Annotated in this window: 49 protein-coding genes and 2 pseudogenes (2 of these 51 running past the window's edge); 19 read left to right on the forward strand and 32 right to left on the reverse strand. The window is 63.7% G+C overall.

Annotated features, from left to right (window positions below; translation table 11 throughout):
• Positions 1–220 carry the 3' portion of a hypothetical protein gene (locus BDO18943_RS00275; RefSeq protein ID WP_143331122.1) on the forward strand. The gene continues 98 nt to the left of window position 1, outside the view, so only the last 220 of its 318 coding nucleotides appear in the window; its start codon lies off the left edge, out of view; its stop codon occupies positions 218–220.
• 10 nt (positions 221–230) lie between these two features.
• On the opposite strand, the gene BDO18943_RS00280 is transcribed toward BDO18943_RS00275, so the two are convergent.
• On the reverse strand, positions 231–830 hold the full coding sequence (locus BDO18943_RS00280; protein ID WP_175020942.1) for a DJ-1/PfpI family protein: 600 nt from the start codon (positions 828–830) through the stop codon (positions 231–233).
• Positions 831–1,476: 646 nt separating this feature from the next.
• Between BDO18943_RS00280 and thrS the strand changes: the two genes are divergently transcribed.
• Positions 1,477–2,712 carry a threonine--tRNA ligase gene (gene thrS, locus BDO18943_RS00285; protein ID WP_175020705.1) on the forward strand — a complete coding sequence of 412 codons (1,236 nt, stop codon included), beginning with the start codon at positions 1,477–1,479 and terminating at the stop codon, positions 2,710–2,712.
• Positions 2,713–3,153: 441 nt separating this feature from the next.
• Positions 3,154–4,053: a DapH/DapD/GlmU-related protein gene (locus BDO18943_RS00290; RefSeq protein WP_175020706.1), complete on the forward strand. Its 900-nt coding sequence runs from the start codon at positions 3,154–3,156 to the stop codon at positions 4,051–4,053.
• 173 nt (positions 4,054–4,226) lie between these two features.
• Here the strand turns inward: BDO18943_RS00290 and BDO18943_RS00295 are convergent, their stop codons facing one another.
• Positions 4,227–5,684, reverse strand: a complete 1,458-nt coding sequence (locus BDO18943_RS00295; RefSeq protein WP_175020707.1) for a DEAD/DEAH box helicase — start codon at positions 5,682–5,684, stop codon at positions 4,227–4,229.
• A gap of 391 nt (positions 5,685–6,075) precedes the next feature.
• On the opposite strand from BDO18943_RS00295, the gene BDO18943_RS00300 reads away from it, so the two are divergent.
• Positions 6,076–6,810, forward strand: a complete 735-nt coding sequence (locus tag BDO18943_RS00300) for an ABC transporter substrate-binding protein (RefSeq protein ID WP_175020708.1) — start codon at positions 6,076–6,078, stop codon at positions 6,808–6,810.
• 143 nt (positions 6,811–6,953) lie between these two features.
• On the opposite strand, the gene BDO18943_RS00305 is transcribed toward BDO18943_RS00300, so the two are convergent.
• The 6 genes from BDO18943_RS00305 to uvrA form a co-directional block, all read right to left on the reverse strand.
• The gene (locus BDO18943_RS00305; protein WP_175020709.1) at positions 6,954–8,459 is read right to left on the reverse strand and encodes a cytochrome c; all 1,506 of its coding nucleotides are present in this window, start codon (positions 8,457–8,459) and stop codon (positions 6,954–6,956) included.
• A 4-nt stretch (positions 8,460–8,463) separates the two neighbouring features.
• Positions 8,464–10,116 (reverse strand): GMC family oxidoreductase, encoded by a 1,653-nt coding sequence (locus BDO18943_RS00310; RefSeq protein WP_175020710.1) that lies wholly within the window; start codon positions 10,114–10,116, stop codon positions 8,464–8,466.
• A 5-nt stretch (positions 10,117–10,121) separates the two neighbouring features.
• A complete protein-coding gene (locus tag BDO18943_RS00315; RefSeq protein WP_051889988.1) occupies positions 10,122–10,712 on the reverse strand; it encodes a sugar dehydrogenase complex small subunit in 591 nt (196 codons plus the stop codon).
• Between the two features lie 478 nt (positions 10,713–11,190).
• Complete coding sequence (locus BDO18943_RS00320) at positions 11,191–11,706, reverse strand: GlcG/HbpS family heme-binding protein (RefSeq protein ID WP_235995718.1); 516 nt, start codon at positions 11,704–11,706, stop codon at positions 11,191–11,193.
• A gap of 439 nt (positions 11,707–12,145) precedes the next feature.
• The gene (locus tag BDO18943_RS00325) at positions 12,146–12,433 is read right to left on the reverse strand and encodes a DUF1330 domain-containing protein (RefSeq protein ID WP_175020711.1); all 288 of its coding nucleotides are present in this window, start codon (positions 12,431–12,433) and stop codon (positions 12,146–12,148) included.
• A 325-nt stretch (positions 12,434–12,758) separates the two neighbouring features.
• Complete coding sequence (gene uvrA / locus BDO18943_RS00330; RefSeq protein ID WP_175020712.1) at positions 12,759–18,662, reverse strand: excinuclease ABC subunit UvrA; 5,904 nt, start codon at positions 18,660–18,662, stop codon at positions 12,759–12,761.
• Positions 18,663–19,019: 357 nt separating this feature from the next.
• Here uvrA and BDO18943_RS00335 point away from each other — a divergent pair, with 357 nt between their 5' ends.
• The 3 genes from BDO18943_RS00335 (at position 19,020) to BDO18943_RS00345 (ending at position 22,167) form a co-directional block, all read left to right on the forward strand.
• The gene (locus BDO18943_RS00335; protein ID WP_175020713.1) at positions 19,020–19,862 is read left to right on the forward strand and encodes an alpha/beta fold hydrolase; all 843 of its coding nucleotides are present in this window, start codon (positions 19,020–19,022) and stop codon (positions 19,860–19,862) included.
• Entirely contained in the window at positions 19,829–20,809 is a 981-nt protein-coding gene (locus tag BDO18943_RS00340; RefSeq protein WP_175020714.1) for an AraC family transcriptional regulator, read from the forward strand. The genes BDO18943_RS00335 and BDO18943_RS00340 overlap by 34 nt, the downstream gene beginning before the upstream one ends.
• A gap of 107 nt (positions 20,810–20,916) precedes the next feature.
• Positions 20,917–22,167: an MFS transporter gene (locus BDO18943_RS00345; protein ID WP_175020715.1), complete on the forward strand. Its 1,251-nt coding sequence runs from the start codon at positions 20,917–20,919 to the stop codon at positions 22,165–22,167.
• A gap of 203 nt (positions 22,168–22,370) precedes the next feature.
• On the opposite strand, the gene BDO18943_RS00350 is transcribed toward BDO18943_RS00345, so the two are convergent.
• From BDO18943_RS00350 to BDO18943_RS00390, 9 genes are all read right to left on the reverse strand, one after another.
• A complete protein-coding gene (locus BDO18943_RS00350; RefSeq protein ID WP_175020716.1) occupies positions 22,371–22,691 on the reverse strand; it encodes a high-potential iron-sulfur protein in 321 nt (106 codons plus the stop codon).
• Between the two features lie 137 nt (positions 22,692–22,828).
• On the reverse strand, positions 22,829–23,170 hold the full coding sequence (locus BDO18943_RS00355) for a cytochrome C oxidase subunit IV family protein (RefSeq protein ID WP_043184330.1): 342 nt from the start codon (positions 23,168–23,170) through the stop codon (positions 22,829–22,831).
• A gap of 7 nt (positions 23,171–23,177) precedes the next feature.
• Positions 23,178–23,897: a heme-copper oxidase subunit III family protein gene (locus BDO18943_RS00360; protein ID WP_175020717.1), complete on the reverse strand. Its 720-nt coding sequence runs from the start codon at positions 23,895–23,897 to the stop codon at positions 23,178–23,180.
• The gene (locus tag BDO18943_RS00365) at positions 23,894–24,505 is read right to left on the reverse strand and encodes a cytochrome c oxidase subunit 3 (protein WP_175020718.1); all 612 of its coding nucleotides are present in this window, start codon (positions 24,503–24,505) and stop codon (positions 23,894–23,896) included. Before BDO18943_RS00365 ends, BDO18943_RS00360 begins: the two co-directional genes overlap by 4 nt.
• Positions 24,502–26,262 carry a cytochrome c oxidase subunit I gene (ctaD, locus tag BDO18943_RS00370; RefSeq protein WP_175020719.1) on the reverse strand — a complete coding sequence of 587 codons (1,761 nt, stop codon included), beginning with the start codon at positions 26,260–26,262 and terminating at the stop codon, positions 24,502–24,504. Before ctaD ends, BDO18943_RS00365 begins: the two co-directional genes overlap by 4 nt.
• Before the next feature lie 13 nt (positions 26,263–26,275).
• A complete protein-coding gene (locus BDO18943_RS00375; protein ID WP_175020720.1) occupies positions 26,276–27,427 on the reverse strand; it encodes a cytochrome c oxidase subunit II in 1,152 nt (383 codons plus the stop codon).
• Positions 27,428–27,778: 351 nt separating this feature from the next.
• The gene (locus BDO18943_RS00380; protein WP_175020721.1) at positions 27,779–28,294 is read right to left on the reverse strand and encodes a hypothetical protein; all 516 of its coding nucleotides are present in this window, start codon (positions 28,292–28,294) and stop codon (positions 27,779–27,781) included.
• A 414-nt stretch (positions 28,295–28,708) separates the two neighbouring features.
• Positions 28,709–29,218 (reverse strand): DUF1269 domain-containing protein, encoded by a 510-nt coding sequence (locus BDO18943_RS00385; RefSeq protein WP_089452688.1) that lies wholly within the window; start codon positions 29,216–29,218, stop codon positions 28,709–28,711.
• Positions 29,219–29,579: 361 nt separating this feature from the next.
• Entirely contained in the window at positions 29,580–29,795 is a 216-nt protein-coding gene (locus BDO18943_RS00390; RefSeq protein ID WP_043184321.1) for a DUF3820 family protein, read from the reverse strand.
• A gap of 314 nt (positions 29,796–30,109) precedes the next feature.
• On the opposite strand from BDO18943_RS00390, the gene BDO18943_RS00395 reads away from it, so the two are divergent.
• Positions 30,110–30,298: a hypothetical protein gene (locus BDO18943_RS00395; protein WP_043184320.1), complete on the forward strand. Its 189-nt coding sequence runs from the start codon at positions 30,110–30,112 to the stop codon at positions 30,296–30,298.
• Between the two features lie 287 nt (positions 30,299–30,585).
• On the opposite strand, the gene BDO18943_RS00400 is transcribed toward BDO18943_RS00395, so the two are convergent.
• Complete coding sequence (locus tag BDO18943_RS00400) at positions 30,586–30,903, reverse strand: hypothetical protein (protein WP_175020944.1); 318 nt, start codon at positions 30,901–30,903, stop codon at positions 30,586–30,588.
• A 904-nt stretch (positions 30,904–31,807) separates the two neighbouring features.
• On the opposite strand from BDO18943_RS00400, the gene BDO18943_RS00405 reads away from it, so the two are divergent.
• From BDO18943_RS00405 to BDO18943_RS00420, 4 genes are all read left to right on the forward strand, one after another.
• Positions 31,808–32,383 (forward strand): hypothetical protein, encoded by a 576-nt coding sequence (locus tag BDO18943_RS00405; RefSeq protein ID WP_175020722.1) that lies wholly within the window; start codon positions 31,808–31,810, stop codon positions 32,381–32,383.
• A gap of 785 nt (positions 32,384–33,168) precedes the next feature.
• Positions 33,169–33,450 (forward strand): hypothetical protein, encoded by a 282-nt coding sequence (locus BDO18943_RS00410; RefSeq protein ID WP_175020723.1) that lies wholly within the window; start codon positions 33,169–33,171, stop codon positions 33,448–33,450.
• 103 nt (positions 33,451–33,553) lie between these two features.
• Complete coding sequence (locus BDO18943_RS00415; protein WP_175020724.1) at positions 33,554–34,378, forward strand: response regulator transcription factor; 825 nt, start codon at positions 33,554–33,556, stop codon at positions 34,376–34,378.
• Positions 34,371–36,719, forward strand: a complete 2,349-nt coding sequence (locus BDO18943_RS00420) for a sensor histidine kinase (protein ID WP_175020725.1) — start codon at positions 34,371–34,373, stop codon at positions 36,717–36,719. The genes BDO18943_RS00415 and BDO18943_RS00420 overlap by 8 nt, the downstream gene beginning before the upstream one ends.
• Positions 36,720–36,767: 48 nt before the next feature.
• Here BDO18943_RS00420 and BDO18943_RS00425 read toward each other — a convergent pair whose 3' ends face one another.
• From BDO18943_RS00425 to BDO18943_RS00435, 3 genes are read right to left on the reverse strand one after another with little or no spacing between them, the layout of a single operon-like run.
• Positions 36,768–37,613, reverse strand: coding sequence for a pirin family protein (locus BDO18943_RS00425; protein ID WP_175020726.1), 846 nt, complete (start codon positions 37,611–37,613; stop codon positions 36,768–36,770).
• Between the two features lie 36 nt (positions 37,614–37,649).
• Complete coding sequence (locus BDO18943_RS00430; protein ID WP_175020727.1) at positions 37,650–38,255, reverse strand: FMN-dependent NADH-azoreductase; 606 nt, start codon at positions 38,253–38,255, stop codon at positions 37,650–37,652.
• Between the two features lie 21 nt (positions 38,256–38,276).
• Positions 38,277–38,855: a YceI family protein gene (locus BDO18943_RS00435; protein WP_175020728.1), complete on the reverse strand. Its 579-nt coding sequence runs from the start codon at positions 38,853–38,855 to the stop codon at positions 38,277–38,279.
• A gap of 117 nt (positions 38,856–38,972) precedes the next feature.
• On the opposite strand from BDO18943_RS00435, the gene BDO18943_RS00440 reads away from it, so the two are divergent.
• Positions 38,973–39,896, forward strand: a complete 924-nt coding sequence (locus BDO18943_RS00440) for a LysR family transcriptional regulator (protein WP_175020729.1) — start codon at positions 38,973–38,975, stop codon at positions 39,894–39,896.
• Positions 39,897–40,340: 444 nt separating this feature from the next.
• Positions 40,341–41,810 (forward strand): glycine betaine/L-proline transporter ProP, encoded by a 1,470-nt coding sequence (gene proP / locus BDO18943_RS00445; RefSeq protein WP_175020730.1) that lies wholly within the window; start codon positions 40,341–40,343, stop codon positions 41,808–41,810.
• Between the two features lie 142 nt (positions 41,811–41,952).
• Here the strand turns inward: proP and BDO18943_RS00450 are convergent, their stop codons facing one another.
• From BDO18943_RS00450 to BDO18943_RS00465, 4 genes are all read right to left on the reverse strand, one after another.
• Positions 41,953–43,305 carry a TRAP transporter large permease gene (locus tag BDO18943_RS00450; RefSeq protein ID WP_043184307.1) on the reverse strand — a complete coding sequence of 451 codons (1,353 nt, stop codon included), beginning with the start codon at positions 43,303–43,305 and terminating at the stop codon, positions 41,953–41,955.
• Positions 43,306–43,309: 4 nt separating this feature from the next.
• Positions 43,310–43,885 (reverse strand): TRAP transporter small permease, encoded by a 576-nt coding sequence (locus BDO18943_RS00455; RefSeq protein WP_175020731.1) that lies wholly within the window; start codon positions 43,883–43,885, stop codon positions 43,310–43,312.
• The gene (locus BDO18943_RS00460; RefSeq protein ID WP_043184305.1) at positions 43,882–44,868 is read right to left on the reverse strand and encodes a TRAP transporter substrate-binding protein; all 987 of its coding nucleotides are present in this window, start codon (positions 44,866–44,868) and stop codon (positions 43,882–43,884) included. The genes BDO18943_RS00455 and BDO18943_RS00460 overlap by 4 nt, the downstream gene beginning before the upstream one ends.
• A gap of 469 nt (positions 44,869–45,337) precedes the next feature.
• Positions 45,338–46,423, reverse strand: coding sequence for a helix-turn-helix transcriptional regulator (locus BDO18943_RS00465; protein ID WP_235995720.1), 1,086 nt, complete (start codon positions 46,421–46,423; stop codon positions 45,338–45,340).
• A 438-nt stretch (positions 46,424–46,861) separates the two neighbouring features.
• On the opposite strand from BDO18943_RS00465, the gene BDO18943_RS00470 reads away from it, so the two are divergent.
• Positions 46,862–47,974: a histidinol-phosphate transaminase gene (locus BDO18943_RS00470; RefSeq protein ID WP_175020733.1), complete on the forward strand. Its 1,113-nt coding sequence runs from the start codon at positions 46,862–46,864 to the stop codon at positions 47,972–47,974.
• A 116-nt stretch (positions 47,975–48,090) separates the two neighbouring features.
• Here the strand turns inward: BDO18943_RS00470 and BDO18943_RS00475 are convergent, their stop codons facing one another.
• A complete protein-coding gene (locus BDO18943_RS00475; protein ID WP_043184298.1) occupies positions 48,091–48,342 on the reverse strand; it encodes a hypothetical protein in 252 nt (83 codons plus the stop codon).
• A gap of 788 nt (positions 48,343–49,130) precedes the next feature.
• Positions 49,131–49,619, reverse strand: coding sequence for a RidA family protein (locus BDO18943_RS00480; protein WP_175020734.1), 489 nt, complete (start codon positions 49,617–49,619; stop codon positions 49,131–49,133).
• A 278-nt stretch (positions 49,620–49,897) separates the two neighbouring features.
• Between BDO18943_RS00480 and BDO18943_RS00485 the strand changes: the two genes are divergently transcribed.
• Positions 49,898–50,197 carry an H-NS histone family protein gene (locus BDO18943_RS00485; protein WP_043184296.1) on the forward strand — a complete coding sequence of 100 codons (300 nt, stop codon included), beginning with the start codon at positions 49,898–49,900 and terminating at the stop codon, positions 50,195–50,197.
• A 161-nt stretch (positions 50,198–50,358) separates the two neighbouring features.
• Here BDO18943_RS00485 and BDO18943_RS00490 read toward each other — a convergent pair whose 3' ends face one another.
• Positions 50,359–50,691, reverse strand: a complete 333-nt coding sequence (locus tag BDO18943_RS00490; RefSeq protein ID WP_175020735.1) for a cupin domain-containing protein — start codon at positions 50,689–50,691, stop codon at positions 50,359–50,361.
• Between the two features lie 221 nt (positions 50,692–50,912).
• Entirely contained in the window at positions 50,913–51,509 is a 597-nt protein-coding gene (locus BDO18943_RS00495; RefSeq protein WP_175020736.1) for a nucleotidyltransferase domain-containing protein, read from the reverse strand.
• Between the two features lie 713 nt (positions 51,510–52,222).
• Here BDO18943_RS00495 and BDO18943_RS00500 point away from each other — a divergent pair.
• The gene (locus BDO18943_RS00500; protein ID WP_175020737.1) at positions 52,223–52,789 is read left to right on the forward strand and encodes a TetR/AcrR family transcriptional regulator; all 567 of its coding nucleotides are present in this window, start codon (positions 52,223–52,225) and stop codon (positions 52,787–52,789) included.
• Positions 52,790–52,990: 201 nt separating this feature from the next.
• A pseudogene (locus BDO18943_RS00505) lies at positions 52,991–53,985 on the forward strand (IS481 family transposase).
• A 51-nt stretch (positions 53,986–54,036) separates the two neighbouring features.
• Here BDO18943_RS00505 and BDO18943_RS00510 read toward each other — a convergent pair.
• The 3 genes and pseudogenes from BDO18943_RS00510 to BDO18943_RS43115 all read right to left on the reverse strand — a co-directional run bounded on the left by BDO18943_RS00510 (position 54,037) and on the right by BDO18943_RS43115 (position 56,728).
• A complete protein-coding gene (locus tag BDO18943_RS00510) occupies positions 54,037–54,432 on the reverse strand; it encodes a hypothetical protein (RefSeq protein ID WP_175020738.1) in 396 nt (131 codons plus the stop codon).
• Positions 54,433–54,776: 344 nt separating this feature from the next.
• Positions 54,777–55,943: a porin gene (locus BDO18943_RS00515; RefSeq protein WP_043184291.1), complete on the reverse strand. Its 1,167-nt coding sequence runs from the start codon at positions 55,941–55,943 to the stop codon at positions 54,777–54,779.
• Positions 55,944–56,158: 215 nt separating this feature from the next.
• Positions 56,159–56,728 (reverse strand): annotated as a pseudogene (locus tag BDO18943_RS43115) (cupin domain-containing protein).
• A gap of 610 nt (positions 56,729–57,338) precedes the next feature.
• Here BDO18943_RS43115 and BDO18943_RS00525 point away from each other — a divergent pair.
• Positions 57,339–57,671: the 5' portion of a methylenetetrahydrofolate reductase C-terminal domain-containing protein gene (locus BDO18943_RS00525; RefSeq protein WP_175020739.1), read on the forward strand. 1,122 nt of this gene lie beyond the right edge of the window; 333 of the gene's 1,455 nt are visible here — the first part of the coding sequence; its start codon is at positions 57,339–57,341; its stop codon lies off the right edge, out of view.

The following is a 57,671-nucleotide window of genomic DNA, read 5'->3' on the forward strand; positions in this document are numbered from 1 at the left end:
CTGCCGTCTTTGCAAGACGAACTGGCTGCTGGAGTTCGACCCCTTGCAAGCCGGCGCCACCGAATGGCTCTGCCTGAACGGGGCATCGAACATTCTCGCCCCCACTTCCACACGTCAGCCCAACGACGTGGCAACCGCGCGCGCCGGAGAAGCCGCGATCGGGAACACGGCGATACTACCGAACCCGGCTCACTGCAATGGAGGCGGCGCCCTCTTTTAGTGCGCTACGGCTACGGCAGGTAAGGCGTGATGTTCGCGAGCGCACGGGAAACGTACTCGTCCTTCTCGCCGACCGGCGCAACGTAGTGCAGTGCGCTCCGCGCGGCTTCCTCGCCTTCCGTGCGCGCAATGATCCATGCGGCCAGATACGGCGAAGCAAAGCAGCCACCTGCGGTTGCGACGTTACCTTGCGCGAAGAATGGCTGATTGAGGACGTCGACGCCCGCCTCGACTACCCAGGGTTTGGTCGTGAGATCCGTGCAGGCCGGGATGTTGCCGAGGAAGCCGAGCTTTGCTAGAACCAGCGTGCCCGAACATTGGGCACCAATCAGTTGCCGGGCAGGATCGAGATTCAATTGCCCCATCAGCGTGGCGTCGTTGACGACCTCCCGGGTTTGAATGCCGCTCCCGACGATGACGGCATCCGCCGCGCAGGCATCCGCCAACGTCGACTGCGCCTGCACGGTCACACCATTCATCGACGTGACGAAATGCTCCGGGCAGGCAAGCGTTACCCGCCAGTCGGGCTTCTTGATTCGATTGAGCACGCCAAGTGCGATGAGGGAATCGAGTTCGTTGAAGCCCTGGAACGTCAGAATCGCGATGTGCATGGGGCGCCCTGTCTGAAGTCTGTCGACGCATATTGCCAGATCACCGTGATGAACGTCGCTTCCGTGCCGAAAACTTGTCGTTGCGACCACTGAAACCTGGTCAGAAGGCGTAGTTCGCGCACTCACGTCAGCACGACTGTCGACTTTGGCGCACAACGCAATTTTTCCCGGTCACGTGCGCACGCAACCTGCTGCAGCATCCGCGAACGCCGCGCCACTGATGCAACAGTCGCTCTATTTGATAATGCCCGTCCACGAAAGCTACGCGTGGATCTAGTGGCGCTCTTTGGGGAAATGACCCCGAGGAAGCATTCGACACATCCGGATTCGGTCGTTCCCGCACGTCCAGAAGCAGCCGCTCGCATGCATTTGAAGATGTCATCGTCGCGCTGATTTACCGAGTCAATGATCTCCATACAATTGACGCGACCTGCTCACTTGATTTATCGTGGATTCATGCAACGCCAATTTATTTCCCTCGCGAGCATCACCACCACGACGACCACCGGTAACGGCGGGTCGTCTGGAGGGTGCGCGCGGTAGTTTCGGCAGTTGCATACCTTCAAGGGCCCCGCCGGCAACGGACGGGGCCCTTGGCGTTTATGGCGCTCCGTGTGTTGTCAGCACATACCAACACGGAGTCATCATGAACGACAGCGATCATCGCATTCTCGGGAGCAAACTCGGCCTGTTCCATCAGCAGCAGGAAGGTCCGGGTATGGTTTTCTGGCATCCACGCGGCTGGGCGCTGTACCGCGTGCTGGAAGATTACGTGCGAATGCGAATGCGCCGCGCGGGCTTCCGCGAGATCCGCACGCCGCAACTACTGGCTCGCGAGTTGTGGGAACGCAGTGGGCATTGGGACAAGTTCGGCTCGCAAATGTATGCGCTACCCGAGCGATCGTTGATCGAGCCATCGGCCGACGCCGATCACGACGATGCGCTGGCGCTGTGTCTGAAACCGATGAGTTGCCCATGTCATGTGCAGGTGTTCAATCAGGGGCTACGTTCATATCGTGAGTTGCCGATTCGCTATAGCGAGTTCGGTGCGTGTCACCGCGACGAACCCTCTGGCTCGCTGGAAGGACTCAAGCGCACGCGTGCGTTTGTGCAAGACGATGCGCATGTGTTCTGCACGCAATCGCAAATCGAAAATGAAGTCGTCCGCTTTTGCGAGTTGCTGAGCGCGGTCTATGCGGACCTTGGATTTTCGTCCGTCACGGTCGCGCTGGCGACGCGGCCGATGCAACGGGCCGGCGAAGAGGCCGTGTGGGATCAAGCCGAAGCATCGCTCGCGGCCGCGGCTCGTGCGGCCGGTCTGGAATTCGAACTGTCCGAGGGCGAAGGTGCCTTTTATGGACCCAAGCTCGAATTCAAGCTGTCTGACAGTCGCGGCCGGGAATGGCAATGCGGGACGATTCAGCTGGACTTCGTGCTCCCCGATCGGCTGTCCGCGCATTTCATCAACGCGGAAAACGTACGAGAGACGCCGGTCATGGTGCATCACGCCGTGCTGGGCAGCATGGAGCGTTTCATCGCAATACTGCTTGAACACTACGACGGGTGGTTGCCTGTATGGCTCGCGCCCGAACAGATTGTCGTGGCGAGTATCAGCGATGCGCACGCCCCCTACGCGATGCGGGTGGTACAGAGGCTTGAAAGCGCGGGACTGCGCGTCGTTGCTGACTGCCGTGCCGAGCGACTGGAGCGAAAAATCATTGACGTCCGGAAATTGCAGATTCCGTTCTTGATTGCCGTAGGGGCACGCGACGAACAGAATGGAACGGTCAGCATCCGCAACCGCAATGGCGATCAGGTTACGTTGCCGCTTGAGGAGGCAATCACGGTTTTATCGTGCGAGGCCAAGGTACCGGCGCCATAATCGCACCAAGCGACTTCACGATCTGCGCTCTGCCTTTTCAGAATCGGCCGGGAGCCGACGATCTTGATGTTGACGTCAACCGGCCGAAATGGGCAGAAGTATTCACGAATGCGAAGAGGATCGCAGCATGTCGTCCAGCTAGACAGCGCCCAAACATCGAAACGCTTATGATCGAGCTTCGTTACCCGAACTATATCGATTGCGCGCTCATTGACGAAGTGCGTCCCGAGCTTGACCTAGCTCGTTTGGAGACCGCATCCGTGCGAATCGATGCCATCACGGCTTCGATCTTGCTCGAGCGGTCCGCCCCAAAGGAATATCGCTAAAGGACCGCTCGTCAACAAACGGCCGCCATGATCCCCCTAGCTGGCGGTGTCGAGCGACAGCATTCGCAACCGGTGTTTCCAGATCAATCGTCGCATTTTCAAAGAGGAACCCTCCATGGCTATTCATCGAACTGGCCACCGATATCGTGACACGGCCACGGGCAAGACCATTGATGTCTGGTTTCCCGCCTCAGGCACCGGAAAACGTCGCGGTTGTCTTGCCGAGAAGGTCGGCCTCATTTCGGGTGATTTCGTCGACGTGGTGATCGAGGCATTGGAAGCCCCTCCGGTCTCGACCGAGGAAGCCTATCTGCGGTTACACCTGCTGTCCGAGCGATCGGTCAGGCCAAACGAAATCAATCTCGACGGCATTTTCGGCCTGTTGCCCAATGTTGCCTGGACGTCCGCAGGCCCGGTGTTCCCCGGAAATGTAGATGACCTTAGGGATCGGCTGGCTTCGGAGCATCATCATCTCACCGTGACCTCCGTAGACAAATTCCCCCGGATGACGGACTACGTCGTTCCCGACGGCGTGCGGGTCGCCGATGCTGATCGCGTGAGACTCGGCGCCCACCTGGCAAGTGGTACGACCGTCATGCACGAAGGCTTCGTCAACTTCAACGCAGGCACACTGGGCGAATCGATGATCGAGGGACGCGTGACACCGGGTGTGACGGTCGGCAAAAATTCGGACGTCGGCGCTGGCTCGTCGATCATGGGAACGCTGTCGGGCGGAGGCAAGAGCAAGAACGCCATCGGGGAGCGCAGCCTGCTCGGCGCGAACGCAGGCATAGGCATTTCACTCGGAGACGAGTGCATTGTCGAAGCCGGTCTTTACGTCACCGCGGGTACGAAAGTGAAGATGCCCGATGGCACCGTCGTGCCGGCAAGACAGCTATCCGGTCAATCCGGCTGGCTGTTTCGTCGAAACAGTCAGACCGGTGCGGTCGAGGCACTTCCGACGGACGCCTCCCGCTGGGGTGGGCTGAATACGAACCTGCACACCAACGATTGAGTGCAGCCTCAGCCGCTTTCATGCGCCGCAAGCTCCTCGCCCGCGATCGGGGGTGACCGCCTTACGCTAGCGTGCTCGAACGGCCGCTCGTGACGGCATGCAGCATCCTTGAAGCCGCCTGCGGGCCCCGAACCGCCAGCCATGTTCCATGGCTGGCATGACTCTTCCACAAATCAAGGCTGGCGCTTGCCGCGACCGCCGGCGGGTTTGCCGGCCGGCTTGCGCGAACCCGCAGCGGGCTTGCTAGTGGGCTTGCCGGCAGGCTTGCTGCGCGGCTTCTGCGCGCTGAATGGACTGCCACTGGACAAGCTCGCGCCCTTACCCGCAGCCCCGGCCCGCTGCGCCGCAGGCTTGCGCTTGTTCTCGCCGCTTTGCGGGCGCGGCTTTTTGGCAGGCACCGGCATGGCACCCGACGCAGCTTGCGGCACTTTGGGCTTCTTGGGCTTTTTGGGTTTCTTGATGATCTGGCCCGTCGCGCTGGTTTCCGGCACACGGTGTTCGGCCTCGAAACCCGGCTCTTCTTCGCGCCGCAGCGTTTGCCGGATCAGCGCTTCGATCGCGGCCAGTTGCGGCGCTTCGTCGGCGCACACCAGGGACACCGCCACACCGCTGGCGCCTGCGCGGCCGGTACGGCCGATACGGTGCACATAGTCCTGCGCCACGATCGGCAAATCCACGTTGATCACCAGCGGCAGGTCGTCGATATCCAGCCCGCGCGCTGCCACGTCGGTGGCGACCAGCATCTGGACTTCGCCCGTCTTGAAGCGTTCCAGCGCACGCAGGCGCGCGGGTTGCGGTTTGTCGCCGTGGATGGTGTCGACCGCATAGCCCGCTTCGTCCAGCATGGCCGCCAGGTAATCCACGCCATTGCGGGTCTTGACGAACACCAGTGCATGCTCCCACTTGTTCTCGGCCACGAGGTGCATGAACAGGTCGGGCTTGTTCCGCTTGTCGACCGGTACGACCCACTGCTTGATCTTGCTGGCCGTGGCATTGGGCGGGCTGACGCTGATATTGACCGGGCCACGCAGAATGCTCGCCGCCATCGCGCGGATATCGTCGGTAAACGTGGCCGAAAACAGCAGGGTCTGGCGCTGCGCGGGCAACGCGGCAAAGACGGCGTTGAGTTCGCGCGCAAAGCCGAGATCCAGCATGCGGTCGGCTTCGTCCAGCACCAGCGTTTGTACTTGATCGAACTGCACCGCGTTCTGGCGGTTGAGATCCAGCAAACGGCCCGGCGTGGCCACGAGCACATCCACGCCCTTGCGCAACTTCATCATCTGCGGGTTGATGCTCACGCCGCCGTAGGCCGCCAGATATCGCAAGTCGAGGCCTTGGCCGTAAGCGATGAAGCTTTGCAGCACTTGTTCGGCCAGCTCACGCGTGGGCACCAGCACCAGCACGCGCGCGCGGTTGCTGGACACCGCCGGGCCGTGTTGCACCAGCCGTTGCAACAGCGGCAGCGCAAAACCCGCCGTCTTGCCGGTGCCGGTCTGGGCCGCCGCCATCACGTCCTTGCCACCGAGCACGGCAGGAATCGCCTTGGCCTGCACCGGCGTAGGGGCCTGGTAATTGAGGTCCTGCAGATTACGCAGCAAGGGATCGATCAGGCCGAGCGAGGCAAAAGACATGGACGTATTCCGGACTAAAACCGCAATTCTAGCGGTTGCCGGGCGGATCAAGGCCCGCCGCGCCTGGCTGGACGCCGCCGGCGGGGGGCAGATACGGTCAACCGGAAGCAGCCGCTGACGCAAAGCAACCCGATCCAGCCCATTTTCCGGCACCCAATCGCCCCTCGGAGGAGCCGCTCGACCCTTATCTGTCTGTCACCTCATCGCTTGCGGTTCGGGCAACGAGGTCCGGAGAAGGTAGAGGTATCGCCGCTCCGAACTGGCGACGAAGGCGGGCCTGAGCCGCTCGACGCTGTTCCATGACGAAAGCCAGGTGATAAGCTCGATGCCGGCGTACTGTCGCGTATCGACACGCCCCGAACCCTGCCCTTACGACCGCAACGAGCCGCCCATGTCCCTCGCCCCTTCCGTCCTCTCCGCGTTCACGCCGACCGGCAAGCTGCGCGCGTCGATCAATCTCGGCAACCCGATCCTCGCGAATCGCGACCCGGCGACGGGCGAACCGTTCGGCGTATCGATCGACCTCGCGCGCGCGTTCGCCGAACGCCTATCGGCCGAGCTGGAGCTCGTGGTGTTCGACGCCGCCGGAAAGTCGGTGCAGGCGCTGACCGACGAGCGTGCCGATTTCGGATTCTTCGCGGTCGATCCGCTGCGCGGCGAAACGGTCGCGTTCACCGCGCCGTATGTGCTGATCGAGGGGTTCTATCTCGTACGCGACGCTTCGCCGATCCGCACGAATGCGGACGTCGACCAACCCGACAACCGCGTGACCGTCGGCAAGGGCAGCGCCTACGACCTGTTCCTCACGCGCGAACTGAAGGCCGCGCAGATCGTGCGTGCGCCGACGTCGCAGGCCGTCGTGCAGACCTTCGTCGAGCAGCAACTGGAAGTCGCGGCGGGCGTGAGGCAGCAACTCGAGGCCGACGCGGCGAAGACGCCCGGCCTGCGCCTGCTCGACGAGCGGTTCATGGTGATCCGGCAGGCCATGGGCGTGCCGAAGAGTCGCGGCGAAGCGGCCGCGGCGGCGCTGAATGCGTTCGTCGAGGAAATGAAGGCGTCGGGCTTCGTCGCGGATTCGCTGCGGCGGCATGGCATCAGCGGCGCATCCGTCGCGCCGCAAGCGTGATGGCATACCGCGTGATGCAGCGGCACGCGACTGCGCGCGCCCCGCTTTTGACCTGAAACGCGAAAGCAGGCTCGATACCCGTCGGCTTGCGCAACGGGATCGATGCCTGCTTTCGCGCCGCACTTACGCGGCGGTTCGCCGAATCAGCCGGCCTTACCTTGCGGCGGATTGGCCAGCGGCGTGCGTTGGCGGCGGCGCCACCAGAATGCGACGCCCAACAGCGCGATCAGCACGACAACCACTGCGCCAGGCAGCATCAGCGGCCGGACGCGCACGAGCAATGGAACCGGGCCGCCGCTGCGCACGACGGCAACGTCGTCCGCGGTGACGGTCACGTCCGGATTGCCGTACTGCGCGAGCACGTAGTTCGAGATTGCAGCGATCTGATCGTCTTTGAGCGGCTGGACATAGGAATCCTCACCGAAAGACGGCATCAGCACGTGCTCGCCCCCCACCTCGCGATCGACGCCGTACAGGATCGCCGCAATCAGGTTCGACGGATTGCGCGAGCCGGTGGCGGTATTGTTCGACAGCGACGGATATGCCTGGCTCGGGCTGCCCTTGCCGTTGGCCTGGTGGCAACTCGCGCAGTACCCGCTGAACAGCGCCGCCCCCGTCGTCAGCGTGCCGTTCGCATTCAGCGCGGATGCGCCGCGCAACGTCGCTTCGCTGTTGACCGCCTGCCCGTGCGCGAATGCCGGCACCGACTCGCGGTCGTCGCGGATCGGCTTCGTGCTGCGCAGATACGAGACGATCGATTTCAGGTCTGCGTCCGACAGATACTGCAGGCTGTTCTGCACGGCTTCCGCCATCGGCCCGGCCGCCTGGTTCTTGCCCGGTGCGCGGCCGGTCTTCAGGTACGACACCAGCTCGGCGTCGGTCCACGCGCCGATGCCGCTCACCGGATCCGACGTGATGTTCGGCGCATACCATGCGCCGAGCTGCGCGCCGCCCAGGTTGCGGCCGAAGTCTTCGGCCATCAGCACGTTGCGCGGCGTGTGGCACGCACTGCAGTGCGCCAGCACGTTGGTCAGGTACGCGCCGCGATTCCACTGCGCGTCGTGGGCCGGATCGGCTTCGAAACGCTTGTTCGTCAGGAACAGCATGTTCCATCCCGCCATCGCCATGCGCATGCCGAACGGGAACTGCAGGTTCGTGGCGGGCGCGGGTTCGTCGACCGGTTTCACCGCATGCATGAAGTAGCTGTAAAGCGCGTGCACGTCGTCGTCGCTGAGGCCGCTGTACGACGTATAGGGCATCGCGGGATACAGATGCGCGCCATCCGCGCGCACGCCTTCGCGCAGCGCGCTTGCGAACTGCGCTTCGGTGTAGTTGCCGATCCCGGCCGTTTTCGACGGCGTGATGTTGCTCGAATAGATCTGCCCCATCGGCGACGCGATGCCGTATCCGCCCGCGAACGGCTTGCCGCCGTCAAGCGCCGTATGGCATGCCATGCAGTCCGCCGCGATCGCGAGCTGATGGCCCTTTTCGATCAGCGCGGCGTCTGCCGATGTCGAAGCCGGGCCGGCCGGCGCATCCTGCGCGAACACGGATGCGCTGCCGACGAGCGCGAACAGGCCGGCTGCGATGGCCGCGCGATACCCGGCGCCGCGCCGCGCGCGACGGTGTCGTTGAATCGTATGTGTCATCGCATCAACCCTTCGCGAGGCTGGCGGAAATCGAATCCGCGGCCTTCAGGCCAAGGGCCGCCATCGACAGCGTCGTGTTGACGACGGACGCCGACGGCATCGCGCCGCCGCCCGGCAGCCACAGGTTCGCATGGTCGTGCGCGCGGCAGTCGCCGTCGACGACCGAGTTCTTCGGATCCGAGCCCATGATGGTGCCGCCCATGATGTGATTGTTCGCGTTCAGCGTCGTCGTGATGTTGAATTCGACCGCGTCGAACAGGCTGCCGATGTGCGACAGCTGCTTGCATGCCGCGTCGTAGCCGCGCCGCACGTAGTCGCCGACGTCGTAGTGGATGTCCGGGCACGCGAGGCCGAGCGGATCGACGCGCGTCTTGCTGAGCGTCAGGCGGTTGTTCGGATCCGGCAGCGGTTCGAGGCTGATCGACAGGTCGACGCCGTAGATCGCGCGCCGCCGGATTTCCTCGTCGAGTGCCTTGCCGACCAGGCCGAGCTTCAGCGCCTGCTGCGTCGCCGGCCCGACGCGCGAGATGTTGTTCAGGATCATCTTGTTCGCCGAATACTGTCCGCGGAAATCGCCATCGCGCGGACCGACGATACAGCTGCTCTGCGCGGGGCCGCGGCCGAGCCACATCGGCTCGTTCGCGAGGAACGTGCAGTGAAAGCCCGAGTGATCCATCATGTTGCGGCCAACCTGGTCCGAGCCGTTCGCGATGCCGTGCGGATTGCGCTCGTTCGCGGCCAGCAGCAGCAGGCGCGGGGTCTCGATGCCGTTGCAGGCGAGCACGAACCGCTTGCCGCTCGCCTTGTGCGACTTGTGCGACGCGTCGTACCAATGCACGGCCGTCACGCGATTGTTCGCATCGGTGTCGATCTTGTAGACGACCGATTCGGCGAGCACCTTCGCACCCTTGCGCTCCGCGCGCTCGATGTGGTGGATGCCGTTGTACATCGCGCCGATCGGGCAGATCGGCTGGCAGTTGTTGTTGCCGCAGCAGGTCGGGCGGCCATGCCACGGCCGCGTGCTGCGCGCCTGCGGAATCGGGATCGACCGGTAGCCGTGCGCGTTGACGATTTCGGCGAAGCGCCGGTCGCCATGCCCCCACGGCACCATGTCCATCGGATACGGGCGGCTGCGTTGCGACGGCGACTGCATCGCCGGGTCGCTCGGCCCGGCAACGCCCATCTCGTCTTCCGCACGGCAATAGTACGGCTCGAGCTCCTCATAGGCGATCGGCCAGTCGCGGCCGACGCCATACGTCGACTTCATCCGGAAATCGACCGGCAGATGCCGCCAGCTCGACGCGGCCCAGTGCCAGGTCGTGCCGCCGACCGTGCGCAGGTAGCCCTGCTGGAAACTCTGGCCGTCCGGGCCGCTCAGGCCGACGTAGTTGTTCTTCGGAAAATACAGCGGGGCCGGCGCATTCGGCGCCTGCGGGTAGAGCCCCTGGAAGTCGGAGCCGACGCGATTGTCGAACGGCATGTTGCGCCAGTTCTCGACCGCCTGCCCACGCTCGATGCGCAGGCCGGATTCGAGGATCAGCACCGAGTGGCCCTGGCTCACCAGCTGGTCGGCGATCAAGCCGCCCACCACGCCGGATCCCACGATCACGACGTCGGCCGACACGTCGCCGTTCGATTCAAATACAGGAGTTTTCATGAGATTCAGGCGTGCGTTTGCGGGTGCTGTGAAGTGGCTGACGCGACTGCTTTGCGCGGCGGCGCGACATCGGCCGGCGGCGGTTCGGCGGTCCACCACAGAGGGCCGTTCGAACAGTAGGTCGGCGCGCTCATCCCGTCGTGGACGGTGCCGTACATCAGCGCATCCGCATACGTGACCATCACGGCCTTCTGGCCATGACCGACGGTGCCCGTGTACCACGCGGCGACGATCGCGAGCGCGGTGTCGTGCAGGCCCGCGCCATCGGCATCGGCCAGCAGTTGCGCCGGGGTTTGCCCGGCGCGCATGCGTTGCGCCAGCGCGGCCGCCCGCGCGGCAAAACCGGCGTCCGTGCGGTGGAACGCATCGATGAGGCGTCTGGCCGTCATCGGGTCGAGATTCGTGTGGCCTGTCAGTGCTTGCGACAGTGCGAGAAAGGTCTTGGCGTCGAGCGACGGCTGCTGCGCGAATGCGTATCCGGGCGCGGCGGTGAGCAGCCCGACTTGCGTCAGTGCTGCCGCCATCACTTTCAGGGCTGCTCGCCGGGTAATGCCGGCGCGCGCGATGACGCGCGTGTCATGATCGTTAGGGGCCATGTCGTTTTCGTCTTTTTGGCGAGAGGTTGCTCGCAGGCTTTCTTGCAAATGATCGGCGACGGGAGTCGCTCCGCGCGAAACAACGGAATGCCTCCCCCACCGGCAGTGCGTAACCCGTCCGACAGCACCGGCAAACGACCATGACCGGCTGAACCAAGTATTGCACATGCCATGCAATGCGAATTTTTATCTGGCCGGATTATGCATAATCCGGCCAGGGAATGGAACCGGTTCCATTTTTGCATCCAGCAACCGGTTCAAATTTTCATCGCGAAGGGGGAAGTGTAGCGATATCGATCGAATCGCGTATTTTCGCGACCGAGTCGAACCGTCAATCCCGTCTGACGCGGGGCGAATCCATCGGGCCGCAGTCGGCCTCGGATACGCGCAAGACTGAATGAAATTAAAACGTCAGGCTTTTATTATTATTTTGAAAGAATAATCGGCTTATATCACTGCCGGCCCGTAGTGCGGCGATTTACCGGACTGCCGCCGCACCCGCGGCCGCGATCACGCTATCCTGCACACCCGCGCCACCGCTGGTCCCGATCGCACCGATCAGTTGCCCGCCAACCACGATCGGAATACCGCCCTCCCCCGCGAGAATGCCCGGGATGCTGAGGTTGCCGGTCGCGCCGCCGTTGTTGATCGCGTTCTGCATGTCCTTGGTCTGCCTGCGGAAACGCACCGATGCCCGCGCCTTGGCTTCCGCAATATCGGTGGATGCGAGTTGCGTCCCATCCATTTTGTCGCACGAGACCAGATTCCCGCCGCTGTCGACGACGGCGATCGCGTATTTCCAGTTGCGGTGTCGGGCCTCTGCTTCGGCGGCCGCCATCGCCGTGCGCGCCTGTGCCAGCGTAATGGGCGGACCGTACGGGATGTCATACGGCAGTTGTTCGGGAATCGGTGCCGGCGCGGGAGATTGTGCGGCTGCATGGGCCGTGAAAATGGCGCTGGCCACGATGAAGATACGGGATTTCTTCGAAAGCATGAGAGAGGGTTCCAGAAAGGCTCGGCGAATGGTTGATCTTGCTTGTGTCACAAACGTCATGCCTCGTCAGCATGGTCACCGCAAGGCCTCCCCATTCGGGAATGGCAGCTGATTACTCAGGTGATGACGCAGGCCCGTGATCGAGGTTGGAATGTGACGCTGGCCGCGCAAGACTGCCACGGTGGAGATGGATCCTGAGAAACGGCAGGAACGGGTGCAGCAACGTGTTTTGATTGCTACAGACCCGAATACTATCCGACAGCCAATGACGGTGCGCCCGAGACCGAGGGCGCTACCGATGGTCAGCCAGACTTTCGACATCCTGTTGCCATGCCTGGCATTTCATTGAGGACGGCGACGACGCAATCGCATGCACGGATACGGTTTCGTCGATGGCGTGGTTGTAATAGCGGTCGGCGAGCAGCCCCCGCCGGCCCGGTCAGGCACCTTCGACCAGCACGGCCCGAAAGCGTGCGCCCTTGAAGCGATGCTGCACAGCGCTCTGGTATTCCGGGCTGTCGTACCACGCGCGCGCGGCGTCCCTGGACGGAAACTCGACGATCACCACGCCCTCCGGGCCGTCGCCCTCGAGCGTTTCCTGCGGGCCATACGCGGCCAGCACCTTCACCGGGTGGCCGGCCAGCGTCGCGCCGACCTTGCTCTGGTAGATGTCGAGTTCGTGTTGGTCCTGCGTGCTTTCATGCGTGAAGACGATATAGGTCGCCAAGATTGCACTCCTGATGCGGTTAGAGAATGACTGGACGATCCGGAGACGTCCGTCGGCCAACGACATTCATCCTAACGATGCGGTGCGCTTTCTCGTATCCCCCTTGCACCCAACTCAGTATTCGAGCCGGATTAACAATGGATGCCTTACTTGGTCGGGCGCATGGCGCGGCGGCTGCATCTCGCGTCGACAGTTGCCCCCCCAAAAAAACACCCCTCAAAGAGAGGGGTGCTTGGGCCGGATCGCGGCGCGTCCTCAGCCACTTGCCAGTCGGCTGAGAGAAACCATCGCCCGTCTCCGGAGCCGTCGATACGAAGCATCACGCTCACCCTACCCGCGCTTCTCCCTCGCGCTCGGCTTCTCCCTCATCCGAACCCGTCCGCGCCAGCACGGGCTTGAGCGCCTGTCCGGTATGGCTGGCGCTCACCTGCACGAGCGCTTCCGGCGGCGCCGCCGCGACGATCGTGCCGCCGCCCACCCCGCCTTCCGGCCCGAGATCGATGATCCAGTCGGCTTCCGCGATCACGTCGAGATCGTGCTCGATCACGACGACGCTGTGCCCCGCATCGACGAGCCGGTGCAGCACACGGATCAGCTTCGCGACGTCCGCCATGTGCAGGCCGACCGTCGGTTCGTCGAGCACGTACAGCGTGTGCGGCGCCTTCTGGCCGCGCCGCGTGATGTCGTCGCGCACCTTCGTCAGCTCGGTGACGAGCTTGATGCGTTGCGCCTCGCCGCCCGACAACGTCGGCGACGGCTGGCCGAGCGTCAGGTAGCCGAGGCCGACATCCTTCATCAGTTGCAGCGGATGCGCGATGTTCGAGATCGGTGCGAAGAACTCCACCGCCTCGTCGATCTCCATCGTCAGCACGTCGCCGATGTTCCGGCCGCGCCACGTGACGGCGAGCGTCTCCGGGTTGAAGCGCTGCCCGTGACACACGTCGCACGGCACCTTCACGTCGGGCAGGAAGCTCATGCCGATCGTGCGCACGCCTTGCCCTTCGCATGTGGGGCAGCGCCCGTCGCCGGTGTTGAACGAGAAACGCGACGCCGTGTAGCCGCGCGCCCGTGCTTCCAGCGTATCGGCAAACAGCTTGCGGATCGTGTCCCACACGCCGATATAGGTGGCCGGGCACGAGCGCGGCGTCTTGCCGATCGGCGTCTGGTCGACTTCCAGCACGCGATCGATCTGCTCCCAGCCGCTCAGCGACTCGCAGCCCTGCCATGCGTGCGTGACGTTCAGCGACGGCCGCGGTGCGCTGCGCGCCAGCACGCTCGAACGACGGTTGGTGGCCGGCGCGTCCTGCTGCACGGCCTTGCGTGCGCGCCGCGTGGCCGGCGACGACAGCACCGAGCGGCCGACCGCGTCGAGCAGGTTCGTCATCAGCACGTCGCGCGCGAGCGTCGACTTGCCCGAGCCGCTCACGCCCGTGACCGCGACGAGCCGCGCGAGCGGAATGCCCACCGTGACGTCGCGCAGGTTATGCAGCCGTGCGCCATGCACGGTCAGCCACGCGTCCGGCACCGCGGCGCCGCCCTTCTTGCCTGGCAAACTCACGCTGCGGCGCGGCTGCAGCGGGTGCGTCATCGGCTGCGCGAGCAGGCGCCCGGTTACCGAATCGGACTGCGCGGCCAGATCCGCGACCGCGCCCTGCGCGACCAGCGTGCCGCCACGCTTGCCCGCGCCCGGCCCGACGTCGATGATGTGATCGGCGCGGCGGATCGTGTCCTCGTCATGCTCGACGACGACGAGCGTATTGCCCTTGTCGCCGAGCTTGCGCAACGCGTCCAGCAGGATCTGGTTGTCGCGCGGATGCAGGCCGATCGTCGGTTCGTCGAGCACGTAGCAGACACCTTGCAGGTTGCTGCCAAGCTGCGCGGCGAGCCGGATGCGCTGCGCTTCGCCGCCCGACAGGCTCGGCGCCGCGCGATCGAGGCTCAGGTAGCCGAGCCCGACTTCCTCCAGAAACGCGAGGCGGCTGCCGATCTCGCTGACGATGTCACGCGCGATCTGCGCGTCGCGGCCTGTCAATTCCAGCCCGTCGATCCAGCGACGCGTGTCGGACACCGTCCATTGCGCGACCTCGACGATCGGATGCGCGTCGAACGTGACCGCGCGCGCGGACGGATTCAGCCGCGTGCCGTTGCAATCCGGGCACGGCTCGTTGCCGACGCCTTCCGGTTCCTGCTCGTCGGACGGCAGCGTCTGCTCGCGGCCGCGGCCGTCCTCGGCGAGCACCGTGTCGTCGTACGCGGCGCGCTGTTCGCGCGTGAGCGTGACGCCGGTGCCGACGCAGGTCGTGCACCAGCCATGCTTGCTGTTGTACGAGAACATCCGCGGGTCCAGCTCCGGGTAGCTCGTGCCGCACACCGGGCACGCGCGCTTGACCGACAGCACCTTGACCGTGCCGACGCGCGCGGTCGAATGATCGTTCTGCATCGCATCGTGCAACCCGTCGAGCGGCGCCAGCAGATGCATCACGCCCTTGCCGAGCTCGAGCGTCTCGTCGAGCACGCGGCGCAATTCGGCTTCGTTATCGGGCGACACGACGATATCGGCCACCGGCAGCTCGATCGTGTGCTCGCGGAAGCGGTCGAGCTTCGGCCACGGATCGACCGGCACGAACTCGCCGTCGACCCGCAGATGCGTGCTGCCGCGCGCCTTCGCCCACTTCGCGAGATCCGTATACACGCCCTTGCGGTTGACGACGAGCGGCGCGAGCAGCCCGACGTGCTCGTCGCGATGGTCGCGCAGCAACTGCGCAGCGATCGATTCGACCGATTGCGACGTAACCGGCGTGCCGTCGTGGATGCAATGCTGCAGGCCGAGCTTCACGTACAGCAGCCGCAGGAAGTGCCAGACCTCGGACGTGGTCGCGACCGTACTCTTGCGCCCGCCGCGCGACAGCCGCTGCTCGATCGCGACGGTCGGCGGAATGCCGTACACCGCGTCGACTTCCGGCCGGCCGGCCGGCTGCACGATCGAGCGCGCATATGCGTTCAGCGATTCGAGGTAACGGCGCTGGCCTTCGTGGAACAGGATGTCGAACGCGAGCGTCGACTTGCCGGAACCCGACACGCCGGTGATCACGTTGAACTTGCCGTGCGGGATGTCGACGTCGAGCGCCTTCAGATTGTGCTCGCGCGCGTTGACGATCCGCACGACGTCCTCGCCTTCGATCGCACGCCGCTCGCGCGCCGCGTTCAGCACGGCCTGCAACGGCTTGCCTTCGTCGGCGAGCGCCAGCTCGGCGTCCATCGCGCGGTCGTACTGCAGCAGCGCCACGCCGGTATGCGATGCGGCGCAGGCTTTCACGTCATCGGGCGTGCCCGCGCACAGCACGAGACCGCCGCCGTCGCCGCCCTCCGGGCCGAGATCGATCAGCCAGTCGGCCGCGCGGATCACGTCGAGGTTGTGCTCGATCACGATCAGCGAATGGCCGGCCGCGAGCAGCTTGCCGAACGCCTGCATCAGCTTCGCGATGTCGTCGAAGTGGAGCCCGGTGGTCGGCTCGTCGAACATGAACAGCTTCGCCCGCGCGATGCGCGCCTCTTCCGTGACGACCCGGCGCCCGTTGACGGCCGCCGCCGATTCGGCGAGGAAGCCGGCCAGTTTCAGGCGCTGCGCTTCGCCGCCCGACAGTGTCGGCACCGGCTGGCCGAGCTTCACGTATTCGAGGCCGACGTCGACGATCGGCTGCAGCACGCGCAGCACCTCGGCGTCGGTCGCGAAGAACGCGGCCGCTTCGCTGACGGTGAGATCCAGCACGTCGGCGATGCTCAGCGCGCGGCCGTTGCGCTCGATGCGCACTTCGAGAATCTCGGCGCGGTAGCGGCTGCCGTCGCAGTCCGGGCAGCGCAGGTAGACGTCGCTCAGGAACTGCATCTCGATGTGCTCGAAGCCCGAGCCGCCGCAGGTCGGGCAACGGCCGTCGCCCGAGTTGAAGCTGAACGTGCCGGCGCCGTAGCCGCGTTGCAGCGCGAGCGGCGCCTTCGCGAACAGCTTGCGGATCTCGTCGAACGCGCCGACGTAGCTCGCCGGGTTCGAACGCGTGGTCTTGCCGATCGGCGACTGGTCGACGAACACGACATCGCCCACCTGGTCGGCGCCCGTGAGGCTGCGGAACGCGCCCGGCGACTCGGTCGCCTTGCCGTGATGCCGCGCCATCGCCGGATAGAGCACGTCCTGCAGCAGCGTGGACTTGCCGGACCCCGACACACCCGTCACGCAGACGAGCCGTTGCAGCGGGATCTCGACCGTCACGTCGCGCAGGTTGTGTTCGCTCGCGCCTTCGAGCACGATGCGCGGCGTGTTCGCGTCGACCACCCGGCGCGCCCAGTTCGATGCGTGCGCGACATGCTTGCGGCCGCCGAGATACTCGCCCGTCAGCGTGTGCGCCGACCGGATGTCGCCCGGCGTGCCGTCGTAGACGATCGTGCCGCCACGCTCGCCCGGGCCGGGCCCCATGTCGATCAGCCGGTCGGCCGCAAGCATCACCGACGGATCGTGTTCGACCACGACCAGCGTATTGCCCGCGTCGCGCAGCCGCTGCATCGCCTCGACGATCCGTGTGAGATCGCGCGGATGCAGCCCGATGCTCGGTTCGTCGAGCACGAACAGGGTTTTCGTGAGCGACGTGCCGAGCGCCGTCGTCAGGTTGATCCGCTGCACCTCGCCGCCCGACAGCGTGCGGCTCTGCCGGTCGAGCGTCAGGTAGCCGAGCCCCACGTCGCACAGGTATTTCAGGCGCGTGCGCACCTCGGCGAGCAGCAGCTTCAACGCATCGTCGAGCAGCGCGCTCGGCAAGCTTATGTCATCGAAGAAGCGGCGAATGCGCTCGATCGGCAGCAGCATCAGGTCGTGCACGGTCAGGCCCGGCAGCGCTTCGAGCTGCGCGCGGCTCCAGTCGACGCCGCGCGGCATGAAGCGGCCGGCCGGCGCGAGCACGCCGTCGGCGTTCTCTTTCGAGCCGAGCCGCCATTGCAACGATTCCGTCTTCAGGCGCGCGCCGCCGCACACGTCACACGGCGTGTAGCTGCGGTATTTCGACAGCAGCACGCGGATATGCATCTTGTACGCCTTCGACTCGAGATAGCCGAAGAAGCGCTTCACGCCGTACCACTGGCTCTGCCACTTGCCGTTCCAGTCCGGCGAACCGTTGACGACCCAGTCGCGCTCGGCGTCCGACAACTCGGCCCACGGCGTGTCGCGCGGGATGCCGGCTTTCGCCGCGTAGCGCATCAGGTCGTCCTGGCACTCCTTCCAGGCCGGTGTCTGCATCGGCTTGATCGCGCCGCCGCGCAGCGTCTTGCGCGCGTCGGGGATCACGAGGCCGAGATCGACGCCGATCACGCGGCCGAAGCCGCGGCAGGTTTCACACGCGCCGTACGCCGAATTGAACGAGAACAGCGCCGCCTGCGGCTCCGCGTAGCGCAGGTCGCTGTCGGGATCGTGAAGCCCGGTGGAGAAACGCCACACCTGCGGCTCGGCGGCCGCGCCATCCGCCGGCTCCGGCTCCGCCGCGAGCACGTACACGTTCACGCGACCGCCGCCGCGTTTCAGCGACGCCTCGATCGCCTCGACGACGCGCACCTTGTCGGTGTTCTGCACGCGGAAGCGGTCGGCCACCACGTCGAGCACCTTGCGCAGCCCGGTGGGCGACGCGACCTCGCGCCGCGCCTGCACGCGCGTATAGCCGCTCGCGGACAACCACTGCGCGATTTCTTCGTCGGACACCGTTTCAGGCAATTCGACCGGGAACGTGACGACGACGCGCGGATCGTCCGCCTGCGTGCGCGCGACGAGCTCCGCGTAGATCGTCTCCGGCGTGTCGTGCCGCACCTGCCGCGCGGTCTGGCGATCGAACAGCTCGGCCGCGCGTGCATACAGCAGCTTCAGGTGATCGTTCAGCTCGGTCATCGTGCCGACGGTCGAGCGCGAACTGCGCACCGGATTGGTCTGGTCGATCGCGATCGCGGGCGGTACGCCGTCGACGCGCTCGACCTGCGGGCGGTCCATCCGGTCGAGGAACTGCCGCGCGTACGCGCTGAACGTCTCGACGTAGCGTCGCTGGCCTTCCGCGTACAGCGTGTCGAACACGAGACTCGACTTGCCGGAGCCCGACGGGCCGGTGACGACCGTCATCTCGCCGGTGCGCAGGTCGAGGTCGAGATTCTTGAGGTTGTGCTGACGTGCTCCGCGAATGCGGATCAGATTGCTGGATGACAATTTGCCTGCCCGTCTGAATGAGTTAGCCAGAGTTCACGGTGCCGGAACGCTGCGGCGGATGCCCGCAGGCGCGGCGCACGTGCCGCAACGTTGTACCCGTGCGGCTCGATTTCGACGGACACTATACTGTATATTCATACAGTTTTCCATGACGACCCTGGGGGCGTCATGGGCAGGCGGCTGGCTGTCGTGATTTACTTCGCCTGGCACGCGGTTCGCTCAAGCCGGAACCCGGTTTGGACGTCGCGCATGCTCGATGCGCTCGCGGTCCGCCCTCCCTGGCTGGACCCGTTTGACGACGGAAACGAAACACCCGCGCTGCGGCGGTCACGTCCATTCCCGGATATTGGATAGCGCATGACGAACAGCTTTCACGTCAAGTCCGGTCGCGCTGCACTGGCGACCGAAGTCGTCGGTCGCGGCGCCCCGATTGTGTTTCTGCACGCACGCGTCGCGGACCGCCGGATGTGGGACCACCAGATGCGCGAAATCGGCGCGAATCTCCAGGCCGTTGCCTACGATCGGCGAGGCTTTGGAGAAACAGCTGCTGAAGCAGAGGCTCATTCTTCCGTCGAGGATCTGATCGCCGTGATCCAGTCGGCGACAGACGGCTCTCCTGCAATACTGGTGGCCTGCTCGCAAGGAGGCGGAATAGCACTCGACGCAGCGCTTCGATATCCGTCACGTGTTCGCGCGCTTGTTCTGGTTGCGCCGAGTGTGACCGGCGCGCCAAAACTCATCCATGCGGCGCAGGTTGACGATTTGATCGCCCGTTTAGCCGACGCTGAGGCCAGCGGCCATATTGACGAAGCCATTGCAATACGCGCGAGTCTCTGGCTTGACGGCCCGCTTCAGCACGAAGGGCGCGTGACAGGTGAGGCTCGCGAGCTGTTTGACGAGATGAACGCTGTCGCTCTCGGTTTGCCCCCGGCGGGCATGAACGCGGATGCTCCGATTGCATATGGGCGCCTGGCGGAAATTTCCGTCCCGACCTTGGTGATGTGCGGTGATCTTGACCTTCCCGGCATTCAGGAGCGCAGTCGTTACGTCGCGAATACCCTATCTGGCGGCATCTTCCACCCCATAACCGGTACCGCCCATTTGCCGAGCCTCGAGCGGCCTCGGGAGGTCACGGCCACGATCGTGGATTTCATCGGATCACTGTCATGTCCAGCAATCGCGGTGGATGCGATACGCTGACGAAGATTCCGATTTCCATACTTCGAATTTCCCGTTGCGGCCCGTATCCGAAGTTTCGTGGATCCTGGTGCAATTCCCCTTTCCCGCTTTCGTCCTACACTTCACAGGTTCCTTTTGACCGAAGCGTTGCAATGAACATCGATTTTGACGTCGTCTGCGACAATCAGGGGCACTATTCGAATGGCCCGCATGCCCATCCTTGCGACATGCTGTTTGTCCCGCTCGACGGCATCTTCTCGGTGTCATCGCCACGCCAGGCGCGCGGCGAGGTGCTGGCGAGCGGGAGTCTCTGGTTCGTTCCCGAACGGCACATCCATCACGTATCCGCAACGCCCGCACAGCGCCATCTCTGCTACTACCTGAACATCGACAGCCTGATGCCGCGGGTCAATGCGGATCTGCGCTCGCCCATACAACATTCGGAGAAATGGGGAGCTTCGCTGCTCCTCTCCGACTTGCTGCGCATGCGTGCGCATCTCGCGCGAAAATCCGGCCCGCTTCTCGGGCCGTACGAACTCGACCTGCTCATTCTGCAGGAGGCCGGTCGCATCATGACGTCCGTCCTGCCGTCGCGCTCGCGCGAGCCGGCGGACATCGTGCGCGAGGTCAGGATTTACATCGGCGAGCACCTCGACGGCGATCTGTCCTGCACGACGCTCGCGCGTCAGTTCGGCACATCCGGACGGACGCTGTCGAGATGGTTCCAGGCCGAACAGGGGCGCTCGATCGGCCAGTACGTACTCGATACACGCCTCGTCGAAGCGAAGCGCCTGCTCTTCTCGACCACCTTGCCGGTAGTCGACATCCAGAACACCGTGGGCTTCGCTTCGGCCCCTCATTTCGCCTACTCGATGCGCAAGGCCTTCGGCCTGTCGCCGCGGCATCTGCGGCGCCGTGGCGCGGCCGCGTGGCAGGAAATCGACAGTCCTGGCCCGTCGACGACATAACGCATCGACGCTCCCCCTTACGCTCTGAATGCTGACGCTCGCGGCTCGACCGCCTCGCGAGCCCGCGTCAGCCGGAATTCGCATGAACCTCGAACGGAGTTGTCCGGTTGAAGTCAGCAGATTATCGGTGGTACGTGCTTGGCGTATCGACACTGACGCAACTGACCGCGGCGCTCGCGAGTCAGGGAATCGGTGTGTGGGGCACGTTCGCGCAGAAGACGTTCGGACTTTCGCTCGGCCAGATCGGCGGCCTCGCAACATTCTCGAACGTCGCCCCCATTCTCGGCCTCGCCCTCGTCGGGCGCATGCTGGATCAATACGGAGAGCGCTGGCCCGTCGTCCTCGGCCTGGCGATATTGAGCGTCGCGATGACGCTCGTTGCGCTGTCCTCCGGCTACGGGGGGCTCGTCGCCGGCATGCTGATGATCGGCGTCGGCTACAGCCCGGTTCAGCCGGGCGGCAGCCGGGCGATCTATCACTGGTTTCCGCCCGGCGAGCGCGGGCTCGCGATGGGTGTCAGGCAGGCTGCGCTACCGCTTGGCGGCGCACTGGCGGCGGCGCTCTTCCCCGCACTGCTCATCCACACGGACTGGGCGCGCGCGATGCTCGGCGCGAGCGCCGTGCTCGCGGCATCCGCGATCGTGTACGGCGCCGTTTTCCGAAATTCGCCCCGCCACGCCCAGCGTGCATCCGCGCCGGCCCGGCGTGGCCTGATGACCCATCTCCGCGACGCCGGATTCCGGCGAATCTCCGTCGTCGGCGCAGTGCTCGTCGGCGCGCAAACCGCGATCTCGATTTTCTGGGCGATCTTCGCGCAGCGTCGTTTCGGTTATTCGCCGACCGATGCCGCGTGGGTGCTGTTCATCGTGCAGTTGAGCGGCTCGGTAGGCCGGATCGCGCTGTCGGCCATCAGCGATCGCGTCGCCGACGGCAAGCGCCGGCTCGTCACGCTGTGCCTCGGCGTGACGCCCGTTGCGCTGATCACCGCGGCTTCGCTTCCAGCGCATTCGGCACCTTGGGTCGTCGGCGCGTTCTCGGCGCTGATCGGCGTGTGCTGTTTCGGCTGGTACGGACCCTGGGTAGTCTGGCTGTCGGACAGCGCAGAGGATGGGCAAGTCGGTGAAGTGCTCGGTGCGGCGATGGCCATCAACCAGATTGCGATTGCGTCCGTTCCCGCGATGTTCGGTTTCGTCTCCGACATCGTGCCCGCCCCTGCACTACCCTGGTACTGCATCTCCGGTCTGCTCGGTCTCGCTTTCGCCTGGACGTTTCGGGCATCGTTGAAGGAACGCGGCGCATCGGCTGCCGGCGGCAGCACCGATACGCGGAATGCGAGGAAGTGCCAGCCTTTGCGGTGACGCGACCTGAAGGAGCGACGCGCGCACGCAAGTCACTCGCTAATGCGCACTGTGATCGAAATTGCCGTTTGGCAGTGTTCCTGAGTGAAAGCGATCTCGGGAGACAGAGAATGTCGACGACGAATCATGGACAGTCTCACGCCCCTGAAAGAAATCCGGCAAACCATCCTGCATGCAAGTGGAATCAGGCCATCCCTCCTTCGCTACGCCTTTTTCGTATACGTGTTGCACCAGCCTTTCGCATTGACCTGCTTGCCGCCGAAAATCGCGCACGGCCCCGTCGTGGCGCCGGCCTTGCCCTGGAAGAACTGGCAGTTCGCACAGGCTTCGCCCGCCTGGAATTTCGGGTACTTCGCATGGTCGACCCGGCTGGCATCTGCCTTGTAGCCGAGCGCCTGGGCATTTGCATCGGTTTCCTGCACGATACCGGCACCGGCATCCGCCGCCGCCGCGCGGCGTCCAACGGCGAGCGCGGAGGCGAGAACGGTGGTCACTGCAATAAAGCGTCGGCGTGAAAATTTCATGGGGTCCTCCCTTCAGGTTTGCATGAACGGATGTCCGGGGACGCCGTCCGCTCCGAAACTGCGTCCACCGATGGCGCATGTACCGTGCCCATCGCGATGCGAGGCGCCCGTCGGCCAACGCGCGGCCAGCGAAGCCATCAGCGAAAGAACAACTCCCGCATCCCGAACGTGTGATGCGCTTCGGCCGCCATCAGCACCATGAGCACCAGCAGGCACAGCGGCGGGATCAGGATCGCGTACACCAGCGCCAGCCGTTCCCACATCATGTGCATGAAGATCGACACGATCAGCCCGGCCTTGGCGATCATCAGCACGACGATCAGCACCCAGCGCATCAGGCCCTGCACGTTGAAGTAGTCGACCAGGTACGAGAACGTGCTCAGCACGAACAGCAGGCCCCAGATCTTCAGGTAGAGGCCGATCGGATGCTGCTGGCCGTGCGCGGCGTCGGGTCGATCGGCGGGATCGGTGTGCTCCATGGCTGCCTCACCACAAATAGAACAGCGCGAAGATGAACACCCACACCAGGTCGACGAAGTGCCAGTACAGGCCGGCAATCTCGACGATCTGGAAGTTGCCGTGTTCGGTAAACCCCGGCTGCAGGATCTTGCGTGCGATCAGCAGCAGGTAGATCACGCCGCAGGTCACGTGAAAGCCGTGGAACCCGGTGATCGTGAAGAAGCACGCACCGAACTGCGCCGCGCCGAGCGGGTTGCCCCACGGGCGGATCCCTTCACGGAAGATCAGGTTGCTCCATTCGAACGCCTGCAGCGACAGGAAGGTCGCGCCCAGCAGCGCGGTCGCCAGCAACAGCGCGGCGGCGGGTCGCGCGTTGCGCCGGTAGCCGAAGTTGACGGCCATCGCCATGGTGCCGCTGCTGCTGATCAGCGTGAACGTCATGATCGCAATCAGCAGCAACGGCACTTCCACGCCGCCCACGCTGAGCCCGAACACCTTCGCGGTATCGGGCCACGGGGCCGTGGTCGACATGCGCACCGTCATGTAGCCGATCAGGAAGCTGCTGAAGATGAAGGTGTCCGACAGCAGGAAAATCCACATCATCGCCTTGCCCCACGGCACCCGGAAGGCTTCGCGGTCGGACGACCAGTCCGTGACGATGCCGCGCCAGCCGTCGGGCCGCGCGTCGGCGGACGGGGCCGCAGGCGATTCGGCCGCGGATTCGGTATGAACCGTGGGCGCGGTCATGGCGCGGCTCCATACAGCGGCCCGCAGATCGCGGCGACGATCCCGGGGGTCAGCCACCACATCGCCGCCAGCAGCACGAGCCAGACGGCGAGCAGGAAATGCCAGTAGAGCGCGCACAGCGCGATGGCCCGTTGGACCCGGAACGGGTCCGCGCGCCGGAGCTGCGCCATCGTCACACCCCACGCCACCAGCCCGCCCAGCACATGCACCCCGTGCAGGCCGGTGAGCAGGTAGAGGAAGCTGTTGGACGGATTGACGGTGACGGTCTCCCCGGCCGCCGCCAACATGTGCCACGCAGTCAGTTGCCCGATCACGAACACGGCCGCCAGCACGCCGCCGGTTAGCAGCCACACCGTGCGGAACAGGCCTATCCGCCGGGCACGCTGCATCGCGATGCTGGCCAGCGCCAGCGCGCCGGTGTTCCACCACAGCAGCGCCGGATGCGGGATCGGCTGCCAGTCGGATTCGCGCATGCGCATCGCATAGGCGAGCAGCAGCAGCGAAAACAACGTCGTGGCCACCGCCATGAAGACGGCCAGCCCCGTGCGGCCCGCATTCGGCAAGCCGGGTGGCGCATCGGGAACGAAGGGGCGCGGCAGCGTGGTCATTCGTGTGCCTCGCCGGGGTGCAGCGTCGGGCGGGCCGCTTCAGGTTCAGGCGCGGTCGCCGGCGGCTGGTTCTGCGGCACGAAGTCTTCCTCCTGCCCCGGCGGACTGTATTCGTATGCCCAGCGATAGACGATGGGAAGCGCCGCGCCCCAGTTGCCGTGTACGGGCGGCGTTTGCGGTGTCTGCCATTCGAGCGTGGTGGCCCGCCACGGGTTGCCGTCGGCACGCCGGCCGCGCACGAGGCTCCACGCCAGGTTGAACAGGAACAGCAACTGCGCCGCCGCGACGATCAGCGCGACGATCGTGATGAACGTGTTGAGCGTCTGCGCCGAATGCGGAATGAAGCTGTAGCCCTGATACGCGTAATACCGCCGCGGCATGCCGAGGATGCCGAGATAGTGCATCGGGAAGTAGATCGCATAGGTGCCGACGAAGGTGATCCAGAAATGCGCGCGCCCGAGCGTGTCGTCGAGCATGCGGCCGGTCACCTTCGGGTACCAGTGGTAGAGGCCGCCGAACACCACCAGGATCGGCGACACGGCCATCACCATATGGAAGTGCGCGACCACGAAATACGTGTTCGACAGCGGGATGTCCACGCTCACGTTGCCGAGGTAGAGCCCGGTCAGCCCGCCCAGCACGAAGGTGCTGATGAAGCCGATCGCGAACAGCATCGGCACGGTCAGGTGGATATCGCCGCGCCACAGCGTCAGCACCCAGTTGTAGACCTTGAGGGCGGTCGGGACGGCGATGATGAGCGTGGTGGTGGCGAAGAAGAAGCCGAAGTACGGATTCATGCCGGCGATGAACATGTGGTGCGCCCAGACCACGAAGCTCAGCGCGCCGATGATGACGATGGCCCACACCATCATCCGGTAGCCGAAGATGCTCTTGCGCGCGTGCGTGCTGATGAGATCCGACGCGATGCCGAAGGCCGGCAGCGCGACGATGTAGACCTCCGGATGCCCGAAGAACCAGAACAGGTGCTGGAACAGCAGCGGGCTGCCGCCGGCATGCTTGAGCGTCTGCCCCATCGACACCACGGCCGGGATGAAGAAACTGGTGCCGAGCGTCCGGTCGAACAGCATCATCACCGCCGACACGAACAGCGCCGGAAACGCCAGCAGCGCCATGATGGTCGCGATGAAGATGCCCCACACCGTGAGCGGCATGCGCATCAGCGTCATGCCGCGCGTGCGTGCCTGCAGCGTGGTGGTCACGTAGTTCAGGCCGCCCATCGTGGCCGCGACGATGAAGATCGCCAGCGACACGAGCATCAGCACGATGCCCCATTCCACGCCCGGCGTGCCCGGCAGGATCGCCTGCGGCGGATACAGCGTCCAGCCCGCACCGGTCGGCCCGCCCGGCACGAAGAAGCTCGCCACCAGCACCAGCACGGCCAGCAGGTAGACCCAGTAGCTCAGCATGTTGAGAAACGGGAACACCATGTCGCGCGCGCCCAGCATCAGCGGGATCAGGTAATTGCCGAAACCGCCCAGGAACAGCGCCGTCAGCAGGTAGATCACCATGATCATCCCGTGCATGGTGACGAACTGGTAGTAGTGGTTCGCGTCGATGAACGCGAACTTGCCCGGAAAGCCGAGCTGCAACCGCATCAGGTCCGACAAGACGAGGCCGACCAGGCCGATCGCGATGGCCGTCAGCGCGTACTGCACGGCGATCACCTTGTGGTCCTGGCTCCACACATAGCGGGTCCAGAAGCTGTGCGGGACGTGGTCGGTGTGCGCATAGGTCATGGCATCTGCTCCGCTACGGCTGGGCCGCGGTACTGGCGGGCGGCGTCCCGCCTTGCGCCTTGATATAGGCCACCAGCGCGGTCAGTTCCTGCTCGCTCAGGTCGAAGTGCGGCATGATCGGCGAGAAGCCCTTCACGACGCGGGCCGTCGGATTGCGGATGAACGCGCGCAGATAGGCTTCGTCCACCGTCGCGGTGCTGCCGTCGGCCATCGTTTCGGTCTTGCCGTACAGGCCCTTCCAGGTCGGACCGACGAGCGGGCTGCCGTCCACGGTATGACAGGCGACGCAGCCCTTGCCCGCCGCGAGCGTCTTGCCCAGGTTGACAAGCGCCTGCGCGCTGCCACCGGCAGCCGCGGGTGCGGCCTGCACGTGGGCCAGCTGCTGCTGCGCGAACGTGGTCTGCTGCGCCAGCCAGCGCGAGAACGCGGCTTCGTCTTCCACCACCACCACGCCGCGCATGCTGGAGTGCCCGATCCCGCAGAGCTGCGCGCACAGGATGTCGTAGCGCCCTGCCTTGGTCGGCGTGAACCAGAAGGTCGTCACCATGCCCGGCACCATGTTCATGCGCGCGCGGAACGGCGGAACGTAGAAGTCGTGCAGCACGTCGCGCGACCGCGTCAGGACCTGGATCGGCCGGTTGAGCGGCAGGTGCACTTCGGGCGTCTCGATCAGGTAGTTGTCACGGCCGTTGGGGTCGGCGGGGTTCAGGCCGAACGGGTTGTCGTTGCTGATGTAGCGCACGTCCGTCGTGCCCAGCTTGCCGCCGGGGCCGGCGAAGCGGAAGCGCCATTGCCATTGCTGGCCGAGCACTTCCATTTGCAGCACGTTGCGCGGCGGCCGGATGTAGTCCGCGTAGACGAACAGCCCCGGTGCCAGCAACGCCGCCACGCCGACGGCGGTCAGGCCGATCAGCCACCATTCCAGCTTCCGGTTATGCGGTTCGTAGGCCGCGCGATGCCCGCTGCGGTGGCGATAGCGCACCAGTGCGACCACGATGAACAGGTTGATGGCGATGAAGAATGCACCGGTGATGACGAGCGTGATCGTCAGCATGTCGTCCATGCGCACCCAGTTCGACGCGATCGGCGTGATCCACCACGGACTGGCAAAGTGAAACCCCACCGCCAACAGGATGATCAGGACCAGGGCAATCGCAAGGGCCATAGGCCGCCTCGCTGCGTGTCACCCGCCGGAGCCGCGAACGCGCGCTCCAGGCGTCAACGTGCCGCCTTGCCGTCTTTCGTATTGTTATTTTGGCGGCAGTCTGCCAGGACCGATTCGTCTGGCGTTGCAGGCGGCTCTAAAGAAAAGGTAGTTCGCTCCTCCCTATCGCGCAAGACAGTGGAAGCGCGAAGCGCGCCCCGGTACGAGCCGCGAGAATGACGGTTTCGAGTGGTTGCTTCACGTGCGGCAATGCCATGCGAAACGGCCACCTCCGGCGTCAGTTGCCGAGGCGGCCATCGCTTGATGGGCACCGGTTATTCAGAGTCGGCGCATCGGGAACAAAACGCCGCGTCAGTCCACCGCGTTCTGCCTGCGTCGCCGTTCCAGCATGCCGTAGGTGACAGCCGCCACCACGCCGAACAGCAGGTTGGCCAGCAACGGTCCGGAACCGCGTTCCGAGACGAACCACGGGAACACGGCCGTCATCACGTAGAAGTTCCACCCATACGCGACGAGCCCGAACGCCAGCCCGATGACCGCCTCCATGCCCACGCTCGAATCGAAGCGGAACGGCGCCATGATCGCGGCGAGGATCATCCCCATGATCGCGCCGAGCACGTAGTGCAGAAACAGCGCCAGCGCGACGATTTCGAGGTTGAATTGCGACATCTGACCGAGCGCGCTGCGGCCCATCACCATCGCCGCGATCTTGTGGGTCGGTTGCCACGGGCTTTCACCGATCACGAGGGTCGACCAGAAGAATTCCAGCGCGATCACCAGCGCACCGCCCGCAAGACCGGCCACGGCAGCGCAAAGCCAGTCGGGTGTACGCCGCTCCCAATGGTGTGATTGAATGTGCAGTTCCATACGACCTCCTTGCTGACGGTTCCACTTCAGCAATCATGTTCAGAAGGCACCACGCGCGCAGGTCAACGGCACGTTCCTTGCGCACTTCGTCATGGAAGACAGGAGTCCTGACGCAAGGGTCAGAAGCCCTGCGCGGTGCCTCGCACCGCGACACGCCGCACCACGTTCGGCATCGGCGTGTCGGCAGGCGGTGGGCGCGCGGTGTTGTTCTGTTGGTTCACCGGTCAGGAACGACGCTGATACGCCGTGACGCACGCAGCCCGCCACGTCGCTGCCTGCGCGCGCCATGCAGCAACGCCCGAGCCGCTCGCGTCGAGACGCAAGAGCCTGTCGCCCTGGGTCGCGGCAATGCGATAGCGCGCCCGGCGGTGTGCGTCGACGCGCTCGGGCGTCGTGCGTGCCGGTATTCGCGTTTCAGGGGAAGATCGGTGTCGTAGGCTCGCCACCCTCCAGGTCGGCCGTCGGAAAATGCTGAGCGACCATCTGCTCGATTTCCTGCTCTCGCAATGGCGGTACGTCGGCCATGATCAGGATCTGGCCTTCCTTGATCGCTTCACGAAATCGCTCGAGTCGCGCGTTCGGCTCGGCAATGCCGATCATCGCGGCCGTCCACGCGCCGAAGCCCGCCCCCATCACCGTCAATGCGACGACGGCGCCGCCCGCGATCACGAGCTCCGCAGGGGGGAACACCAACGCGACGAGGCCGATCAGCGCGCCCGTCGCACCGCCGAATGCGACGCCGCGCTCCAGCGCATGCACGACATCGCTGCTCTGCAGCAACGATGCTTCGGGTAACTGATCGAGTGTGACGCTGTGATTCGCGAGAACGTGGATATGACGCCAGATGATGCGCGCGCGCAGCAAGTCATCAACGATTGCCTTCGCCATCGGCGTATCGGGTACGAGGAAATAAAGGCGTCTCATGTTGGCACCCCTTTTTGCCATCAACGACTCTTTTCATTTTATGTCAGCATTGGCGACGCGCTAGGTGCTTGCGGGTCAGTACCGACGCCGCATGCGCGACGCATGACCTGTTGCACCGCACGCACGATACGGTCTGGCGATCTGTTGCAAGGCAGGCACCACGAGCAACGTCAAGCATGGCCTTTCTTGCCGAACGACAGACACCGCCATGCGCTCGGGCTGTGCCGAACGTCCGATCACCGCGGCCCGATGCGGTCGCTCAACCCACGTGGCAGGGGCTGGATAGGAGCGGTTGGCGCCGATCGCCGTCGATCGATGCGGGGCCCGCGTGGCACGCTGGGTCATTCGCCCCTGATTGACGCTATCCGCGCTTGCGCAACGGCTCCAACAAGTCGCGCAGGCCGTTGTGATCGATCTCGTGCATCAGCGCGAGCTGCCGGCCGATCTCACCGCGCGGGAACCCTTCGCGGGCCAGCCAGTTGAGGTAAGGCCCGGGCAGGTCAGCAATGAGTCGTCCCTTGTATTTTCCGAAGGGCATGGTGACGGTGACGAGGTGTTCGAGGTCTGGATTTTGCATGCGGGTATTGTGCACGGCTTTCCGCTCGTGTCGCATGCCGAGCGATTGAAGGTCGGGATTTCGGCCCTTCGCGGGAGACGGCTTCGTGACGCAGCGCCGGGTTGACGGCAATCGCTCACCTCCGGCCGGCGGCGGCCGATTACCCGCCGGATCGAGCACCGGCGGATACGGATGAGTCGGCCGGATTGACGCGTGGACCTTCGAGGCGGCAATACCGCCTTCAACGACCTCGAGGAAAGGACGCTGCAAACCGCCTGTGCCCCGTTTCTGGCCTGCTAGACTGGAATTCCCCCCTGCAAACGATGGAGGGAATCATGTTGTCCGTCTACGTCGTGAAGACCGGCGAGCAATTCCTGTGCACCGCCGAGGATGGCGATATCGGCATGGCACCGGCGGTTGAAGATGCCACGTCGTTTCTTTCGTACGAGGAAGCGGAAAAGGCAGCGCACGTGCATGCCGACCCCGGATACGAAATCGTGGCCGTCTGCGTGCTCAAACACTGAGATGGCGCCCGCTGCCGGGCGCTCGGCGAGGAAGTGCGGCTCGCGGTTCCGCTGGCGCCATGCGGCATGGGTGGCGCGATTGGCTGCGTCCGAAATTGCCTGCGAACGGACCGATTGCGGGTCGGGATGCTCATGATGGCGGCACCCTGTGCGTCAACAGGCCCGCGGTGTGAAGTACGACGCAGCGCACGCGCGACGCGGAACGCGCCTTTCCGGAGACGCGTGACATCCGGCGCGCGCTCCCCGAACGCGGCACGGCCAGGAATCGAACCGTCGGTGCTCCGTTTTTATCGTCTGGGGCCTTTCATGCCCTCCGACTCCATGGCCGCATGCCACTCTTCATTCGCCTCGATCGGGTCCATCGCTTCGTCAACCGACGCGGTTGCGCGCTCGGCGGCCGCTCTGGTTTCATCTGCCGGGGAAGCGACATCGCTGTCGCCGTCGCCCGGGGGATGAAGCATGTCGTTGAGCATGGCGCTCAACTCCGACGTGTCCCATGGCAGCCCACGCCGAGTCCGATCCTTGATGTAGTGCCTTACTTCCGCGTCCTGCTCCACGGTCAGCGGCAGCCCTCGGAAGGTGCTTTGGGGACCAGCGTCGATCATCGCATTCTCCTGTTTCATGGCATGTTCAGTGTACTCGCCATCGCAAGCACGCGAGCCACGATTGCTGCGCCCTTGCGTCGGATCAAACGTGCGGGCTCGACAGGCCGGCGGCGGCCACAATGCGTCGCTCCCCAGCAGCGTTTCGGACATCAGGGCGACCGTTCCCCCCGGCAAGCAGCCGTTCGACCAATGTGACGAGCGTCGCAAGATCGACTGTTTGCAGCAGAGCCGACGCTGGCATCCTCCCGCTGCATTCGTCCGGCATTTCCGTGCACGCGAATCATCTTCGTTCGCGCGCCATCCGATGGCGGCCCGCCCGCCTCTATTCTTAAAATAGGACGATTGATTCAAAAAATCGAAACCCGATTGACACGTCTGAAATTACACGGATTTCATTGGATTTTTTATTTCGAAAAATAACTTTACGTCGCCTTGTAATCCGTCAATCGTCCGTCTATGTTCGTTCAATAACGAATAGTCTTGCTCACCAGGTTGTCGTGGGCCTGCTTTGTGTCCGGGGGGCAGTCGGTAGTTAACGAAGGGAAGGAAGGCGACGACTATGGACACTTGCTTCATGCGCACGGTCTGGACACCCTAGGTCTCCATCTTCAAGCATCCACTCGACTGTACGGCCATCCCGCGCGCCGGGTGACGTCACGCCTGCGCGTCTGCTTGATCACTGGCAATCAATGGGCGTTACGTGACGCGCCGAGGGAAGCCGGTCGTATATCGCCACCAAAATCGTAAAGCCTGGCTACAACGGATTTCGCCACCCGATAGTCGCCAAGCGAAACCGTGCCTGTTTTCGATTCCTGCTAGTGGATGCATGCAGTTCGATCAGTCAAGGAAGCAAACCGCCCCGCTTGATCAAGTTAAGCGCCCGATTCATGACTTGGAGATGAACATGAAAAGCAAGCGTCTAAGCGTTCTGTCTGCAACAGCTGTTGCCCTTTTATCGCTCAGTGGTGCCGCGCAGGCCGACGGCCTTTGCTCGAACGCGATGCTAAAGGGAGCGTTTGAGTTTATCGGTCACGGAGAGATTCTTGGATTGATCGGTGCCGACGGCAAGGTGCATCCCTACGCTGCGCCGTCGATCCTCGATGACGTCGCGCTGGTGACGTTCGACGGTACGAGCCATTATTCACGCACCGATTTCGGGGTGATCGGCGGCCTGCCGAAAGGTGGGCAGACGACGTTCAATCCGCACCAGACCGGCACCTACACGGTGAACGCCGATTGCACCGGCACCATGAACACCGTCTATACCACCGGCGGATCCGTGCCGGCCGGCGTCGAGACCGATCTGAACATCGTCGTCGCTGCCGACGGGACGTTCATCGAATCCGTTGTCTACAAAGCGGTCACCGTGTCAGGTGAGAGCGCGGATGGTGTCGTAAAGTGTCCGCCGAATTGCGTGCAAGGCGTACAGGAGACCTTTGAGGGTAAAAAAATCTTTGTGCGTCGCGAAAACCACGATTGACCGTTGTACCTGGGTCGCTGCCGTTCGAACGCCGTCGCGCCGAACCCGCGACGATCTCGAGCCCCATGGGTGAGCGTCGTTCAGACGCCAGATAGGCGGAAGCCGGCCCGCACCCGGGGGCGACCCGCTCGGTTTCATTCAGGAGGAGGATGGCGTCGCACGATCCCCGGGACTGAGGCATGCGGCACCGGTTCGTGAGAACCGGGGCGTTGGCCCGTCATGCCTGCCGTGCTCAGCGTTTTCGTGCCCGCCTGATTCGAGCGCGCACCGCGCGCGGCCGCCCGATGGATCGAACCCTCGGACGGCCAACGCGCAGCCACTCGCCCTCTCCGTCCCGCCGTCAAACGCATTCTCCGGATTTCCGGAACAGCATCGACGACTTGCCGGACGCCCCCTGCATCGAATGAATCGATCGAATTTCCTTGACGATTTCTTCTCGACCGGCGCCTCACACACAAGCATATTTCAAGATTCACCGATTTTTCTTATATAGCAACGTATTCGGCAAATCATGAGATTTGCATTACCCTCGTGCCAGTTATTCGTGCCCTGCCTCAATCCCATGTCATCGGAATCGCATCATTCAATGTCATATTGGTATCGCATGCACCTCGACGGGACTTCGGCATGCGATCCGCGCGATCTCTGATGTATCGAAAGGATCGATTCCAGCCGCGCCAAGGCTAGTGTGCGGGTATCTCGACAAACGCACCTTTTCCCGATCGGAAAAAACCTTTTCCCGAGCGGACGACATTGACATCCATACACTTTGGCGCGAAAGCCGATTGCCGGACGAACAGAATTCCGACCAGCCCCCGGCAAAAAACAGCAATCAGGCACGCTACGAACTCCCCATCTGGTTTACCTTGATGACATCGATTTTCCGGCGCATGACGAACTGGTTCATCGATCGGAACAATTCGAATTCCGGGCAATTAACCCTCAAACAAAGACCGATTATCAACATTCAGTTCGGTATGTTTTTCCACCTCCGTTTCTTCCGGCCGGACGGCACGACGACACACAAGCCACACCGCGTCGCACAAGCCCTCTCGGGCCACACGTAATCCTCACAGTCGGCGCTGCCGCCGACATATAATTTTTCGCCACAATCGCGCAGACAGCGATGTTCCCAACCTGACCGGCCACCCTTCCAACGCGTCCGCAACCATGTCATCCCGCTCGCCCAGTTCGGTGTTGCCTCGTGCCACGCCGGATCTCGCTGACGCACATATTCTTGTCGTCGACGATCGCCCGAACGACCTGCGGCTCCTGACCGAGATCCTGCGTACCGCGCGGTGCCGGATCAGCGTTGCGTTCGACGGCCTGCAGGCCTATCACCGTGCCCAGGCGATCGCGCCCGACCTGATCCTGATGGATGTCCGCATGCCGCGCATGGACGGCTTCGCCGCGTGCCGGCTGCTGGCGTCGACGCCTTCGACGCAATCGATCCCGATCATCATCCTGACTGCCGCGGGCGATCTCGAGGATCGCCTCGCGGGGCTCGAAACGGGCGCAATCGACTACATCGTCAAGCCGTTCGAGCCAACGGAGGTGCTGGCCCGGATCCGCAATCATCTGAAGCGGGCACGGCGCAGCCAGCCGTTTGCGCATCTGCCCGCGTTGCCCGACCACCCGGATGCGGCCCTCGTGCGCGCGGCGACCGAGGTCCTGCTGCGCGACCTGCGCCATCCGCCGGCGCTCGAGGATCTCGCCAGACAGGTCGGGACGCACGAAAAGCGCCTGTCCCGCGTGTTCCGCGACCATCTCGGCCAGACCGTGTTCGAATATCTGCGCGACACGCGCCTGCGCGCCGCGATGCATTTCCTCGCGGAGACGTCGATGGGGATCGGCGACATCGCCGAGGAAATCGGCTTTTCCACGCCCGGCAATTTCGCGACGGCCTTTCGCGAACGCTTCGGCATCACGCCGTCCGACTGGCGGCGCCAGCGCCACGCGGCCAATGCGCCCGCGGAGCACCGTCACGATGCGTAGGCGCCACGCGGCATGGGCAGCCGGATGTCGTGCGGTGCTGCTGCTTCTGATCGCGATGGCCGTCACCTGCGCGACGGCGCGCGCCGCGTCGGCACCGAACCCCGCGCAACTGGATGCCGTGTCGGTATTCGAGGACGCGAGCACGACGATGTCCGCCGACCAGGTCGCCGCCCGGCTCGCCGATCCGGGGCATGGCACGCCGTTGGCCGCCACGTCGTCGTTCAACGTCGAGTTCTCGCGGTCGGCATGGTGGATCCGCGCAACGCTGACCAACCGCGACAGCGCCACGCGCGCGCTGGTGCTGGCGATTCGCGACGCGCGTGTCGACCAGACGGACTTCTATATCGGCCAGCACGGCCAGTGGACACTCGACAGCCGTTTCCCGGCCGCCGGGACCGGCGGTGATGCGGCCCCGCCGTCGTCGCGCTACCCGGTACTCGACGTCACGCTGCGCGCCGGCGAAAGCATTCCCGTGCTGATCCGCGTCACGTCGCGCAAGGAGATGCGGCTCGCGCCGGCCGCGTTCACGCATGCGGCATGGGATGCGCAGGAACGTCGCGCGACGATGTGGGATTTCGGCTTCTTCGGCGGGCTGCTCGCGCTCGTGTGGTGCGCGCTGCTGATCGGGTTCTTTTCGCGCAGCGGCGTGTTCCATGTTCTGGCCGCGATGGCGCTGGGCACGACGCTGTTCGAAGCGGCTTACCGGGGCTACCCGGCGATGGCGTTGCCGCCTGCGCTGCATGAATGGTCGGCGCGCGGCGAAGTGATCTTCGCGTACCTGGCGGTCGCCTGCTTCATCGTCTTCATCCTGATGGTCGCCCGGCGCGAGCAGGCAAGGCTGCCGATGCGCGCGATCTACATGGCCTTCCTCGCGCTCGAAGGTGTCGGCATGGTCGGCGCCGCCGGCGGCGACCTGCTGACGTTCACGTGGTTCTGCCTGCGGCTGAATGCGGTGCTCGGGATCGTCAACATCAGCCTCGCGCTGATGCTCGCGATCCGCCGGACGCCGACCGGCCGCGTGATGCTGATCGCCATCGGGTTCGCCACCTTCAACATGCTGATGCGCGTGCTCGACGGCATGAACACGCTGCCGCCGGCGCTGTCCTGGCTGAAATCCGACATCTACCCGAACCCCGTCATCGCGATCCTCGGTCTCGCTACGCACCTGCTGGTGCTGGCCGCGTGGATCCATCACGTGGGCCGCCAGCGCACCGAGGCGAGGACGCGCCTCGAACACTGGCAGATCACCGAACAGGATCGCCTGCGCGACGAAGTCGCACGACGCACGGTCGCGCTCAACGACGCGCTGCAACAGGTGACGACCCACATGCAGCAGAAGATCGAGACGCTCGGTTACGTCAGCCACGACCTGCGCGCGCCGCTGTCCACGATCAACGGCTACGCGAAGCTGCTGCTGCAAAGCGCGACGCGCAGCCAGGCGCAGCTGATCCGGTCGATCGATCGCAGCATCCGCTACCAGCTCGCACTGATCGACGAACTGCTCGCGTTCACGAAGACCGAGTTGCAGCCGCTCGGCGTGGCGCCGGACGCGACCGACCTGCCCGGCCTGCTCGACGACATCGGTCACTATGCGCTCGCGCTGTGCGCGCAGCAGGACAACCGGTTCGTCTACCGGCCGGCCACGCCGCTGCCGCGCACGGTGTCGATCGACGGCATGCGGCTGCAGCAGGTGCTGCTCAATCTGTTGTCCAATGCGTCGAAATTCACGCGCGACGGCACGGTCACGCTGTCGATTCATGCGTCTCGCGAAGGCGACGCATGGCGCCTGTTGTTCGAAGTTGCCGACACGGGTATCGGGATCGACATCAGCGGAACCCGCGACATCTTCCGCGCGTACCAGCAGGTGCAGGCCGTGAACGGCGGCACCGGGCTCGGCCTGTTCATCGCGCAGCGCATCGTCGGCGCGATGGGTGGCGAGCTGGCCGTCGCCAGCCAGCCGGGCGCCGGCACCGCGTTCTCGTTCGCGATCGTCGCGCCGGCCGTCGAGCACGCGCTCGTACCGGCGTCGGAGCTCGTCCGGCGGTTTCATCCGGACCGCGATGCCGAGCCGGACCGTGCCGCGCCCCCGATGCAGGGCCCGCCCGACGACGCGCTCGCCGAACTGATCCGGCTGGCCGACAACGGGCAGCTCACCGATATCGAGGATTGGCTCGGCCAGTATGCGGACGAACCGGACTACGCGGCCTTCGTACAGGACGTGCGCGAGCGCCTCGATGCACTGGATCTGACCGCGATCGGGAAACGGGCCGGCGCGCTGCAACGCGCGCGCATCGCCGATACGTCGTTCGACGCCGAAATGGACGCAGCCGGGCCGGCCTGACTACGTCGGTCCATCCGTTTCATATCGATCGGATACCTTACCGACGAATCAACGCAACGCGCCCTTCGCGCGCAGTTCGCGGCCGATGCGCACGATCTCACGCTCGCCCTCCACCAGCGCGGCGGCACTCGTGTGCACCGAATAGTTGCCCAGATGCAGATCGTGCGGATGCGGGACGGCCGTGCCGACCACGAAGCGCACATCGGTCACCGCCTCGAATTCGATCGCGGCTTCGGACGCGTCGAAGACCACCAGCTCACCCTGGGCGACCGGATCCGGTACGCGCAGGCTGCCGTCCATCACGGCGGTCCAGCCGACGCTGTAACCCGGCTGCGGCCGGCAGGTCCAGCGCTCGCCGGCCTGAAGCTGCACGACGACGTAGTGGATGCCAGGCGGCGCATCGATCGGGCTGACCGCGTCGCCGCTGCGGCCGAGCAGCACGCGCGCCGGACCGTCCGACGGGATGTCGGCGATCGACAGATGCTGGCTGAAGGCCGGCGCCAGCTCGCGCTCCGGCGGCAACGCGACCCACAGCTGGAACACCTTGACCGGCGGCACGACGGTGCCGGTATGCCAGACCCCGCGCCCGGCGCTCATCCATTCGATGTCGCCGGCCACGATCGCGCCTTCGTGGCCGGTGGATTCAGCAAAGGTGCCCTGGCCGTCGATCACGAGCGTGAGCGTGGCGATCCCCGAGTGCGGATGCCAGCCGAAGCCCGACCCGAGCGACGCTTGCGTATCGACCAGATCGAGAAAAACGAATGGCTTGATCATCTCGCCGACGTCCGACGGGCTCACCATCCGCACGATGGGCCCGTGCGCGCGGCCGCGGGTGCGGAAGATGACGTGACGGCCGGCGACGGCGACATCGGCGGGCTGCGTGGCATGTGACATGGGGGCTCTCCGGTGGTCGGTCTCGGTTACATGACGTCAGGCCGCGAGCGCAGCCGCCGCTTCCTTCGCCGATGCGATCGCGCCGCTGCGCAGGTCCTGCCCCATCGCGACGCCTTCCGCACGGATGAACGTAATGTCCGTGATGCCCAGGAAACCGAACGCCGCTTTCAGATAGGTTTCCTGATGATCGAACGCGGCGGCAGGCGAACCTTCGCTGTACACGCCGCCGCGCGACGACGCGACGACCAGCTTCTTGCCGCCGCACAACCCGACCGGCCCGTTCTCGCCGTAACGAAACGTCGTGCCGGCAACCGAGATACGGTCGATCCACGCCTTCAGTTGCGACGCAATGCCGAAGTTGTACATCGGCGCGCCGATCACCACGATGTCCGCAGCGAGAAAGTCGTCGAGCGCGCGCTGGCCGATCTCGACGTCCGCCTTCAATGCGTCGCCGATCGGGGCGCCTTGCGCGGCGGCCAGGTGTTCCGCCGTCAGATGACCGATCGGCGTGGCGGCGAGATCGAGACGCGTCACCGTGAGGCCCGGATCGCGGGCGCGGAAGGTCGCGACGGCCTCCGCCGACAGTTCGCGGCTGACGGAGCTTTGGCCGAGGATGCTGGAATCGATATGGAGCAGTTTCATGTGGGTGTTCTCCGAACGGGATTACTGTTTGAGCGCTTCGGCCGTGATCAGCAGCTTCGTCTTCATCCTGAAGCCGTACTGCTTGCCGTAGTCGAGGCCGAAATCGCTGCGGTCGAATTCGCCGACCGCGTCGACGCCGCATACTTCACGCTTGAGCATCGGGTGCGGCATGCACTTGAACGCATCGATCTTCAGCGTCACCGGCTTCGTGACGCCATGCAGCGTCAGGTTGCCGACCACCGACACCGGCTTGTCGCCGTCGAACTTGATCGTGCCCTTGTAGTTCGCCTGCGGAAACTTCGCGACGTCGAAGAACTCGGCCGTCTGCAGGTGCTCGTCGAGCTTCGCGCTGCCGGTGTGGATCGACGCGGTGTCGGTCGTCACGTCGACCGTGCCCGTCTTCGCCGCGCGGTCGAGCGTCACGGTGCCGCTCGACTTGTCGAACTTGCCGCGCCACACCGACAGGCCGCCCATGTGGTCGGCTTCAAAGCTCGGGTACGTGTGATTCGGGTCGAACTGGTAGGTGGCGCTTTCGGCTAAGGCCGAGCACGACAGCACCGCTGCCAGCGCGCCCGCTGCGATCATCAAATGCTTCTTCAACGTTTTCTCCCTGGAACGCAAAGGTTCGTCTGTAGCGTGAGAGCAGTATGGAGACGGACGCTGCTTTACACTAGACGGATAAATAGGATTTGATTAATCCATTTTTGGAGGAATCCGATGCTCGATCTGAATGATCTCGCGCTGTTCGTCCAGGTCGTGCGCGCCGGCAGCTTCTCGGAGGCCGCGCGCCGCATGCGCATGCCGGCCAATACACTGAGCCGGCGCATCGACCAGCTCGAAGGGCAACTCGGCACGCGCCTGCTGCATCGCTCGACCCGCAAGCTCGCGCCGAGCACCGAAGGGCAAGCGCTGTTCGAGCGCTATGCGCCGGCGCTCGACCGGATCTTCGAGATCGGGCGGCTGCATGCGGACGGGCAGGAACCGTCCGGCACCGTGCGCGTGACGGCAATGGCCGGCCTGTTCGAAATTTTCCGGCTGGAATGGCTGGCCGAGTTCTATGCGCGCTACCCGCAGATCAGCATCGACTTCCTTCTCGACGACACGCCGTCCGACCTGATCGGCGAGCGCATCGACCTGGCCTTGCGCATGGGGATCGAGACCGGCGGCAGCTTCCGCGTGCGCCGGATTGCACCGGGCACGATGATCCTCGCCGCCAGCCCCGCCTACCTGGAGCGGCGCGGCGCGCCGCGCACGCCGCGCGAACTGGCCGACCACGACTGCCTGACGGTGTCCGGCCGCCAGGGCCGCAGCATGTGGCGCCTGCAGGGGCCGCGCGGCACCCAGGAAATCTCGATCGACAGCCGCTTCTCGGTCAACGACATGCGCGTGGTGGTACAGGCCTGCATTGCCGGGCTCGGGGTCGCGCTGCTGCCGCAGTTGCTCGCCGAACCGGCCATCGAGCAAGGCAAGCTGGTGCGCGTGCTGCCTGCCTATCGACGGTCGAGCAGCGACCTCGGGCTGCAACTCGTCTATACGAGCCGCCCGCCCCTGGCGCCCGCGGTCACGGTGTTTGCCGATTTCCTGCTGGAGAAACTGGGCGAAGCGCTGCCCGGGCAGTCGAAGCATGCTGCCGACCGATGACGTTTCCTTGTCGCGGCAAACGGGATATCGACAATCGATCGCTGTGGCGTATCGCGCCGGGTATCGACCGGCATGCCCTGTCGAAGGATGGCACCGAGGCCGGCAGCCGGAAGCCCCTCGCCGCCTTCCATCAGTGACGTACGCAAGCAGAAGCGCGCGCGACACGACGTTGCACGCCCCATGCGTCCGGGCCCGCTTCGACGCCCTCTGCCCCACTCGAACCCGTGTCGTTTACAACCGGGTTCCGGGCGCATGACCGATAGTCGGGCGTGCCCGTTTCTCTAAACTGGTTCCCACAACAAACCTGCCCGGTGTCGCCCGCAGCGCGCGTCACTTCACCGACATCGAGGCGCCCCGAGACTTCCGCCTTCGCTGTCCATCGGCCCGCACGACTCCACTGCACACCCGCCCGGCCGGCTGCCAAGGCAATTCCAGGAGAGTTCATTGAGCCCGTCGCAAGCGCACCCCGCGAGAGCCCGATCTTCGCGCAAGACCGTCAAGCTGGAAGACATCACGATCGTCGACCCCGCCGTCCTCAAGCGCGCGGTCGGCGCCATGGCGTTCGGCAACGCGATGGAATGGTTCGACTTCGGCGTCTACAGCTACATCGCCGTCACGCTCGGCAAGGTGTTCTTCCCGTCGAGCAGCCCGTCCGCGCAGCTGCTCGCGACCTTCGGCACGTTCGCGGCCGCGTTCCTCGTGCGCCCGCTCGGCGGCATGGTGTTCGGCCCGCTCGGCGACCGCATCGGCCGCCAGCGCGTGCTCGCCGCCACGATGATCATGATGGCCGTCGGCACCTTTGCGATCGGCCTGATCCCCAGCTACGCGTCGATCGGCATCATGGCCCCCGTGCTGCTGCTCGTCGCGCGTCTCGTGCAGGGCTTCTCGACCGGCGGCGAATACGGCGGCGCGGCCACCTTCATCGCCGAATTCTCGACCGACAAGCGCCGCGGCTTCATGGGCAGCTTCCTCGAATTCGGTACGCTGATCGGCTATACGCTCGGCGCGGCCACCGTCGCACTGCTCACTGCAACGCTGTCGCAGGAAGCGCTGCTGTCATGGGGCTGGCGCGTGCCGTTCTTCATCGCCGGCCCGCTCGGCCTGGTGGGTCTCTATATCCGGCTGAAACTCGAGGAAACACCCGCGTTCAAGAAGGAAGCCGAAGCACGCGAAGCGGACGAACGCGGGCGGCCGAAGCAACGCTTCGCGACGCTGCTCGTCGAGCAATGGAAGCCGCTGCTGCAATGCGTCGGCCTCGTGCTGATCTTCAACGTGACCGACTACATGGCGCTGTCGTACCTGCCGAGCTACCTGTCGGCGACACTGCATTTCCGCGAGTCGCACGGCCTGATCCTGGTGCTGCTCGTGATGGTGCTGATGATGCCGATGACGCTCTATGCCGGCCACCTGTCCGACAAGGTCGGCCGCAAGCCGGTGATGATGGCCGGCTGCGTGGGCCTGCTCGTGCTGGCGGTGCCGGCGCTGATGCTGATCCGCACCGGCGGCATGCTGCCCGTGTTCGGCGGGATGCTGATCTACGGCGTGCTGCTGTCGACGTTCACTGGCGTGATGCCGTCGGCGCTGCCGGCGCTGTTCCCCACGCGGATCCGCTATGGTGCGCTTGCGATCGGCTTCAACGTGTCGGTGTCGCTGTTCGGCGGCACGACCCCGCTCGTCACCGCGTGGCTGGTCGATCGCACCGGCGACCTGATGATGCCCGCGTACTACCTGATGGGCGCATCGTTCATCGGCATCGTGTCGGTGCTCGCGCTGCGCGAGACGGCACGCCAGCCGCTGCCCGGCTCCGCGCCGTGCGTGGCGAGCCGCGCGGAGGCGCTGAGCCTCGTGCGCGGAGAATCCGGCGACGCACGCGGCCGCGATCGCAAGCTCGCCGCACTTGGCGAACGCGCGTAGCGCGACGTGCGGCGACTCGTCGGTACGCCTCGTGCGACGCGGTCGAGCATAAGTGCGCGGTAAGGGCACCGCAGAAACGACCGCGGCGCCGGACAACCTCGGTCGTCCGGCGCCGCGTCGATGAAAGCACGCGATCGGAGAATCAGAACACCGCGTGCCCGCTGATGATGCTCGGCAGCCAAGTCGAGAAGAACGGCAGGTACGTGACGATGTTGATCGCACTGAAGATCGCGAGATAGTACGGCCACGCCATCTTCGTGGTCTCGCCGATCGACACGTTGCCGATCGCGCAGCCGACGAACTGCACCGAGCCGATCGGCGGGTGCACGAGGCCGAGCGAGCAGTTCAGCAGCAGCATGATCCCGAACTGCACCGGCCCGACGCCGCACGCCATCGCGATCGGCAGGAACAGCGGCGTCGTGATCAGGATGTGTGCGGCCATATCGACGAACGTGCCGAGGAACACCTGGATGATGTTGATGTACAGCAGCATCAGCCACGGCGCGGCGGTCGACTGCTTCAGCAGCCCTTCGATCGCATCCGGAATCTCCAGGTACGACATCTGGAAGCGCAGCATGTTGGACACCGCGATCAGCAGCAGCACGACACCCGTGGTGCGCGCCGCATGCGACAGCGCGCGGCGCAGCTTCGCGGCCGTCAGCGTGCGGTAGACGACCGCGGTCAGCACGAGCGAGTACACGACGGCGATCGCGGCCGCCTCGGTCGCGGTCGCAATCCCCTTCGCGACGCACACCAGGATGATCGCGATCACCATCAGGCCGGGCACCGCACCGACGAAGCTGCGCAGCACCGCATACCAGCCGGGAAACGCGGGCAGCGCGGACGAACCGTCTTCCCGGCGCGGATAGCCGTGACGCACGGCTTGCCAGTACGCGGCGGCGAGCACGAAGCCCATCACCCACAACACCGGCAGCAGCCCCGAGAACAGCAAGTCGCCGATCGACACGCCGCTCACCGGCTGGCCGTGCAGCATGCCGGTGATGCCCTGCGCGGCGAACGCATAGATGATCATGTTGGTCGACGTCGGCATCAGCGCGCCGGCGAGCGACGCATGCGTCGTCACGTTGACCGCGTACGCGGCGCTGTAGCCTTCGCGCTTCATCAGCGGAATCACCACGCCGCCCATCGCCGACGTATCGGCGGTCGGCGAGCCCGACACGCCGCCGAACAGCGTACAGGCGACGACGTTCGCCATCCCGAGGCCGCCGCGGAAGTGGCCGACGGTCGCCTGCGCGAAGCGCAGGATCCGGTCCGCGATACCGCCGTGCAGCATCAGTTCGCCGGAGAAGATGAAGAACGGCACCGCGAGGAACGAGAACGCGTTCATCCCCGAGATCATGGCCTGCATCGCGGTCGCGATCGGCAAGCCTTCGACCATATAGGTCAGCACGCAGGCTATCCCGAGCGCGAACGACACGGGCACGCCGAGCACGAGGAAAATCAGAAAACTGACGGACAGGATCGCGAGTTCCATGGCGTTATTGCCCTGGCGAAGAACGACGAAGCGCGAGCAGGTGCTCGAGCGAGAAGAGGATGATCGCGATCGCCGCGGGCATCGCGATCAGGTAGCGCACGCCTTCGGGCAGCCCGATGATCGGAATGCGGTCGCCCATCGTTTCGGCGGCCATGCTGCCGCAGCCGACCATGATCATGATCGCGAAGGCGATCAGGCTCAGGTGCTGGATCGCGATCACCACCGTGCGCGACTTCGGCGGCAGCCGGCGCACGAGCGAATCGAGGCCGATATGGCCGCCGTCGCGCACCTTCATCGCCGCACCGAACATCGCGATCACGATCACGAGCAGCAGCGCGATCGGCTCGACAAAATCCGGCGCATTCTCGAACACGTAGCGCATCACGACCGCGTAGAACACCAGCACCGTCAGCACCGCGAGGCACGCCGACGCGATCACCGCCAGCACGCGGAACAGCACGTCGTTCACGCAGCGCAGCAGCGGCGCGGCATGCGGCCGCGCCGTCGCCGTGCCTTCCGGGGCGCCGGCGCCGGGCGAACCCGCAGCCGACGCGCCGTCCAGGGAAGTGTGACGTGTCACTTGGTGGCCTCGATCTCGTCGACGATCTGCTTCATCTGCGGCGTCTTTTCATACTTGGTCCACAGCGGCTGCATCGCCTTCACGAACGCCGCGCGATCGATCTGCGCGGCCGGCAGGATCTTCGCGCCGCCCTTCGCCACCGTCTGCTGCGCGGACGCCTCGCGCGCGGTCCACAGCTTCTGGTAATACGGCACCGAATCGGCCGCGGCCTTCCTGATCGCCGCCTGCTCCTGCGGCGACAGCGTGTCCCAGATCTTCTTCGAGAACACCAGCACTTCCGGCGTCATCGCATGCTGCGTCTCCGAGTAGTCGGGCGCCACTTCGTAGTGCTTGGTTTCCTCGTACGACGGCATGTTGTTTTCAGCCGCATCGACGAGGCCCGTCTTCAGCCCCGTGTACACCTCGGCGAACGGCATCGGCGTCGGCGTGCCGCCCATCGCCTTGATCTCGTCGACCATCAGGTCGGACGGTTGCACGCGCACCTTCAGCCCTTTCATGTCGGCCGGCGAGCGCACCGGGCGCTTCGCGTAGATCGAGCGTGCGCCGCTCTCGTAGAACGTCAGCGCGATCATCCCCTTCGCGGTGAACGCATCGAGGATCTTCTGGCCTGCCGGGCCGTACATCGCCTTGCGGAAATGATCGATGTCGCGGAACAGGAACGGGAACGACGGAATCAGCGATTCCGGCACGATCTCGTTGAACGATGCGCCGTTGACGCGCGCCATGTCGATCGCGCCGATCCGCACCTGGTCGACCGTGTCCTTCTCGGAGCCGAGCGCGCTGTTGCCGAACACCTTGATCGAATCCTTGCCGCCCGTCTGCTTCGACAACTCGTCGCCCATGAACTTCACGGCCATGTTGGTCGGGAAATTGTCGCCGTGCACGTCCGCCGAGCGGAACACGCGCGCCTGGGCGGACATCGCGAAGCCGGCCATCAGCGCGACGGCCAGGGCGATACGGGAGCGGGTGAATCGGTGCTTCATCGTCAGTCTCCTTGATGGTTGTGCTCGTTGTGGCGCGGCGATCCGCCGGCATGCGCATGTTTCGGCGCCGTACTCGCTGATCGCAGAGTCATACGTCGTATGACGTGTTGACGCGAATGTACGTCGGTTAATCGTTTAACTCACTTGGTGCATACCCGTAGAATGCCTAACATGAAGGGCTTTCAGCCAATTTCAGGGAATCGTGTTCTCTGTTTAGATGAATTTTCGCGAAACGTTTTCCGGAAACGGGTTCGCATTCAAGCCGGACGGTGGCGCGACTGCTTCCGCCTGTATCCGAAAGCAATCTTTCGCTTCGCTTGTCCTGGTTGTAGGATGACCGACCTCAAAGCCAGCACGTCGGCGCGATGCCACGAGCACACGCCGGCCATGCGCCGCTGCGTGCGGCGCTACCAGGAAGGGACGACAGGGAATCCGGACAGCGGCAGGCGCCAGCGCCTGCCTCGCGCCGTCACGTCTGCATGACCAGCGACGTCAGTTGCGACGCGCGCGCCACGGCCGTCTTCGCGTAGATCGACTTGATCTGCGAGCGGATCGTGCCGATCGACACGCCGCGCAACCCCGCGCATTCCTGCGGCGACAGCCCGTCGCAGCACAGCAGCACGGCGAGATCGGCCTCGGCCGACGACAGCCCGTAGAACACGCGCAACCGCTGCGCGCGGGCCGACGGTGAACGCAGGTCGGCGGCCGTCATCAGCGTCGCGACGCCCGGCCGCTCGCGCATCAGCCGCGATTGCTCGGGCACCGGCATCAGCGCCAACGGCAGCGGCTCGCCTGTCGCGCGCCGCAACAACAGTCCGCCGCGCGCGTGAGCGTGCCGCCATTGCGCATCGTCGATGCAGCCTTCCGGCGCGAACCGCCCGTTCACGACCCGCAGCGCCGGCTCCGCCGCGATCAGTTGATCGGCCGCGCGATTCGTATAGCGCAGTTCGCGCTGCGCGCCGAGCAGGAACACCGGCACCGGAATCGCATCGAGCGCCGATTCGGCGGCAGCCACGCGCGCCTCGAGCTCGCCGATCCGCGCCTGGATCTGCAGCGCGCGGCTGATATGCGTTCCCATGCTTTCGATCGCACGGCGCTGATCGTCGGAAAGGCCTTGCGATTCGGGGCCGCTCTGGACGCTGAGGAATGCGCCGGAACCCTCGCTGCGATGGATGTACAGGCCCGAGATGCTGCCAAGCCCGAACGGGTGAAGGAATTCCTGATAGAACGCGCTGTGCGCACGCTGCTGCGCAGGCAGGTGCTTGACGTCCTCGAACCAGCGGCCCGCCGGCCAGTTGCCGGCGACCGGCACGACCGGGTCGTACCGATAGAACTCGGTGTTGTAGGTGTGGTAACACGCGGCGACCCATGACGCGTCGTCGCCCGCCGCCTGTTCGATCGCCGGCACCCTCGCCGCGTCGTCGAACGACAGCAACGTGACCATGCGCACGCCGACCCACGATCGCAGCCCGTCCAGCACCGTTTCCCATCGTTGATCGCCCAGTGCCGCAGCGTAGACGTCATCGATCCATGCCGATGGAATCAATCCGTTCATTGGCATCTGGCCACCCCGTGCCGTGCATTTTTGTCGAACGTCTTTCTTCTGCGCATCTTAGTCAATCGGCGCCAACGTTTAAATCACTCGTTCGCGTTTGATCGAAATACCACGTTTGTTACCGTTTATCGTCAGACGTAATGGCCGTTTTTCCGCCCTTCACCACGCAATTGCATCGGGTGCGCGCGGTACCGCCTGCTTTTCATCCGGATCAGGGTATGCCATGATGCGGCGCATGACGATTCGAAACACCACGACCTCGCTGCACCATCACCACGGACGCCCTCTGTTGCGCCGTGGCTCGTTTCGCATCTAGCAATTGCATCGGGTAAATGCCCGATCAAGACGACAACCAAGGCGCCTCCGGCGCCTTTTTTGTTTTCTGCGGCCTTAAAAACCTGCTGCGCCAATCAATCGATACCGTACGGAGTGTTTTCAATGCAACCACCCTGGAAAGCCGTTGCCCTGTCGGATTTGCCGCTTCGCGAGGATCTCAAGTTGCAGCACGCATACGGTGCGCCGCAGCTCGATGTGCCGGTATGCCTGAACGTCAACGAGAATCCCTATCCGCCTTCGTCTGCGCTCGTCGAGCGCATCGCGACCGCGGTGGCCGACGCGGCGCGCGCGGCGAACCGCTATCCCGATCGCGACTTCGTCGAACTGCGATCACATCTGGCTGCGTATCTGACGCACGACACCGGCGTGACGGTCGACGCATCGCGCGTCTGGGCGGCCAACGGCTCGAATGAAGTGATCCAGCAGATCCTGCAGGCATTCGGTGGCCCGGGGCAATCGGCGCTGGTCTTTACGCCCGCGTATCCGATGTATGACGAATACTGCCGCACGACTTTCACGCGCCTGCATACGTTGCCACGCACCGAGGATTTCGCGCTGAATCTGGATCAGGCGCTCAACAGTATCCGCGAGCACCAGCCGAGCGTGGTGCTACTGACGTCGCCGAACAACCCGACCGGCACCGCGCTGCGGCTCGACGATATCCGCGCGATACTGGACGTCGCGCCGGGCGTGGTCGTCGTCGACGAAGCCTATGCGGAGTTCCGGCGTCACGGCGTCCCCAGCGCGGCGACGCTGCTGCCGAACCATCCGCGGCTCATCGTTACCCGTACGTTGAGCAAGGCGTTCAAGTTCGCGGGCGGCCGCGTCGGGTATTGCGCGAGTGCGCCTGCGATCGTCGAAGCGCTGAAGCTGGTTCGATTGCCCTATCACTTGTCGGCCTTCACCCAGGCGGCAGCCTGCGCGGCGCTGGTCGCGCGTGACGAGATGTTGTCGCAGGTCGACGCGATCAAGGCCGAGCGCGACTCGACCGTCGGCTGGCTGCGTGGCCTGGGCCTCACGGTGGCCGATTCCGATGCCAACTTCGTGATGTTCGGCGAGTTTGCGGATCGGCACCGGATCTGGAACGGACTCCTGCGCCACGGCGTCCTGATTCGCGAGTCGGGCCCGCCGGCATATCTTCGCGTGTCCATCGGCACCGCTGCGGAGATGGCCGCGTTCCGTGCGGCCCTGCTTGACGTGATGGCGCTCGCATAACCCGGATCAGCGACCGGCCATCCGGTCGACGAAGCGATGGGCGCGATGGGCGCGATGGGCGCGATGGGCGCGATGGCGCGACGGCGCGCGTGCCGGCGCCGTATCCGACGATGTGCTTACTTCATCGTCGCGAACCGCATTTCCATCGCGTCGATCTTCGCGAGCACTGCTTCGCTCAGCTTTCTGACGTGGCGCGGCACATCGGGCGCCGACAGCAGCTCCTCGATGCGCCCGCGCCAGTAGCTCGGATGCCGTACACGCCCCGCGCCCGACATCGACACATCGTCGGCGTATGTTTCGCTATCCAGGAGAGCGACCATTCTCTGGATGTGAGAGAGCTCTCGCTCTGCATAGTCTCGTGCCAGCATATTGATTGAAATTCCCCGAAATACGACTGCAGGCCTTCCGTCATCAACGCGCCATCGTGTTGCGATGCAAATGACTCACCGCACACGTCGAACGTCATCGTAGGCAGAAGCTGTGTCAGTAAACCGTGTGGGCATTGATTGATTTCGACACGGAGTGGCGGGCCTGTCCATTTCTTCTGATGACATCCGGCCCCGATGCCCTGCGGTCAATCGTAGGCTTATCGTCGGGTGATGGCATCTCCCAAAATGGGGATGCCGGTTGATATTGGCGGGGTGGTGGTTTCTTGAAATTGCGGGAATCGGAAATAATCCGGCAGGCATGCGGTTGCCGGACCGTGACAAATTCGCAATCGGCTGACGACTTGAAAGGCGTATAGCCGGCGCGCTGCCGCCGCGCAGGCAGGATGCGCGGATCGACCGCGTGCCCGGACGCGGTGTACAGCGATATGCGCAACCCCTACGGACGCGAACGTGCAGCGCCGTGTGCCGCATTCGCAGGTCGCGACAACATATGCGCTCCACTCAGTGCGCCATCACGCGAGATCGTCTGGACACGGGTCGAACGCCAGCGCGACCCACTTGCCCAGTCCGCCGCGCGCATTCATGTCTCAGGCATCGAACAGCGCCTGAAGCTTCGCGAGCTTCTCTTCATCGGGCATCGCTTCGAATTCCTTCGACAGCCGTTTCTTTTTACTTTCGGCATCGTGAGGCGCCGTCGTCAATGCAAATGCATCGGCTTTCCGCGTACTTCGAGGAACTACGCATCCGCGACATGCAGCCCGCGGAAGTCAGCTACCGGCAGCGCCGTGCATTAGCCCGAAAATGAAATCCGCTTCAACCGATGCACCTTTGGGCAATTGCAGCACACCGACCGACGTACGCGTATGAATACCGGCGTCGCCAAGTACCGCATACAAAATGTCCGATGCGCCATCGGCAATTTCGCTTTGCATCGTGAAGCCGGGCGCGCTTCGCACATACACGGTGATGCGTGGCACCGTCGCTATCGCGTCGAGCGTGCCGCAGTGCTTTCTGATTAGCGAGAGCGCACGCAGCGCCGATACACTGGCGGCCCGACGGCCTTCGTCGAGCGAAACGGACTCCCCCACCACGCCCACGAAATGCACCATGTCGCCAATCCGCGGAATCTGGCCGGCAATGTAGGCCGTGCGCCCGTCGACCAGAACGGGCGTGTATTTTCCGCCAATCCTGATTTCCTCGTCCGGTTCGAATCCGAACTCGGCCGCGATTTTTATCAGCTTATCGTCTCTGTTCATTAGTGAATTCCCCGATACTTCATAAAAATGTAAAGCCTCATTAAATCTCTGCTGCTTGTCTGAAAGAAAAAAACCGCCTCGAACGGTCAAAACGACGCGTCGTTTCCGATAAAAATTTCCGGGTAATCCTCTACGCGCTCGTCAACATGACACACTTCTCAGGTGTTCGAAGCAGTCCTGCTCGCCCAATCCATGACAAAACACGTAGTCGGTGAGAATTTCCACAAATTTTCCCGTTGAAACCGCTATCATGTGAGTACTCAACCAGAAGAGCGATCATGGCGACTTACAAGGAACTGAAAGCCCAAATGGATGCTTTGGCCGAGAAAGCCGAAGCTGCACGTGCCGCAGAATTCCAGGCGATCGTCGACGACATCCGCACCAAAGTTGCGGAATACGGCATTACCGAAAAGGACATTTTCGGTGCGCGTCGTGGTCGTCCGGCGAAGCAAGCGGCCGCCCCCGTGCAGGCAAAGTATCGCGACCCGAAGACTGGCGCAACCTGGTCGGGCCGCGGTCGCGCACCTGCATGGATCAAGGACGCGAAGAATCGCAATCGATTCCTGATCCAGGAATAAGATTCTCGACGCACACCGGCGCGCAGCTTCGCGCGCCGTCCTGCTATTTGGGCATCGATACCGGCGGTATTCAAAGACCGCCGGGTTGATGAAGCGTTGTCTCATTCGGCGCGCGGTGGCATGCTGCGTGCCGGATTGCATGCCGCCCAAAATTTCCCGATTCAACGTTCGTAATAAATTGCAAGCCAGACGGTTTGCGTTTCTTCGTGCGTCCACGCGACGCGATGGCGGCAATGCGGCTCGATCAGCACGTAGTCGCCTGGGTGCATTTCATGGCGCGCCGGGCCGTCTTCGAATTCAAGCACGGCTGCGCCCGACAGCAGTACGACCCACTCGGCGCGTGAGTCGTCATACCAGAAGTCGTCGGGGCTCGTATGGCCCATCGAAACGATCCGCTCAACGTTTAGGCGCTGCCCCGTGACGAGAAGGTCGATTCGCTCGTCGTCGCCATGCTGGCCTTCGGCGGTGAACAGGTTGCCGGTTTGAAGTTGCATGGATTGACCTCGACGTGGACATTCAATGGATGGGGCGAGCTTGAAGGTAGCGGGCAATGTTCACTGTCGTCCAGTGTCCGACAATTCGCCGACTTGTTTCGTCGCGATGGACATCGTGGCACACCGAGGTCCGTAGTCGGCCGAGACAATGCAGGACGGAATTGCGTCAAGCCTCGCCGGCAACGTGACTACGATCCATCACCCAAGATAACGATTCAACATTACAACGCCTGCGCCCATGCATTGCCGGGGTGGAGAACGTCGAGGCATTCTTTCAACCACGCGCGTTCGACAGCTGGCAGTTTCGGTAATGCTCTGTCGAAATCCTGTTGATCTTTCGGGCGCCGATCCCGGGCCTTGAACAGCAGTACGGCCGATGGATTCAGATAGGGAATGCCGTCGGCTGTTTTCATCACCATGTCCGCGCGCGGCCGTTTGAACGACGGATCTCTCTTGTAGGCCCAGCATTCATTCGTGCCCGGCTCGATCATCATATCAATCCGCCAGCTTTCAGCCGCGCAGTCGAATCCCCAGAATTGCATGATCCCCGATGGGGCATCCTGATTTTCCGGCAGCCTTTCCAGAACTCCGGCATGCGCGGTGTAGAACGCGAGATCATCGAACACTCGGCGGAAGGTACCGAAGTCTTCTCGCAATATCGTGAATTCCAGATCGCCATGTTCACGCGTCTGAGCGCCATGCCAAAGATCGAGCGCCCATCCGCCGACGACACACCAGGGCAAATGAACAGCATTCAATCGTTGAGCAAGCTCGGCCGGATGCCATGCGTTCCACGCATCCTCGTCGGGGACAGTCATTTGAGTACGCATCCTGTTGAAGTGATTTGCGCTGAACAATGATCATCGGGATCGTTAGCGAACGCCCCAATACATCGATGCTTCGCAGCGACACCAATGGGCACGACGGCGTGCAGACTGCCGCCGATCGTCGTCAGTTTCGCATACCTGGAAAAAAGCGAACCTCGAGCCGATGCGGGAGGCCGAAATCGGCTAATTGCGATCAATCGATCCCGCGCAGTCCGGGACATTCAACAGCCCCTTTCAGCACTCGATAGTCATTCGATCGCGTATCGCAGTGAATGTTTTCATCACGGAGATCGAAACGAAAGCGTGATGCGAAATCACGTTCGTTCTGTCAAGGACGGTGCATGGGCTCAGCCTCGATCACTGCTTGCGACGAGGAACAGCAAGCGACTGCCGGTGTGCATCTCCCAGTGCTCGCTCGCTGACAACACCGCCCAAGGCGCTTGAAGAACGCTCCATCTCCTGTCGACGGCTCTGGAGATGAAACAAACTGGCGACTCGTACCATGTAGCGATCTCCGCCAGTGTCGTCCGCCAGCTTGAAGATTCGGAACCGTCGCAAGCAAGCCTGAATACGTTGCAGATAGGAACTTTTCACGGATCTTGCACCTTGATTCAGGGAGGATGGGCTCGCCACGGTATCGTATACAGACAGATCTGTATACCACTGTTAAAGTGGAGGCTTGGAGTGTGAAACGGAGCAGCGCGATGAGCGCAAAGAGACAGGCCGTCGTCGATACGGCGGCCCGACTATTTTCGGAATTCGGGTATCAGGCGGTAGGTGTCGACAGGATCATTGCGGAGTCGTCAGTCTCCAAAATGACGATGTACAAGTACTTCCCGTCGAAAGACGATTTGATCGTAGAGGTCCTTCGTCAACGTCAACTGGCCGCCTCCGACGACCTTCTCGCCTATGTAACCGCACGCAGCGACCCCACAGCGCGAATCGATGCCGTTTTTGAATGGCATGATCTGTGGATCAATGGCCCCTTGTTCTACGGCTGCATGTTTATCAACGCAGTAACTGAACATCCTGAAGCTGACTCGGAGATTGCCAAAGCCTCAGCCATGCAGAAAGTCCATCTGCGAACTTTCGTCGAGCAGTTGTTGAAGCCACTGATAGGCGAAACCCGGGCTCCGGTCTGCGCGAGCAAGTTAATGATTTTGATTGATGGCGCCATCATCGCCGCTCAGGTCTACGGCAACAAGAACGCGGCAATAGAGGCGCGAGATGTCGCCAGGATGCTGCTGTCAGAAGCTGGCAAATCTGCTTGATGTCGACCCCGGCATGCGTCCCTCGCACGCGACCGGGGAAAACGGTGATACGAGCGATTGAGCATAGCCCGTCCAAGCCGGATGAATCCCCTTTCCAGTCATGCCCAAGCAAAGAACTTCAACTGTGGGATTCATAGACATCGTTTCAACTAAAATGAAGCGATAGACCGAGAGACCGCCGCGCGATTACGTTGGGTGCGCATGTATCACGAGACCGGCAATGCCGGCCTCGTGTGCGCACGGTGCGGCATATCTCGGCCGACACTTCGCAAATGGCTACGTCGCTTTCAGGAAGCTGGCGAAGCAGGTCTCCAGTCTCAAAGCCGTCGTCCACTGCGCAGCCCAAACCGGAAGGTCTCCGAGGCTGATCGGGCGACGGCGCTCCGATTACGCGCTGAGCGCAAGGGCGCACGGCGGATCCAGAATGAACTGCGACTGCACGAGCAACGAGAGCTATCCCTCGCGACCATTCACAAGATCTTGAGCGAGGCGGGTGCAAAACCGTTGGTTCGATCCAGGCGACCGACGCAGCCGAAACGCTATAGCCGGCCGGTGCCTGGAGACCGCGTCCAGATGGACACGATGAAAATCGCTCGAGGTGCGTACCAGTACACGGCGATCGACGACTGTTCGCGATTCGAGTACTGGCGATCTACCCACGCAGAAATGCCCGAAATACGCTGCTTTTTCTTGATCGCGTCATTGAGGAGATGCCGTTCCCGATTCAGCGTATCCTGACCGACCGAGGCGGTGAGTTCTTCGCCGAGTCAGTGCAGCGGCGCTTGATGAGCGAGTGCATCAAATTCCGACCGATTCCGCCCCGTTCGCCACACCTCAACGGCAAGGTCGAGCGTTCACAGCTCACCGACCTCAACGAATTCTGGTCGGATCATCCACCGACCGGGGATGCGATCGACCAACGAATTGAGGAGTGGCAGTTCGACTATAACTGGCGGCGCCCGCACGGTTCACTTGGTGGCAAGACGCCCATCGATCGTATCGCAGAGTTAAGCGAAATTACACCTCTCGCAGCGGAGGTGGAAAGTGCCTACGAGGAAACGAAAGAGCGAATTCGGCACCGTGAATGGCGCGTCGACAAGACCCTCGCCGAACATCACCGGCGCGTGGTGGAGCTCGCGTCTCCTAACGGAGCCTCGAGCTCCACCACGGAACGAAAAAGGCGCACCAAGAAGTGAAACGATGTCCGTGAATCGCACAATTTAGCTGATGGATAGGTCGTGATCACGTTACTTCGCGGACTTCGCTCCCTGCGTCTCGGTCACGATCGCTGAAAGCTGCAAGTCGGTCAATTGCTTCATGTCCGCGAAGGCGGCATCTGTTAACTGTTTGCTTCCGGTACCTTCGCCATGCAATTGATACCCTTTCGGCGAGTACATGAAGAAAAAATAGAATGGCGCTGCTCGACTATCGGAGCTAGCAGTAAAGACAAGCGATCTCTGATCGTCACAACTATAGACAATCCAAGAGGTCCCGCCATATTGCTTGGTCACGGGACCTGTCTCGCAATTGAAACTTGGAACGCTGCCGGCTGCACCAGCGTCAGCAGCGGTCAACAGTCCTAGAAGAAGAAACGACCAGCCATATCTCGCCCAACGCATGATCTCCCCCAGCAGCGTCGACATCTAATCACTTCGATCGGCACCGAAACCAACACGGCCTCACGTGGAACATACCACGATGGACGTCCCTAACCGATCGCTTACAACGAATTTCCGCTACGGGAAGGCGATTTCGTGCAGTACAAAACGATGGCCCCGCACAGCGTAGAGAACATCGCGCATGCCGAGACCACCTTGCTGTGGATTGGCACGCCTTGACGCTCGCCGATTCGAACCAGCGCGCGATTGACTACGCATGCAGGACGGATTCATCCGCGTCGCTCGATTCGTTTATGCCTGCCGCCTCTTGGCGGAATGCTTCGTTGCCGGAGTAAAGCATCCATTACTCCGGACCTCCGAGCCGGCGATCAGAAACCGTGGTACATGCCGATGTTGACCTGAACCTGGTTACCGCCCGATGCGGTGTTGCCGAAGTCGGCAACCGAAGCCTGAGCGCCCTGGGCATGAACGTAGCCGCCCATCGCGTACAGCGCAGTGCTCTTCGACAGCGAGTACGTTGCACCCAGCGACACCTGGTTGATCGACGCCATCGTGCGGCCTTCAGCAGCCAGCTTCGGTGTGGCCGCGGAACCGTAGACGTACGTATACCCGGTCGCCAGCGCCAGCGCCGGGGTGACCTGGTACTGCAGGAGGGCACCCAGCACGTTGAAGTGGATCGATGGCTGGCCAGCGTTGCCCTGGTACTGGGCGTTCGAGTAGCGCAACCCGGCCGTGTACGGACCAATCTGGTATTGAGTCGCGATTTGCGCGATGCCCGCACTCTTGAACGCATTGCCGCCGTTGTAACCCGAGCTCGGATAACCCAGCGCACCGCCGAAACTCGGTTGCGCCGTTGCGTTCATCCACCCGTTCTCACCCTGGTTCGCCGCATGGAAGTAGCCGCCGGCGACCGTCAGGCCACCTTGGGCGTAGTTCGCAGCCACCGACCACGATTGCCCCGAACCCATCGCACCGGCCACGCCGCCGAACGAATACGCGCCTTCCGCCTGGAAGCCGTGGAAGACCGGCGAAATGTACTTCACGGCGCTGTTCTGGTTCGTCGTGTTGTCGTTGTTGTCTACGTCGCCCGGGGTCGAGAATGCCGACGCCGAAATGGCGTCGCCCGTCAGGACTTGCACCATTTCCGTCACGGCGTCGAGCTGGCGCCCCAGGCGCACGGTACCGTACTGATCGGAAGCGAGGGAGACGTAAGCCTGGCGGTTGAACAACGAACGCGAGGAACCAATGGGCCCCTGGCCGCCTATGCCACCTGTACCAATGTTGAAACCGTTTTCGATCTTGAATATCGCCTTGAGGCCGCCACCGAGGTCTTCCGTCCCCCTGAGGCCCCACTTGTTCGAACCTGAGGCACCGCCATCGAGGCCGAACCGCTTGTGGCCGTTGATGTTCGAGGTGTAGCCGATACCTGCATCGAGCATGCCATACAGGGTGATCGACGACTGTGCCATTGCTGCCGACGACGCTGCGAAGGCGGCAACAGCGATAACGCTGACGTTGAATTTCTTGTTTTTCATCTGTATTTCACTGTCAGGAGTGGTTTCGGGATTGTTTGAAACGGGTTTTGTTGTATTCGAATGCAGATGACGGCGCACGGCCTGCGCGTCGTCTCAAGTTGCAACGGCCGGCGTCATATTCGACAAATCGGCATATTCAATTCGATCATTTCGTCATCCTCACAATTTCCTGCGGGAAGGCGCCTTACGTGTCCACCCATCCGGCACTCCCCCGATTAGAACAGTCGCGGCGCCCCTACCTGGACGAAAACCGCTTCCTTGCCTCCGTTGTCGCTCCAGCTATACGGCACCGTGGATTGATCACGTGCCGAGTCTCCTGCATGCAGCACAAACACCTTGCCTTTCAGTTCCAGCGCCACTTCGCCGTCGATCACGCAAAGGAACTTACCCCTGGGGGACTTCCGAGTACGTCTTGCCTGCGGGCAGGCATACGAGGATCCACTCGAACTGCCGTCCTTCCGCCGTATTCGCGATGCGTGCGAACAAACGTGCCGAATCCGCGAAGCCCAAAAAACTCGAGCGGGTTACCGCGCCCGGCCAAACGCTCCTCCGATGGCATGTCGAAGAAGGACTGCGTCGTGACGCTCAACACTCGCGCATTACCCGCAAGCGAGTGCGGCGGTGACGAAACCAGAACACGCACCACCTGCTCCCCAAATCGATCTGGAAATAACGGCCGCCATTGCAGACTGATTGAGCGTCCAATTCAGCCGCCGGCAACCTGGGCGAACCATTTCGCTGAGCACCGACGCAGCCGGGTCGCGCTTTGCAAGTGCAAAAACCATATCAGGAACATAAATCGTCGTCAAAATTAGTTTGATATAAGTTAATCTCGTCTGATAACCTGGCACCGCACCGGGATTTCCCTGATAGGAACGGGCACCAAGACAAAGTGTTAGCGAGATTGGCGTCTCGGTTTTGGCTGATCGTGACTGTTTGTTGCCAGGTTTTTGACGAAGCGCTCACGGACCACATACCGCGAGTCCCCCACGCTGAGGTGGAGGCAGGCCCGCAGTCGGGAGCCAGTCGGTTCAATGGATCGCCCCTGTCGATCGGTCTCCTGTTGCTGATCGCGCTGGTTCCCCACTACGCAGGCGCTGGCCCTCGGTGTACTGCTCAATATGGCAATCGCTGGCCTGTACACGCTGGCGTCTCGAAGCTACCCTGTCTCGGCGCGAACCCGTGGCGCCGGGCTTCTGCCTGGTGTGCGCATGAAGGCGCGACGCTGTCGCCAACCGTTGCAGGCTGACTGCTGGATGCCCATCGGACGCCCCGCGCAATTGCTCTTCTTTCATGCCGCCAGCCTGCTGCCGGCGAACATCGCGGTCGTTGCGCTGCTATCACCCCGAGGCCGCGGCAACGACGCCCCTCTGATCTACAAGGTATCGAGCTGTCTTGAGTTCGTTGAAACAGGCGCTGAACGAAGGACGCTTCGTCTGCGTGCTAGAGGTCGTCCCTCAACAGTCCCCTTCTCGCTTGACCGCGTTCGAGCAGATCGTGCAACGCGGGCACTTGGCAGGCTGGCCGTTACTGCCATCCTTCGCCGATCGCGTCGGCCTGCACTCCGACATGAGCCCCCTGGACGGCGCCGGAGCATTGGGAAATCCGGCCACATCCTTGCTGCACTTTTCCGGCAAGGATCGGGAGCGTGCAGACTTGCTGCGCCAGATTGAGTCGATGAGGGCCCGCGGTCTCGAGCAATTGTTGCTGCTCAGTGGTGACCGCTTG

The organism is Burkholderia aenigmatica, from assembly GCF_902499175.1.
Lineage (GTDB): Bacteria > Pseudomonadota > Gammaproteobacteria > Burkholderiales > Burkholderiaceae > Burkholderia > Burkholderia aenigmatica.

Bases quoted from the DNA above. Each gene is read 5' to 3' on its own strand.
- BDO18943_RS00310 (WP_175020710.1), bottom strand. From the start codon at position 10,116: ATGAAAACTCCTGTATTTGAATCGAACGGCGACGTGTCGGCCGACGTC.
- BDO18943_RS00315 (WP_051889988.1), bottom strand. From the start codon at position 10,712: ATGGCCCCTAACGATCATGACACGCGCGTCATCGCGCGCGCCGGCATT.
- BDO18943_RS00465 (WP_235995720.1), bottom strand. From the start codon at position 46,423: ATGAACGGATTGATTCCATCGGCATGGATCGATGACGTCTACGCTGCG.
- BDO18943_RS00300 (WP_175020708.1), top strand. From the start codon at position 6,076: ATGTCCCTCGCCCCTTCCGTCCTCTCCGCGTTCACGCCGACCGGCAAG.
- BDO18943_RS00480 (WP_175020734.1), bottom strand. From the start codon at position 49,619: ATGAACAGAGACGATAAGCTGATAAAAATCGCGGCCGAGTTCGGATTC.
- BDO18943_RS00390 (WP_043184321.1), bottom strand. From the start codon at position 29,795: ATGCAAAATCCAGACCTCGAACACCTCGTCACCGTCACCATGCCCTTC.
- BDO18943_RS00415 (WP_175020724.1), top strand. From the start codon at position 33,554: ATGTCATCCCGCTCGCCCAGTTCGGTGTTGCCTCGTGCCACGCCGGAT.
- BDO18943_RS00295 (WP_175020707.1), bottom strand. From the start codon at position 5,684: ATGTCTTTTGCCTCGCTCGGCCTGATCGATCCCTTGCTGCGTAATCTG.
- BDO18943_RS00395 (WP_043184320.1), top strand. From the start codon at position 30,110: ATGTTGTCCGTCTACGTCGTGAAGACCGGCGAGCAATTCCTGTGCACC.
- BDO18943_RS00375 (WP_175020720.1), bottom strand. From the start codon at position 27,427: ATGGCCCTTGCGATTGCCCTGGTCCTGATCATCCTGTTGGCGGTGGGG.
- BDO18943_RS00485 (WP_043184296.1), top strand. From the start codon at position 49,898: ATGGCGACTTACAAGGAACTGAAAGCCCAAATGGATGCTTTGGCCGAG.
- BDO18943_RS00425 (WP_175020726.1), bottom strand. From the start codon at position 37,613: ATGTCACATGCCACGCAGCCCGCCGATGTCGCCGTCGCCGGCCGTCAC.
- BDO18943_RS00360 (WP_175020717.1), bottom strand. From the start codon at position 23,897: ATGACCGCGCCCACGGTTCATACCGAATCCGCGGCCGAATCGCCTGCG.
- BDO18943_RS00420 (WP_175020725.1), top strand. From the start codon at position 34,371: ATGCGTAGGCGCCACGCGGCATGGGCAGCCGGATGTCGTGCGGTGCTG.
- BDO18943_RS00515 (WP_043184291.1), bottom strand. From the start codon at position 55,943: ATGAAAAACAAGAAATTCAACGTCAGCGTTATCGCTGTTGCCGCCTTC.
- BDO18943_RS00280 (WP_175020942.1), bottom strand. From the start codon at position 830: ATGCACATCGCGATTCTGACGTTCCAGGGCTTCAACGAACTCGATTCC.
- BDO18943_RS00510 (WP_175020738.1), bottom strand. From the start codon at position 54,432: ATGTCGACGCTGCTGGGGGAGATCATGCGTTGGGCGAGATATGGCTGG.
- BDO18943_RS00490 (WP_175020735.1), bottom strand. From the start codon at position 50,691: ATGCAACTTCAAACCGGCAACCTGTTCACCGCCGAAGGCCAGCATGGC.
- BDO18943_RS00305 (WP_175020709.1), bottom strand. From the start codon at position 8,459: ATGACACATACGATTCAACGACACCGTCGCGCGCGGCGCGGCGCCGGG.
- thrS (WP_175020705.1), top strand. From the start codon at position 1,477: ATGAACGACAGCGATCATCGCATTCTCGGGAGCAAACTCGGCCTGTTC.
- BDO18943_RS00440 (WP_175020729.1), top strand. From the start codon at position 38,973: ATGCTCGATCTGAATGATCTCGCGCTGTTCGTCCAGGTCGTGCGCGCC.
- BDO18943_RS00290 (WP_175020706.1), top strand. From the start codon at position 3,154: ATGGCTATTCATCGAACTGGCCACCGATATCGTGACACGGCCACGGGC.
- BDO18943_RS00500 (WP_175020737.1), top strand. From the start codon at position 52,223: ATGAGCGCAAAGAGACAGGCCGTCGTCGATACGGCGGCCCGACTATTT.
- BDO18943_RS00475 (WP_043184298.1), bottom strand. From the start codon at position 48,342: ATGCTGGCACGAGACTATGCAGAGCGAGAGCTCTCTCACATCCAGAGA.
- BDO18943_RS00430 (WP_175020727.1), bottom strand. From the start codon at position 38,255: ATGAAACTGCTCCATATCGATTCCAGCATCCTCGGCCAAAGCTCCGTC.
- BDO18943_RS00365 (WP_175020718.1), bottom strand. From the start codon at position 24,505: ATGACCACGCTGCCGCGCCCCTTCGTTCCCGATGCGCCACCCGGCTTG.
- BDO18943_RS00450 (WP_043184307.1), bottom strand. From the start codon at position 43,305: ATGGAACTCGCGATCCTGTCCGTCAGTTTTCTGATTTTCCTCGTGCTC.
- ctaD (WP_175020719.1), bottom strand. From the start codon at position 26,262: ATGACCTATGCGCACACCGACCACGTCCCGCACAGCTTCTGGACCCGC.
- BDO18943_RS00460 (WP_043184305.1), bottom strand. From the start codon at position 44,868: ATGAAGCACCGATTCACCCGCTCCCGTATCGCCCTGGCCGTCGCGCTG.
- BDO18943_RS00340 (WP_175020714.1), top strand. From the start codon at position 19,829: ATGTCCAGCAATCGCGGTGGATGCGATACGCTGACGAAGATTCCGATT.
- BDO18943_RS00400 (WP_175020944.1), bottom strand. From the start codon at position 30,903: ATGATCGACGCTGGTCCCCAAAGCACCTTCCGAGGGCTGCCGCTGACC.
- BDO18943_RS00320 (WP_235995718.1), bottom strand. From the start codon at position 11,706: ATGCTTTCGAAGAAATCCCGTATCTTCATCGTGGCCAGCGCCATTTTC.
- BDO18943_RS00470 (WP_175020733.1), top strand. From the start codon at position 46,862: ATGCAACCACCCTGGAAAGCCGTTGCCCTGTCGGATTTGCCGCTTCGC.
- BDO18943_RS00495 (WP_175020736.1), bottom strand. From the start codon at position 51,509: ATGACTGTCCCCGACGAGGATGCGTGGAACGCATGGCATCCGGCCGAG.
- BDO18943_RS00380 (WP_175020721.1), bottom strand. From the start codon at position 28,294: ATGGAACTGCACATTCAATCACACCATTGGGAGCGGCGTACACCCGAC.
- BDO18943_RS00350 (WP_175020716.1), bottom strand. From the start codon at position 22,691: ATGAAATTTTCACGCCGACGCTTTATTGCAGTGACCACCGTTCTCGCC.
- BDO18943_RS00385 (WP_089452688.1), bottom strand. From the start codon at position 29,218: ATGAGACGCCTTTATTTCCTCGTACCCGATACGCCGATGGCGAAGGCA.
- BDO18943_RS00335 (WP_175020713.1), top strand. From the start codon at position 19,020: ATGACGAACAGCTTTCACGTCAAGTCCGGTCGCGCTGCACTGGCGACC.
- BDO18943_RS00355 (WP_043184330.1), bottom strand. From the start codon at position 23,170: ATGGAGCACACCGATCCCGCCGATCGACCCGACGCCGCGCACGGCCAG.
- BDO18943_RS00405 (WP_175020722.1), top strand. From the start codon at position 31,808: ATGAAAAGCAAGCGTCTAAGCGTTCTGTCTGCAACAGCTGTTGCCCTT.